This is a genomic window from Modestobacter lapidis (assembly GCF_054780755.1).
Map to the genome: position 1 here is coordinate 56520 of NZ_BAAGVS010000007.1, position 54716 is coordinate 111235.

At 74.7% G+C, this 54716-nt stretch carries 57 protein-coding genes and 1 riboswitch (1 of these 58 only partly in view); of the genes, 26 read left to right on the forward strand and 31 right to left on the reverse strand.

Annotation, left to right across the window (positions count from 1 at the left end; genetic code table 11):
- The 4 genes from ACYVG5_RS10275 to ACYVG5_RS10290 form a co-directional block, all read left to right on the forward strand.
- Positions 1-247: the final stretch of an aromatic ring-hydroxylating dioxygenase subunit alpha gene (locus ACYVG5_RS10275; RefSeq protein WP_222048740.1), read on the forward strand. It extends 1040 nt beyond the left edge of the window; the window shows 247 of its 1287 coding nt (coding positions 1041-1287); the start codon falls outside the window, past its left edge; its stop codon occupies positions 245-247.
- On the forward strand, positions 247-750 hold the full coding sequence (locus ACYVG5_RS10280; protein WP_222048741.1) for a hypothetical protein: 504 nt from the start codon (positions 247-249) through the stop codon (positions 748-750). Before ACYVG5_RS10275 ends, ACYVG5_RS10280 begins: the two co-directional genes overlap by 1 nt.
- A gap of 72 nt (positions 751-822) precedes the next feature.
- Complete coding sequence (locus ACYVG5_RS10285) at positions 823-1656, forward strand: 3-methyl-2-oxobutanoate hydroxymethyltransferase (RefSeq protein WP_222048743.1); 834 nt, start codon at positions 823-825, stop codon at positions 1654-1656.
- Between the two features lie 38 nt (positions 1657-1694).
- The gene (locus tag ACYVG5_RS10290; RefSeq protein WP_222048745.1) at positions 1695-2543 is read left to right on the forward strand and encodes an alpha/beta fold hydrolase; all 849 of its coding nucleotides are present in this window, start codon (positions 1695-1697) and stop codon (positions 2541-2543) included.
- A 41-nt stretch (positions 2544-2584) separates the two neighbouring features.
- Here ACYVG5_RS10290 and rpiB read toward each other — a convergent pair whose 3' ends face one another.
- Entirely contained in the window at positions 2585-3040 is a 456-nt protein-coding gene (gene rpiB, locus ACYVG5_RS10295) for a ribose 5-phosphate isomerase B (RefSeq protein WP_222048747.1), read from the reverse strand.
- Between the two features lie 17 nt (positions 3041-3057).
- Positions 3058-4005, reverse strand: coding sequence for a substrate-binding domain-containing protein (locus tag ACYVG5_RS10300; RefSeq protein WP_222048749.1), 948 nt, complete (start codon positions 4003-4005; stop codon positions 3058-3060).
- 142 nt (positions 4006-4147) lie between these two features.
- On the opposite strand from ACYVG5_RS10300, the gene ACYVG5_RS10305 reads away from it, so the two are divergent.
- From ACYVG5_RS10305 to ACYVG5_RS10320, 4 genes are read left to right on the forward strand one after another with little or no spacing between them, the layout of a single operon-like run.
- On the forward strand, positions 4148-5260 hold the full coding sequence (locus ACYVG5_RS10305; RefSeq protein ID WP_222048751.1) for a zinc-dependent alcohol dehydrogenase: 1113 nt from the start codon (positions 4148-4150) through the stop codon (positions 5258-5260).
- A 48-nt stretch (positions 5261-5308) separates the two neighbouring features.
- Entirely contained in the window at positions 5309-5998 is a 690-nt protein-coding gene (locus ACYVG5_RS10310) for a 4-carboxy-4-hydroxy-2-oxoadipate aldolase/oxaloacetate decarboxylase (RefSeq protein ID WP_222048753.1), read from the forward strand.
- The gene (locus tag ACYVG5_RS10315) at positions 5995-7014 is read left to right on the forward strand and encodes an amidohydrolase family protein (protein WP_222048755.1); all 1020 of its coding nucleotides are present in this window, start codon (positions 5995-5997) and stop codon (positions 7012-7014) included. The genes ACYVG5_RS10310 and ACYVG5_RS10315 overlap by 4 nt, the downstream gene beginning before the upstream one ends.
- Positions 7015-7018: 4 nt before the next feature.
- Positions 7019-8008 (forward strand): substrate-binding domain-containing protein, encoded by a 990-nt coding sequence (locus ACYVG5_RS10320; RefSeq protein ID WP_222048757.1) that lies wholly within the window; start codon positions 7019-7021, stop codon positions 8006-8008.
- A 177-nt stretch (positions 8009-8185) separates the two neighbouring features.
- Here the strand turns inward: ACYVG5_RS10320 and ACYVG5_RS10325 are convergent, their stop codons facing one another.
- The gene (locus tag ACYVG5_RS10325; protein ID WP_222048759.1) at positions 8186-9349 is read right to left on the reverse strand and encodes an MFS transporter; all 1164 of its coding nucleotides are present in this window, start codon (positions 9347-9349) and stop codon (positions 8186-8188) included.
- Between the two features lie 193 nt (positions 9350-9542).
- Between ACYVG5_RS10325 and ACYVG5_RS10330 the strand changes: the two genes are divergently transcribed.
- Positions 9543-10208 (forward strand): acVLRF1 family peptidyl-tRNA hydrolase, encoded by a 666-nt coding sequence (locus ACYVG5_RS10330; RefSeq protein ID WP_222048760.1) that lies wholly within the window; start codon positions 9543-9545, stop codon positions 10206-10208.
- 32 nt (positions 10209-10240) lie between these two features.
- On the opposite strand, the gene ACYVG5_RS10335 is transcribed toward ACYVG5_RS10330, so the two are convergent.
- Positions 10241-12082: an NAD(P)-binding domain-containing protein gene (locus ACYVG5_RS10335; protein WP_222048761.1), complete on the reverse strand. Its 1842-nt coding sequence runs from the start codon at positions 12080-12082 to the stop codon at positions 10241-10243.
- Positions 12083-12244: 162 nt separating this feature from the next.
- Complete coding sequence (locus ACYVG5_RS10340; protein ID WP_222048762.1) at positions 12245-12997, reverse strand: PRC and DUF2382 domain-containing protein; 753 nt, start codon at positions 12995-12997, stop codon at positions 12245-12247.
- A 99-nt stretch (positions 12998-13096) separates the two neighbouring features.
- Here ACYVG5_RS10340 and ACYVG5_RS10345 point away from each other — a divergent pair, with 99 nt between their 5' ends.
- Positions 13097-15235 (forward strand): HelD family protein, encoded by a 2139-nt coding sequence (locus ACYVG5_RS10345; protein WP_222048763.1) that lies wholly within the window; start codon positions 13097-13099, stop codon positions 15233-15235.
- A 4-nt stretch (positions 15236-15239) separates the two neighbouring features.
- On the opposite strand, the gene hepT is transcribed toward ACYVG5_RS10345, so the two are convergent.
- Positions 15240-15659: a type VII toxin-antitoxin system HepT family RNase toxin gene (hepT, locus tag ACYVG5_RS10350; RefSeq protein ID WP_460683155.1), complete on the reverse strand. Its 420-nt coding sequence runs from the start codon at positions 15657-15659 to the stop codon at positions 15240-15242.
- The gene (locus tag ACYVG5_RS10355; protein WP_222048765.1) at positions 15646-16020 is read right to left on the reverse strand and encodes a nucleotidyltransferase domain-containing protein; all 375 of its coding nucleotides are present in this window, start codon (positions 16018-16020) and stop codon (positions 15646-15648) included. Before ACYVG5_RS10355 ends, hepT begins: the two co-directional genes overlap by 14 nt.
- A 235-nt stretch (positions 16021-16255) precedes the next feature.
- Between ACYVG5_RS10355 and ACYVG5_RS10360 the strand changes: the two genes are divergently transcribed.
- Positions 16256-17113, forward strand: coding sequence for a PPK2 family polyphosphate kinase (locus ACYVG5_RS10360; RefSeq protein ID WP_222048767.1), 858 nt, complete (start codon positions 16256-16258; stop codon positions 17111-17113).
- A 55-nt stretch (positions 17114-17168) separates the two neighbouring features.
- On the opposite strand, the gene ACYVG5_RS10365 is transcribed toward ACYVG5_RS10360, so the two are convergent.
- On the reverse strand, positions 17169-17990 hold the full coding sequence (locus ACYVG5_RS10365) for a YihY/virulence factor BrkB family protein (protein ID WP_460683156.1): 822 nt from the start codon (positions 17988-17990) through the stop codon (positions 17169-17171).
- Between the two features lie 65 nt (positions 17991-18055).
- On the reverse strand, positions 18056-19630 hold the full coding sequence (locus tag ACYVG5_RS10370; protein ID WP_222048884.1) for a phytoene desaturase family protein: 1575 nt from the start codon (positions 19628-19630) through the stop codon (positions 18056-18058).
- 404 nt (positions 19631-20034) lie between these two features.
- Positions 20035-20200, forward strand: a riboswitch (cyclic di-AMP (ydaO/yuaA leader).
- Between the two features lie 31 nt (positions 20201-20231).
- Between ACYVG5_RS10370 and ACYVG5_RS10375 the strand changes: the two genes are divergently transcribed.
- From ACYVG5_RS10375 to ACYVG5_RS10385, 3 genes are all read left to right on the forward strand, one after another.
- Complete coding sequence (locus ACYVG5_RS10375) at positions 20232-21335, forward strand: C40 family peptidase (RefSeq protein ID WP_460683157.1); 1104 nt, start codon at positions 20232-20234, stop codon at positions 21333-21335.
- Positions 21336-21597: 262 nt separating this feature from the next.
- Positions 21598-21939 carry a DUF3817 domain-containing protein gene (locus tag ACYVG5_RS10380; protein WP_222048770.1) on the forward strand — a complete coding sequence of 114 codons (342 nt, stop codon included), beginning with the start codon at positions 21598-21600 and terminating at the stop codon, positions 21937-21939.
- A 9-nt stretch (positions 21940-21948) separates the two neighbouring features.
- Positions 21949-23271 carry a serine hydrolase domain-containing protein gene (locus tag ACYVG5_RS10385; RefSeq protein ID WP_222048771.1) on the forward strand — a complete coding sequence of 441 codons (1323 nt, stop codon included), beginning with the start codon at positions 21949-21951 and terminating at the stop codon, positions 23269-23271.
- Positions 23272-23281: 10 nt separating this feature from the next.
- Here the strand turns inward: ACYVG5_RS10385 and ACYVG5_RS10390 are convergent, their stop codons facing one another.
- A complete protein-coding gene (locus ACYVG5_RS10390) occupies positions 23282-23800 on the reverse strand; it encodes a hypothetical protein (RefSeq protein WP_222048885.1) in 519 nt (172 codons plus the stop codon).
- Between the two features lie 146 nt (positions 23801-23946).
- Complete coding sequence (locus tag ACYVG5_RS10395) at positions 23947-24447, reverse strand: Lrp/AsnC family transcriptional regulator (RefSeq protein WP_460683158.1); 501 nt, start codon at positions 24445-24447, stop codon at positions 23947-23949.
- Between the two features lie 210 nt (positions 24448-24657).
- Between ACYVG5_RS10395 and pdhA the strand changes: the two genes are divergently transcribed.
- The 3 genes from pdhA to ACYVG5_RS10410 all read left to right on the forward strand — a co-directional run bounded on the left by pdhA (position 24658) and on the right by ACYVG5_RS10410 (position 28431).
- On the forward strand, positions 24658-25797 hold the full coding sequence (gene pdhA, locus ACYVG5_RS10400; RefSeq protein ID WP_222048886.1) for a pyruvate dehydrogenase (acetyl-transferring) E1 component subunit alpha: 1140 nt from the start codon (positions 24658-24660) through the stop codon (positions 25795-25797).
- A gap of 157 nt (positions 25798-25954) precedes the next feature.
- Positions 25955-26932 carry an alpha-ketoacid dehydrogenase subunit beta gene (locus tag ACYVG5_RS10405; RefSeq protein WP_222048773.1) on the forward strand — a complete coding sequence of 326 codons (978 nt, stop codon included), beginning with the start codon at positions 25955-25957 and terminating at the stop codon, positions 26930-26932.
- Entirely contained in the window at positions 26932-28431 is a 1500-nt protein-coding gene (locus ACYVG5_RS10410; protein WP_222048774.1) for a dihydrolipoamide acetyltransferase family protein, read from the forward strand. Before ACYVG5_RS10405 ends, ACYVG5_RS10410 begins: the two co-directional genes overlap by 1 nt.
- Positions 28432-28505: 74 nt before the next feature.
- Here ACYVG5_RS10410 and ACYVG5_RS10415 read toward each other — a convergent pair whose 3' ends face one another.
- From ACYVG5_RS10415 to ACYVG5_RS10430, 4 genes are read right to left on the reverse strand one after another with little or no spacing between them, the layout of a single operon-like run.
- Entirely contained in the window at positions 28506-28766 is a 261-nt protein-coding gene (locus ACYVG5_RS10415) for an HPr family phosphocarrier protein (protein WP_222048775.1), read from the reverse strand.
- Between the two features lie 43 nt (positions 28767-28809).
- A complete protein-coding gene (locus ACYVG5_RS10420) occupies positions 28810-30918 on the reverse strand; it encodes a PTS fructose transporter subunit IIABC (protein WP_222048776.1) in 2109 nt (702 codons plus the stop codon).
- A gap of 17 nt (positions 30919-30935) precedes the next feature.
- A complete protein-coding gene (locus tag ACYVG5_RS10425; RefSeq protein ID WP_460683159.1) occupies positions 30936-31961 on the reverse strand; it encodes a 1-phosphofructokinase family hexose kinase in 1026 nt (341 codons plus the stop codon).
- Positions 31958-32725: a DeoR/GlpR family DNA-binding transcription regulator gene (locus ACYVG5_RS10430; protein WP_222048777.1), complete on the reverse strand. Its 768-nt coding sequence runs from the start codon at positions 32723-32725 to the stop codon at positions 31958-31960. Before ACYVG5_RS10430 ends, ACYVG5_RS10425 begins: the two co-directional genes overlap by 4 nt.
- 220 nt (positions 32726-32945) lie before the next feature.
- On the opposite strand from ACYVG5_RS10430, the gene ACYVG5_RS10435 reads away from it, so the two are divergent.
- The 3 genes from ACYVG5_RS10435 to ACYVG5_RS10445 all read left to right on the forward strand — a co-directional run bounded on the left by ACYVG5_RS10435 (position 32946) and on the right by ACYVG5_RS10445 (position 37280).
- Positions 32946-34652: a putative PEP-binding protein gene (locus tag ACYVG5_RS10435; RefSeq protein ID WP_222048778.1), complete on the forward strand. Its 1707-nt coding sequence runs from the start codon at positions 32946-32948 to the stop codon at positions 34650-34652.
- A gap of 165 nt (positions 34653-34817) precedes the next feature.
- On the forward strand, positions 34818-34973 hold the full coding sequence (locus ACYVG5_RS10440) for a hypothetical protein (RefSeq protein WP_222048779.1): 156 nt from the start codon (positions 34818-34820) through the stop codon (positions 34971-34973).
- Positions 34974-35210: 237 nt separating this feature from the next.
- The gene (locus ACYVG5_RS10445) at positions 35211-37280 is read left to right on the forward strand and encodes a diguanylate cyclase domain-containing protein (RefSeq protein WP_222048780.1); all 2070 of its coding nucleotides are present in this window, start codon (positions 35211-35213) and stop codon (positions 37278-37280) included.
- A 71-nt stretch (positions 37281-37351) separates the two neighbouring features.
- Here the strand turns inward: ACYVG5_RS10445 and ACYVG5_RS10450 are convergent, their stop codons facing one another.
- Both ACYVG5_RS10450 and ACYVG5_RS10455 read right to left on the reverse strand, forming a co-directional pair.
- Positions 37352-38188 (reverse strand): tyrosine-protein phosphatase, encoded by an 837-nt coding sequence (locus ACYVG5_RS10450; RefSeq protein WP_222048781.1) that lies wholly within the window; start codon positions 38186-38188, stop codon positions 37352-37354.
- A 31-nt stretch (positions 38189-38219) separates the two neighbouring features.
- Entirely contained in the window at positions 38220-39146 is a 927-nt protein-coding gene (locus tag ACYVG5_RS10455) for a 3-methyladenine DNA glycosylase (protein WP_246630290.1), read from the reverse strand.
- A gap of 110 nt (positions 39147-39256) precedes the next feature.
- Here ACYVG5_RS10455 and ACYVG5_RS10460 point away from each other — a divergent pair, with 110 nt between their 5' ends.
- On the forward strand, positions 39257-40585 hold the full coding sequence (locus tag ACYVG5_RS10460) for a methyl-accepting chemotaxis protein (protein WP_460683160.1): 1329 nt from the start codon (positions 39257-39259) through the stop codon (positions 40583-40585).
- A gap of 48 nt (positions 40586-40633) precedes the next feature.
- Here ACYVG5_RS10460 and ACYVG5_RS10465 read toward each other — a convergent pair whose 3' ends face one another.
- The 4 genes from ACYVG5_RS10465 to ACYVG5_RS10480 form a co-directional block, all read right to left on the reverse strand.
- Positions 40634-40813 carry a hypothetical protein gene (locus ACYVG5_RS10465; RefSeq protein WP_222048782.1) on the reverse strand — a complete coding sequence of 60 codons (180 nt, stop codon included), beginning with the start codon at positions 40811-40813 and terminating at the stop codon, positions 40634-40636.
- Complete coding sequence (locus ACYVG5_RS10470; protein WP_222048783.1) at positions 40810-41040, reverse strand: hypothetical protein; 231 nt, start codon at positions 41038-41040, stop codon at positions 40810-40812. Before ACYVG5_RS10470 ends, ACYVG5_RS10465 begins: the two co-directional genes overlap by 4 nt.
- Positions 41041-41237: 197 nt before the next feature.
- The gene (locus ACYVG5_RS10475; protein WP_222048784.1) at positions 41238-43082 is read right to left on the reverse strand and encodes an acyl-CoA dehydrogenase; all 1845 of its coding nucleotides are present in this window, start codon (positions 43080-43082) and stop codon (positions 41238-41240) included.
- Positions 43083-43221: 139 nt separating this feature from the next.
- Entirely contained in the window at positions 43222-43380 is a 159-nt protein-coding gene (locus ACYVG5_RS10480; protein WP_222048785.1) for a hypothetical protein, read from the reverse strand.
- Positions 43381-43513: 133 nt separating this feature from the next.
- Here ACYVG5_RS10480 and ACYVG5_RS10485 point away from each other — a divergent pair, with 133 nt between their 5' ends.
- Complete coding sequence (locus tag ACYVG5_RS10485) at positions 43514-43714, forward strand: hypothetical protein (RefSeq protein ID WP_460683161.1); 201 nt, start codon at positions 43514-43516, stop codon at positions 43712-43714.
- A 2-nt stretch (positions 43715-43716) separates the two neighbouring features.
- Positions 43717-45111 carry an amidase gene (locus ACYVG5_RS10490; protein WP_222048787.1) on the forward strand — a complete coding sequence of 465 codons (1395 nt, stop codon included), beginning with the start codon at positions 43717-43719 and terminating at the stop codon, positions 45109-45111.
- 45 nt (positions 45112-45156) lie between these two features.
- On the opposite strand, the gene ACYVG5_RS10495 is transcribed toward ACYVG5_RS10490, so the two are convergent.
- The 9 genes from ACYVG5_RS10495 to ACYVG5_RS10535 form a co-directional block, all read right to left on the reverse strand.
- Entirely contained in the window at positions 45157-45579 is a 423-nt protein-coding gene (locus ACYVG5_RS10495; RefSeq protein WP_222048788.1) for a hypothetical protein, read from the reverse strand.
- A 149-nt stretch (positions 45580-45728) separates the two neighbouring features.
- Complete coding sequence (locus ACYVG5_RS10500) at positions 45729-46367, reverse strand: TetR/AcrR family transcriptional regulator (protein ID WP_222048789.1); 639 nt, start codon at positions 46365-46367, stop codon at positions 45729-45731.
- Positions 46368-46556: 189 nt separating this feature from the next.
- A complete protein-coding gene (locus ACYVG5_RS10505) occupies positions 46557-46712 on the reverse strand; it encodes a hypothetical protein (RefSeq protein ID WP_222048790.1) in 156 nt (51 codons plus the stop codon).
- 72 nt (positions 46713-46784) lie between these two features.
- Positions 46785-47690, reverse strand: a complete 906-nt coding sequence (locus ACYVG5_RS10510; RefSeq protein ID WP_222048791.1) for a metal ABC transporter permease — start codon at positions 47688-47690, stop codon at positions 46785-46787.
- On the reverse strand, positions 47687-48505 hold the full coding sequence (locus ACYVG5_RS10515; RefSeq protein WP_222048792.1) for a metal ABC transporter ATP-binding protein: 819 nt from the start codon (positions 48503-48505) through the stop codon (positions 47687-47689). Before ACYVG5_RS10515 ends, ACYVG5_RS10510 begins: the two co-directional genes overlap by 4 nt.
- Positions 48502-49509: a metal ABC transporter solute-binding protein, Zn/Mn family gene (locus ACYVG5_RS10520; protein WP_222048793.1), complete on the reverse strand. Its 1008-nt coding sequence runs from the start codon at positions 49507-49509 to the stop codon at positions 48502-48504. Before ACYVG5_RS10520 ends, ACYVG5_RS10515 begins: the two co-directional genes overlap by 4 nt.
- 127 nt (positions 49510-49636) lie before the next feature.
- Positions 49637-49795, reverse strand: a complete 159-nt coding sequence (locus tag ACYVG5_RS10525; RefSeq protein ID WP_222048794.1) for a hypothetical protein — start codon at positions 49793-49795, stop codon at positions 49637-49639.
- A complete protein-coding gene (locus tag ACYVG5_RS10530) occupies positions 49792-50772 on the reverse strand; it encodes a ribokinase (protein ID WP_222048795.1) in 981 nt (326 codons plus the stop codon). The genes ACYVG5_RS10525 and ACYVG5_RS10530 overlap by 4 nt, the downstream gene beginning before the upstream one ends.
- Before the next feature lie 62 nt (positions 50773-50834).
- Positions 50835-51332, reverse strand: a complete 498-nt coding sequence (locus ACYVG5_RS10535) for a DUF6328 family protein (RefSeq protein ID WP_222048796.1) — start codon at positions 51330-51332, stop codon at positions 50835-50837.
- Positions 51333-51424: 92 nt separating this feature from the next.
- Here ACYVG5_RS10535 and ACYVG5_RS10540 point away from each other — a divergent pair, with 92 nt between their 5' ends.
- The 3 genes from ACYVG5_RS10540 to ACYVG5_RS10550 all read left to right on the forward strand — a co-directional run bounded on the left by ACYVG5_RS10540 (position 51425) and on the right by ACYVG5_RS10550 (position 53984).
- On the forward strand, positions 51425-52135 hold the full coding sequence (locus ACYVG5_RS10540; RefSeq protein WP_222048797.1) for a methyltransferase domain-containing protein: 711 nt from the start codon (positions 51425-51427) through the stop codon (positions 52133-52135).
- A gap of 94 nt (positions 52136-52229) precedes the next feature.
- Positions 52230-53258 carry a type III polyketide synthase gene (locus ACYVG5_RS10545; RefSeq protein WP_222048798.1) on the forward strand — a complete coding sequence of 343 codons (1029 nt, stop codon included), beginning with the start codon at positions 52230-52232 and terminating at the stop codon, positions 53256-53258.
- A 93-nt stretch (positions 53259-53351) separates the two neighbouring features.
- On the forward strand, positions 53352-53984 hold the full coding sequence (locus tag ACYVG5_RS10550) for a response regulator transcription factor (RefSeq protein WP_460683162.1): 633 nt from the start codon (positions 53352-53354) through the stop codon (positions 53982-53984).
- Between the two features lie 94 nt (positions 53985-54078).
- On the opposite strand, the gene ACYVG5_RS10555 is transcribed toward ACYVG5_RS10550, so the two are convergent.
- Positions 54079-54633, reverse strand: coding sequence for a universal stress protein (locus tag ACYVG5_RS10555; RefSeq protein WP_222048799.1), 555 nt, complete (start codon positions 54631-54633; stop codon positions 54079-54081).
- Positions 54634-54716: the final 83 nt, after the last annotated feature.

Below are 54716 nucleotides of genomic sequence, written 5' to 3' on the forward strand. Positions count from 1 at the left end.
GGGCCCGATCGTCGACCGCACCAAGGAGCGGCTCGTACCTGCGGACAGCGGCATCATCAAGGCCCGGCAGAAACTCCGGAAGGCCGCGCTCGCGCTGCGCGACCAGGGCGTCACGCCGCCCGGGGTGGATCCGGCGCACCACCGGGTGCGCTCCGCGGCGGTCGTGCTACCGCAGGCGGAGTCCTTCCTGGACGCGGCCCGTGACGACGTGCGGGTCCATCCCGGCATGCCGGTCGCGTCGGTCTGATGGCCGTCGAGACGAGCCTGCTGAGCAGCTGCGCCCGGGCCGCCACCGCGGCCGAGGCCCGCTTCCGGATCGACCGGCCCATCCGGCCCGCGCGCGCCGCCCGGATCATCGCCCTGGACGAGCGGGCCGCCGGGATCGCCCGCCGAGCGGCGGCGGTCGAGTGGGCGAGCGCCCAGTTCCTGGTGTGCGAGGGCGTCGCCGGCGGCGGGGCGATCGGCGACTTCCTCCTGCGCGGCATCGAGGGGGAGCCGGTGGTGCTGGAGCAGACCCTCGCGGGCGCCGACGTCGTCGTCATGCTCGCGACCGACGACCGCGGCGCCGGCTGTGCGTACGCGCTGGGCAAGGCGTGCTGGGAGCGCGGCATCATGACCGCCGGCCTGGTGCTGAGCGACGAGTCCGGGGCCGACCAAGCGGTGGCCGCGCTCCGGCCGCACGCCCGGGTGCTGCTGCCCACCGCGGATGAGACCGACCTGACCGAGCTGCTGGCGGCACTGCGGGCCTGACCGACCGGCCCCGGTCGCGGCGCGGCCGGCGCCCGAGCGGTTTCCACCCGGGAACGACGAGAGACGAGGGACATGGACGACAAGGTCAGCCTGCGCAGCCTCCAGCAGATGAAGGACGACGGTCGCAAGATCGTCGGCGTCGTCGCCTGGGACTACCAGATCGCGCGGATCGTGGACCGCGTGGGCGTGGAGATCGTCTCCGTCGGCGACACGGTCGGGGTGAACCTCTGGGGCCACAGCAACCCCTTCGAGGTCACGATGGAGGAAATGCTGGTCGTCACCCGGGCGGTCCGGCGCGGCGTGACCCGCGCCCTGGTCAGTGCCGACTTTCCGTTCGGGCCCCTGCAGGAGGGCGCCGACAGCGCCGTCCGGGCGGCCATCCGGTTCGTGAAGGAGGCCGGCGTCGACCTGGTGAAGCTCGACGCCGCCGCCGACTACCTCGATGCGGTCGAGGCCGTCACCCGGGCCGGCATCCCGGTCTTCGCCCAGTTCGGGATCACGCCGCAGACGGCGCTGCGCTACGGCGTGGAGTACAGATCGATCCCCTCGGCCGCCGACGCGGTGCCCGAGGAGCTCCAGGACGAGCTCGTCGCCGAGGCCCGCCGGCTGGAGGAGGCCGGGGCGGCCCTGCTGAACTTCACCAACTCCGGCCCGGTGGTGGGCGCTGCCGTGGCCCAGGCGGTCTCCGTCCCGGTCGTCGGCGGGTTCGGCGGCGGCCCGTGGCTCGACGGCCGGATGCGGATGGCGCACGCCGCGATCGGCTACGCCGCCTCGGCGATCGACGACCCGCCGGACACCTACGCCAACGTCGCGCAGACCACGCTCGACGTGCTGACGCGCTACGCCGAGGACGTCCGCGGGGCCCGGCAGCTCCCCGGCGGCATTCCGGTACCCCCCGCCACCTGACCGCCCGACCCGACCCGCACGCCGAGAGGACCCCCACCGTGCCCACCGCCGTCGTCGACGGGATTCCCACGCGCTACGAGGTCACCGGGGCCGGCCCGCCGTTGCTGATGTTCTCCCCCGGCGGGTTCGACTCGACGCTGGAGAGCTGGCGGACGGTCGGGATCTACCGCCGCCTCGGGCTGCTCGAGCACCTGAGCGCGAGCTACACCTGCATCACGTTCGACCGGCGGGAGTCGGGCCGGTCGGGCGGGCGGGTCGAGCGCGTCTCCTGGGCGGACTACGTCGCCCAGGGGCGCGGACTGCTCGACCACCTCGGCATCGAGCGGGCGCACCTGATGGGCGGCTGCGTCGGCTGCTCGACGGTCGCCGCGTTCGGCGTGGCCCACCCGGACCGGGTGCTCAGCATGGTGCTGTTCTCCCCGGCGGGCGGGGTGAAGTACCGGCTCAAACAGCATTCCCGGTTCGTCCAGCACCTGACGTTCGCCGAGGCCCACGGGCTCCAGGCGGTCGTCGACCTGGTGCAGGGGACGGACAAGGGCTTCACCGCCGATCCCCGGATCGGCCCCTGGAACAGCGTCATCCGCACCGACCCCGACTTCGCGCAGGCCTACGCGCAACTGGACGCCGGCCGCTACGGCGTCCTGGTCAGCGGCATGGCGCGGGTGATGTTCGACCGGGACACCGTGCCCGGCGCCGAGCCGGAGGACCTGCTGCGGCTCGACGTGCCGGCGCTGATCGTCCCGGGGCAGGACGAGTCACACGCCCCCTCGGCTGCCCGCTACCTCCAGGAGTGCCTCCCCGCGGCGCAGTACTGGGACGTGCCGGTGGCGGAGCAGACGGCGGAGACCGCCCCGGCGCGCATCCTGCAGTTCCTCGCCGGCCGGTAGCGGCCGCCCCCGGTCGGCGGTAGCGGCCGACCGGGGGCGGCTCAGGTCAGCGTCTCGCCGCGCTCCAGGGCGGCAATCTGATCCAGCCGTCGCTGGTGCACACCACCCTTGAACGGCGTCTCCAGCCAGGTGGCGAGGATCTCCTCGGCCAGCGCCGGGGAGACGACCTTGGTGCCCAGGATCAGCACGTTGGCGTCGTTGTTCCCCCGCGAGATCCGGGCGTGGAAGAGGTCGGGGCACACGCCCGCCCGGATACCGCGGATCTTGTTGCAGGCGATGGACTCGCCCTGACCGCTCCCACCGATGACCATCCCGCGGTCCACCGACCCGTCGACGACGCGGCGGCAGACGTCGACGCACAGCGGCGGGTAGTCCGCCACCTGCTCGGCGGTGTGCGCCCCGCGGTCGTCGACCGCGTGGCCGCGGGCCTCGAGCCACTCGACGAGCCGGGTCTTGAGCGCCACGCCGTTGTGGTCGGCCGCGATCGCGATGCGCACGCTGCCTCCTCGGGTTCTCAGGCGGTCAGGTCAGTGGTGCCGGGCGCGAAGACGTCCTCCAACGCAACCGGGCGATCCAGGATCCGCTGGTCCACCGCAGAGCGCAGCAACTGCTCCAGGACCGCCCGGTTCGGCTCGATCCCGTAGGGCAGCGGGTCGGCCCCGGTCACCTCCAGGACCTGCTGGTACATCCGGTCGGTCGCCGTCGGGGCGTCGATCGCCCCCGACCGCAGCCGATCGACGTACTGCCGCTTGGCCCGGGCGAAGGCGTCGAAGACGGCCGGGCCGACCTCGGGCCGCTCGCGGAGGAGCTCGTCCCGAACCACGACCAGGTGGTTGATCGGGTACCGGCCGCGGGTCTGCAGCGCCCGGACGGCGGCCTCCGTCGGGTCCGGGATCAGCGGGACCACGTCCGGGGCATCGATGTCGGCGCCGATGACGGCCGCCAGTTCACCGCTGCGCAGCAGCTCCTCCAGCGCGCGGCCGGGCTCGACCGGGACCACGTTGGCCGGCGCCCGGTACTGCGCGACGTGCTCGTCGCCGGACGGCGCCCAGGTGATCCGGCTGAGGTCCACGCCGTACTCGTCCTGCAGGATCGCCCGGGCCCACACTCCGGTGGTGACGGTGTAGCCGCGGTTGACCCCGACCGTGCGGCCCTCCAGGTCCTGGGGCGCGCGGACGTCGGAGCCGGCCGCGACCTGGATGGCACCGTGGTGGAAGCCGCGGACCAGGAAGGCGGGCACGGCGGTGAACGCCACACCGTGCGCCTTCGCGACCAGGTATGTCGTGAGCGCCATCTCGCAGACGTCGAACTCGAGGGTGCGCACCATGCGCCGGAAGCCCTGGACGAGGACGGGCACCTCTTCGAACTCGAAGCGGAAGCCCTCGGGCGTCACCGCGCCGCTCTTCAGCGCCTCGTTGTTGCCCTGGGTGCGGGTGACGGTCTTCAGCAGGTGCTCGGCCACGGGTACTCCTCGCTGGCGCTCGTCGCGCGGTCCAGCGGGCCGTCGTCGACCGGCTGGTGGACGGCCGGAACGTAGCATGGTCAGACCAATAGACCTCACGCTACGGTGGCCTCGACGACATCCCAGAACCGAAGGACAGACCATGGCAGAGCAGGTGCTGGCGGCCGTGCGGACCGGCCCGGGCGTGACCGAGCTGCGCGAGTTCCCGATGCCCGACGTCCCCGACGACGCCGCGCTGCTGAAGGTCGAGGTCGCCGGGATCTGCGGCACCGACGTCAAGATGTACGCGAAGCCGCCGTTCGCCGCGCCGGTGATCATGGGCCACGAGAACGTCGGCATCATCGCCAAGGCGGGCCGGAAGTTCACCGAGAGCAAGGGCCTGGCCGAGGGCGACCGGGTGTTCGTCGAGCACTACGTCGGCTGCATGCACTGCGAGTGGTGCCGGGCAGGGGAGTACCGCCACTGCGAGCTCACCGACTGGCGGACCAACCCCGACGCGCGCCGCTACGGGTACACGTCGGCGGAGAACCCCGGCCACCTGTGGGGCGGGTTCTCCCAGTACATGTACCTGCCGTGGAACGCGGTGACCCACAAGGTGCCCGATGGCGTCTCCGCGGAGCTGGCCGGCCTGGTCACCCCGCTGTCCAACGGCATCGAGTGGGCGCTGAACGCCGGCGGTGTCGGCTACGCCTCCACGGTGCTCATCCAGGGCCCGGGCCAGCAGGGCCTGTCGCAGGTCGTCGCCGCCAAGCAGGCCGGTGCGTCGCTGATCATCGTCACCGGCACCACGCGGGACGCCACCCGGCTCGAGCTCGCCACGGCCCTGGGCGCCGACCACGTCATCGACGTGCTGCGGGAGGACGCGCTCGCGCGGGTCCTGGAGATCACCGGCGGCAAGGGGGTCGACGTCGTCCTGGACTGCACGTCCGGTGCCGGCACCGCCCCGGTGCTGCTCGGCATCGACGCGCTCAAGCGCCGCGAGGGCGTCATGGTGACTCAGGGCGAGCTGGCCGCCTTCCCCAACTTCCCGCTCAAGAAGATGACCGAGAAGTGCATCGCCCTCAGGAGCGCCCGCGGGCACGGCTATCGTGCCGTCGAGCTCGCGCTGGAGCAGCTCGCCTCGGGGCGCTTCCCGCTGGAGCGGCTGGCCACGCACACCTTCGGCCTGGAGGACGTCGACCACGCCATCCGGGCGCTGGCCGGTGAGACTGGCGAGGACGCGCTGCACGTGTCCTTGCTGCCGTGGGGGAAGTGAGAGCGGCAGCGCCGGGAAGAGAATGCCGACCATGAGCGAGGAGAACGCATGAGCGTCGTCGTCCGGAATCCCCGCCGCACCGAGCGGGCCGTCGTCGACGGCCTCGCCGCGTGCGGCGTCTCCACCGTCCACGAGGCCCAAGGGCGCACCAACCTGCTCGACCCGGCGCTGCGGCCGATCTACGCCGGCGCCCGGGTCGCGGGCACCGCGGTCACCGTCAGCGTGCCGCCCGGCGACAACTGGATGATCCACGTCGCCGTCGAGCAGTGCCAGGAGGGTGACGTGCTGGTCGTCGCCCCCACGTCGCCGTCCGAGGCCGGCTACTTCGGTGACCTGCTGGCCACCTCGCTCGCTGCCCGCGGGGTCCGCGGGCTGGTCATCGACGCCGGCTGCCGGGATGTCGCCGACCTGACCCGGATGGGCTTCCCGGTCTGGTCGCGCCACGTGTCGGCGTACGGCACCGTGAAGGAGACGCTGGGCAGCGTCAACGTGCCGCTGGTGTGCGCCGGCCAGCTGGTGCAGCCCGGTGACGCCGTGGTCGCCGATGACGACGGCGTCGTCGTCGTGCCGCGGGCCACGGCCTCCCAGGTGCTCGAGGCCGCCCGCGCCCGGGAGACGAAAGAGGCGGCGGCGCGGGAGCGCTACGCCGCCGGGGAGCTCGGCCTCGACGTCAACGCGATGCGGGATCGGCTCACGAGCAAGGGCCTGACCTACGTGGACGCGGAGGACGACCAGTGATCATCGACTGTCACGGGCACTACACGACCGAGCCGGCGGCCCTGAAGGACTTCCGGCAGGCACAGCTCGCCTCCCTCGACGATCCGGCGCTGCCCGCGCCCGAGCTGGCGCCGATCAGCGACGACGAACTCCGGGCGAGCGTGGAGGGCAACCAGCTGCGCGTGCTGCGCGAGCGCGGCGGCGACCTGATGATCTTCTCGCCGCGGGCATCGGGGATGGGCCACCACGTACCCGACCCGGCCGTCGCGCGGGCCTGGGCGTCCACGAGCAACGACCTGGTGGCCCGCGTCGTCGGGCTATTCCCGGACAACTTCGCCGGTGTCTGCCAGCTGCCCCAGACCCCCGGCGGCCCGCTGGACGACGCCGTCGCCGAGCTGCGGCGGTGCGTGGAGACCCTGGGCTTCGTGGGGTGCAACCTCAACCCGGACCCCTCCGGGGGGTTCTGGACGTCCAAGCCGCTCACCGACGAGTACTGGTTCCCGCTCTACGAGGCGATGGTCTCCCTCGACGTCCCCGCCATGGTGCACGTCTCCAGCTCCTGCAACCCCAACTTCCACGCCCTCGGCGCGCACTACCTGAACGCCGACACCGCGGCGTTCATGCAGTTCATCGAGGGCGACCTGTTCACCCGCTTCCCGTCGCTCCGCTTCGTCATCCCGCACGGCGGCGGCGCGGTGCCCTACCACTGGGGCCGCTACCGCGGGCTGGCCGAGCGGATGGGTCGGCCGCAGCCGTCGACCCTGCTGGACAACGTCTTCTTCGATACCTGCGTGTACCACCAGCCCGGCATCGACCTGCTGACGCGGGTGATCCCGACGGAGAACATCCTGTTCGCCTCCGAGATGCTGGGCGCGGTCCGGGGTGGAGACCCCGAGACGGGCGTCGACTGGGACCACACCAAGCACTACGTCGACCAGGTCCCGTTGACCGACGATCAGCGCCGCCAGGTATTCGAGACCAACGCCCGTCGGGTCTACCCGCGGCTGGACGCGCAGCTCACCGCTGCGGGGAGGTAGAGACATGTCCCGACTGCAGCTGACCTTCGCCTGTGGCGACTACGACCGCACCCGCGCGCTGGAGGAGGGCACGGTCCGTCCCGACGGCATCGACCTGACCTACCTGCGACTGCCGGTCGAGGAGACCTTTTTCCGGATGTCCCGGCACCGGGAGTTCGAGGTCGCCGAGATGTCCCTGTCGTCGTACGTGAAGTCCCTCGACCTCGACGAGCCGCCGTTCGTGGCGCTGCCGGTCTACACCTCGCGGCAGTTCCGGCACGCCGGCATCTTCGTCAACGTGAACTCGGGCATCGACGAACCCGCGGACATGCGGGGCAAGATCGTCGGTACCCCGGAGTGGCAGCTCACCGCCAACGTCTGGATCCGCGGCTTCCTCGCCGACCAGTACGGGGTGCCGGTCGACTCCGTCGAGTACCGGACCGGGGGGCAGGAGATGCCGGGCCGGATCGAGAAGGCCGCCGTCGACCTCGGCGAGCGCATCCGCATCCGGCCCATCCCGGGTGACAAGACCCTCTCGGCGATGCTGGCCGCGGGTGAGATCGACGTGTTCCAGGGCCCGCGGGTGCCATCGTCCTTCGTCCCCGGGGGGAACGTCCGGCGGCTCTTCCCCGACCCGGTCGCCGCGGAGCAGGAGTACTTCGCGCGGACCGGGATCTTCCCGATCATGCACGTCGTCGTCGTCCGCCGGGACGTCTACGAGCGGCACCCGTGGGTGGCCCAGACGCTGACCAAGGCGTTGGGATTGGCCAAGCAGAAGGCCATGGCCGAGCTGTACGACGCCTCCGCGCTGCGGTTCATGCTGCCGTGGCTCATCCCCGGCCTGGAGGAGGCGCGTGCGCTGCTCGGCGAGGACTACTGGTCCTACGGGCTGCAGGGCAACGAGAAGGCGCTGGGGACGTTCCTCCGCTACCACCACGAGCAGGGGCTGTCCCGGCGGCAGTACGAGCCATCGGAGCTGTTCGCCCCCGAGTCGCTGGAGTCCTTCGTCATCTAGCGCGGTGCCCAGTCAGGTCGGCGACGCGCATGGCTGCAGAGAAGACCGAACGGCCCCGCCGGGACTCGGCGGGGCCGTTTCGTCGTCCGCGGTGATGAGCACTGCTGCGTGGATCCTTCGCTTTGCCAGGAGCGTCCCGTGAGCGTCGCGGGGTGCTGGGCGATCGGCGGCTGACGATCAGCCGGCGGCCGGGTCCGGGCCGGGCGAGAACCGCCGCAGCGCGATGGCGGGCACGGCGATCCCGGCTCCGACCAGTGCCAGCGCGGGCGCCAGCGGAAGGACGACGACCAGCCCGGCGACGGTCAGCGGCGCGGCGAGCAGCGCGCCGGCCCGGAACGTCCCGCTGACCGCGATGGCCTCCCCGCGCTCCTCGGGGTGCACCGCCTCGGCCGCGATCGCCGGCCCGAGCACCTGCACGACGCTGGCCGCGACGCCGCTGACGACCAGCACCAGCGCGGACAGCGCGACGCTCCCGGCAACGGCGCCGGTGGCGGCGGTGGCGACCCCGGTGAGAATCATGCCGCCGGCGAGCACCCGGGTCGTCCAGGGGCGGGGGAGCCGGCCGGAGATCGCGGTCCCGACCAGCGCCGCGCCGTTGGCCGTGGCGACCAGCGCGCCGATGGTCGAGGAGGACTGCCGGGCCTGGTCCAGCGCCACCGGGATGTAGGAGGTCAGCAGCGACCGCCAGGCCCCGGCGGTGACCCCGGCCCAGCAGCCCGCGTTCACGCCGGGCCGGCGCCACAGCCGTCCCGGGGGCCGGTCCTCCGGTGGCACGAACGGCGGCAGCCGGTCGAGGAAGAATGTCGGCGCCACCCCGAGGACGGCGACGACGGCGGCCACGGCGAGCGCCAGGGCCGGTGACCGCTCGGACAGCACACCGGCGAGCACCGGCCCGGCGAGCAGGCCCACGCTGCCGATCAGGTTCACGCGGGCCAGCGCTCCGGCCGCACTGCCCGGGCCCCGGACGACGTGGGTCTGACTGCCGGTCCAGAAGCACGCCCGGGAGACGCCCTGCAGCAGCTGGGCCAGCACGAACGGGAGGAGCCCGGCAGACAGCACGACGATCGCGCTGCTGGCCGCCAGCAGCACCCCGGCGCCGGCGATGAGCGTCCAATCCGCCCAGATCCGCATCAGCCTGCCCAGCACCAGCCGGATGGCCAGCTGGGACACGGCGGACACTGCGGTCAGCACGCCGATCTCGGCGGCGGAGTAGCCCGCGCGCAGCGCGAGCAGGGGAAGCGCAACGCTGGCGATGCCCAGCGAAACCGAGTAGACCCCGGCGCCCGCCGCGACCGCAGCCAGGTCGCGTGCGGGCCCGCGCCGGCCCCGGTCCGGTGCCACGGCGCCCTCAGTCCCGGCCCGGGACGGCGGTCGCGTGCGGACGACGGCCCGGAGCGGTCACCGGGCGGCTCGGCGGGCAGGCATGGGCGCCTCCAGGGCGAGGGGGATCGGCTTACCCTAGCGACATAGGTCTGATGTTCACACCAACCGGCCGGAACGGCGTCCCTCCGTCCGGCGCTGCCATGCTCTCCCGGTGACCCGTCCCCGCCCCGCTGCCGGCGGTGGCCGCCGCCTCGGCGTCGCCCCCGAGCGGCTGGGGCGCTGGCTGGATGGCGTCGCCGAGCGGCACGGTGCATTCACCGAGATCGGCGAGCTGGACGGAACGGTCCGGGTCACCTGTGCCGACGGCACGACGCTGACCCTGCGGGCACCCTTCGACTGGGCTCCGGGCCCGGCGCTGCTCACCGGCTTCGGCGCGGCCGCCCGCGCGCCCCGCCGGGTGGCCGTGCTGCTGGTCCGCCGCGGCCGGTGGGCCGTGGGAGTGTTCGACGGGCCGGACCTCGTCGTCTCCAAGGTCGACGCGCGCCAGGTGCAGGGCCGGACGGCGGCCGGGGGCTGGTCGCAGCAGCGGTTCGCCCGGCGGCGCGGGCACCAGACCGACGCCGTCGTCACGCATGCCGCCGACACCGCCGTCCGGGTGCTGCTGCCGCACGCCACCACCCTCGCGGCGCTGGCGACCGGCGGTGACCGCGGCCTGGTCGCCGAGGTGCTCGCCGACCCGCGGCTGCGGGCGCTGGCCACGCTGCCGCAGACCACCCCGATGGAGGTCGGCGAGCCCACCAAGGCGGTGCTGCTCACCACGCCGGGGCTGTTCCGCGCCGTCGACGTGCACATCGTCGAACCCGCCGACCGCACCTGACGACCCGAGGGCCAAAGTCGCGACTTCGGCCCTCAGCAGGTGTGGTGGACCTCCTGCAGCCGGTGCACCGGCGTCGGGATGCCGACCTGGCGGGCCTTGAGCTGCAGCGCCAGGTACAGCGAGTAGTGCCGCGACTGGTGCAGGTTGCCGCCGTGGAACCACAGCGCCTCCTGCCGGGTGGGCTTCCACATGTTGCGCTGCTCGCCCTCCCAGGGGCCCGGGTCCTTGGTGGTGTCCGAGCCCAGCCCCCACACCTTGCCGACCCTGTCGGCCACCTCCTGGGAGATGAGGTCGGCCGCCCAGCCGTTCATCGAGCCGTAGCCGGTGGCGTAGACGACCAGGTCTGCGGGCAGCTCGGTGCCGTCGGTGAGCACCACCGAGTGCTCGGTCAGGTGGTCGACCTGCCCCTTGGCCAGCGCGACGTCGCCGTTGGCCACCAGGTCGGCGGCGCCCACGTCGATGTAGTAGCCCGAGCCGCGGCGCAGGTACTTCATGAACAGCCCCGAGCCGTCCTCGCCCCAGTCGTGGTCGAACCCGGCGGCCTCCAGCCGCTGGTAGAAGTCGGCGTCGCGCTCGCGCATCTGGTCGTACAGCGGGATCTGGAACTCGTGCATGATCCGGTAGGGCAGCGAGGCGAAGACCAGGTCGGCCTTCTCCGTCGTCATTCCCGACGCCACGGCCTCCTCGGAGTACAGCGCCCCCAGGCCGATCTCCATCAGCGAGTCCGAGCGGACGATGTGCGTCGACGACCGCTGCACCATCGTCACGTCCGCGCCGTGCTCCCACAGCGCGCCGCAGATGTCGAAGGCGCTGTTGTTCGACCCGATGACGACGCACTTCTTGCCGCGGTAGGCGTCCGGTCCCGGGTGGGCCGAGGAGTGGTGCTGGTCGCCGCGGAACACGTCCATGCCGGGCAGCTCGGGGACGTTCGGCTTGCCCGACATCCCCGTCGCCAGCACCAGCTGCTTCGGGCGCAGCACGACCGGGACGCCGTCCCGCTCGACGGTGACCGTCCACTCGCCGGTGGCCTCGTCGTAGGAGGCGTCGATGGCGCGGGTGTTGGACCAGTAGTTCAGCTCCATCACCCGGGTGTAGGACTCCAGCCAGTCGGCGATCTTGTCCTTGGGGGCGAACACCGGCCAGTTGTCGGGGAACTTCACGTAGGGCAGGTGGTCGTACCAGACCGGGTCGTGCAGGCACAGCGACTTGTACCGGCTGCGCCACTGGTCGCCGGGCCGCGGGTGCTTGTCGATGACGATGGTCGGGACGTCGAGCTGCCGCAGCCGCGCGCCGAGCGCGATGCCGCCCTGCCCGCCGCCGACGACCAGGACGTAGGGCTGGGTCTCGTGGCCGAGCTCGCGGGCCTCCCGCTCCCGCCGGTCCAGCCAGCTCTCCCGGTCGCGGTGGATGCCGTGCTCGGCGCCCTTGGGGCGGCGGTCGCGGGTCGGTTCCTCGTGACCGGTCAGCTCGTACAGCGTGGTGAGCAGCGTCCAGGCCGTGCCGTCCTTGAGCCGCAGGTGGCCCCGGCCGCGGCCGACGGCGGTCTCGAACTCGATCCAGGCCTCGTCCACGCCATCGGCGCCGGCGGGTGGCTCGGCGATCCGCAAGCCGGTCGGGTCGGTGCGGTCGAGCGTCTCCTCGAGCAGTGCCCGCACCTGGCCGTGTCCCTCGGCGGTGGTGATGTTCCAGGTGAAGCTCACCAGGTCCCGCCAGAAGCAGGTGGGGGCGAACAGCTCCACCACCCGGTCCACGTCGCGCGCGGTGAGGGCCTGCTGGAAGGAGCCGAGCCAGGCCGCCACCCGGCCCTCCGGGGTGTCGGCGGCCGCCGGCCCGGGAGTGGCCGCGGTGTCGGTCGGGTCGAGGGTCTGGGTCATGCCCACCTCCTGCGTCGTCGAAGGAGTGCCGCCGGCACGCGGCGCTGGACGGAGCTGATCATCCGGCGCCGGCCGGCGGCGCCCCCTCGCCGGGACGTCGTCCCGGGCTCAGCGAGAGCCGCCACGGCTCGTGTGCTGCTGATCACAGCAAGCGACGACGACTCAGGTGAGCGGCGAGTCCGTCGTCAGCTCGACCTCTTCGTGGCGGAGCTCGCCCCCGACGGGCAGCTCCTCGGTGACCCACGAGGTGGCCAGCCGCACCCGCTCGAGGGGGGCCCGTTCCATGGTCACCACCGGCTGGTCGCCGTAGAGGGTGACCCACTCGGTGGCCCGCTCGCGGCGGTCGTCGGCGGCGTCGCCGGTGTCGGCGTCGGCTCGGCCGTCGGTGGGACGCAGCGGCAGATACTCGATCCGGGCCTGCTGTCGGGTGACCGTCACCGGCACCATGACCTCCTCGGTGACCTCCTCGATCCGCAGCACCGCCCGGGTCCACGGCTCGGTCACCGACTGGACGCTGAACCGCTCCTCCGACCGGGTCATCGCCCGGTCGCCCACGGTCCCGGCCCGATCGGTGCCAATGCCGATGCCGGTGCGGCCGGCGTAGTGCTCCTGCAGCCTGACCTCCTCGGCCGGGCTGAGCCGGTCGGGCGCGCCGGGCCGGGGCGAGCTGTGCACGGCGTCGGCCGCGACGGTCAGCCGGAGCCGGCCGTCGCCGAGCCGGGCGTCGGTGATCGGAGCCACGATGGCGACGGCGGTGGCATCCGGCGCGGCGTGCAGGCCGTCGGTCAGCCCGACCCAGGTGGGCCGGCCGGTGACGTCGTCGACGAAGACGGCGGTGACGGTGCCGAGGGGCTTTCCGTCGCGGTCATCGGCGATCGCCCCGATGACCGGGGGCAGTTCAGGCTCACTGGTCATGCCTGTGGATGATCCGGAACCAGCGGGTCTACACATCCGGCAGCGCGTCGGGCGCGGCCGGTTGAGCACGACGGCGACCCGGCGTAGCGTCTCCCGACCGTGTCCCAGCACCCCGTCGGGGCCCACCCCGCCGCTCGTCCCGCCGCTCCCGATCCCGCCGACGATCCCGTCCTGGCCGCCGAGCGCGTGCACCTGGCGGTCGCCGCCGACTGCCTGACCCGGATGCGTACCGCGAGCACGGCGGTCACCGACGCCGGGGTCGACGCCTGGGCCGCCGAACGCCTCGGGGCCGCCCGCGCCGAGCGCCTGCTCGCCTTGGCCGCCGACCCCGGCGTGCCGGCGTTCTTCGGCCGGATCGACGGCGGTGCGGCCGTCGGCGGGAACCCCGCGGCCGGGGAGACCTTCCACATCGGCCGCCGGCACGTCCGGGACGCGGCCGGCGACCCGGTGGTGATCGACTGGCGGGCGCCGATGAGCCGGTCGTTCTACCAGGCCGGCCCCGCCGATCCGCAGGGCGTCGCGCGCCGTCGCCGGTTCGGCTTCGCCGGTGGGGAGCTCACCAGCTACGAGGACGAGATTCTCTCCGCCGACCAGGAGCCGGCCCCCTTGCAGGGTCCCGCGAGCTCGCGAGCGGTGGGGGGCAAGGGGGTCCTGTCACTGCTCCGGCAGGAGATCGAGCGGCCCCGGAGCGGGCCGATGCGCGACATCGTCGCCACCATCCAGCCCGACCAGGACGACATCGTGCGCGCGCCGCTCGGCGAGTCGATCTGCGTGCAGGGCGCGCCGGGCACCGGCAAGACCGCGGTGGGGCTGCACCGGGCGGCCTACCTCCTCTACACCCACGGTGGGCAGCTGGCCCGCACCGGCGTGCTGGTGGTCGGGCCCAACCGGGCGTTCCTGCGCTACATCGAGCAGGTGCTGCCCACCCTGGGCGAGGTCGACGTCGACCAGGCCACGGTCGCCGACCTCACCGCGCGGGTGCCGGTGCGGGGGGTGGACCCGCCGGAGGTCGCCGTCCTCAAGGGGGACGCGCGGATGGCCGAGGTGCTGCGCCGCGCGCTGTGGGCCGGGGTGGTCAAGCCGGTGGACTCGGTGCAGGTGACGCTGGCCGGCCGGAAGTACCGGGTGTCGGAGCAGCGGCTGCGCCGCTGCGTCGACGACCTGCGCCGGGCCGGGACGGGATCGCTGGACGACCAGCAGGTGGTGCACTACGCCGCCGGCCGGGAGCGGCTGGCGATGGCGGTGGCGGAGGACGCCCGCCGGCAGCAGGAGGCAGGCGGGGGCAGCCCGACCGACGCCGAGACGCGGACGACCGCGCGCAGCCGGGAGGTGCGGGCCTGCTGCGACGCGGTGTGGCCGGCCGTGGACGCCGCCGGCCTGGTCTGCGGCCTGCTCTCGGATGCCGGTCGGCTGGCCCGGGCCGCCCGGGGCGTGCTGACCGAGGCGGAGCAGGCGCTGCTGGTCTGGTCCGCGCCGCCGCGCTCGGTGCGGTCCGCGCGGTGGAGCGCTGCCGATGCGGTGCTGGTCGACGAGGTGGCCGGGCTGCTGACGCGCACCCCCGGCTACGGGCACGTCGTCGTCGACGAGGCGCAGGACCTCTCCCCGATGCAGTGCCGGGCGGTGGCCCGCAGGCTGGCCGCCGGATCGCTCACCGTGCTGGGTGACCTGGCCCAGGCGACCAGCCCGTGGTCGAGCACCGACTGGGCGCCGACGCTGGCCGGGCTCGGCCGGCCGGACACTCCGGTGCGGCCGCTGACCCAGGGCTACCGGGTGCCCGGGGAGGTGCTCGACTTCGCCAACCGGCTGCTCCCGGTGATCGCCCCCGGGCTGCCCTCGGCCACGGCCACCCGCCGGGACGCCGGCTCGCTGGACGTGCGGCCGGTGACGGCGATGGCGGGCCCGCTGGCCGAGGTGGTGGGCCGGCTGGCCGCGGCACCTGGCTCCACCGGCGTGGTCTGCGCCGACGCGGACGTGCCCGACGTCGCAGGGATGCTCCGGGCCGCCGGCCTGGACGTCGCCGTGCTGGCCGACGACGGGTCCGCGCCGGAACGGGTCTGCGTCGTCCCGGCCGGGCTGGTCAAGGGGCTGGAGTTCGACTCCGTCGTGGTGGTCGAGCCGGCCGCGATCGTGGCCGCCGAGCCGCGGGGCCTGCACCGGCTCTACGTCGTCCTGACCCGTGCGGTGAGCAGCCTGGTGGTGCTGCACCGCGGCGACCTCCCGGAGCCGCTCGCGGGCTGATGGACTACAGCTCGGCGTTCGACGCCCAGCGAGCCAGTGCGCCCGCGAAGGCGTCGAGGTCGCCGACCAGTTCCACGTTGGCGACTACTCGGCGATCGTCGACCTCGGCGTACTCGTGGACGAGGATGTTGCGGAACCCGACCGCGACGGCGACCGACTCGGCCGTGGCTGCATCGACGATGGTGTGCCTGCCCAGCAGGCGGACGGCGTCGGCGTTGCTCTCGGGCATTCCGAGCCCCTCCGACGCGACGACGTGCTGCGCAGCTCGCACGCAGCCCTCGATCGCCGTCACGAACCCGTACTTGATGGCGCGCAGGCGCACTGCGTCGCTGTCCCAGCCGGGCGGCTCGGCCGTATTCCGGATGTCAGCAACGTCGCGACGGATACGGGCAATCGTGCGTCCGAGACGTTCAGCGTCGACCACGGGCCACCGCTTGCAGGTACTCCCGCGTCATGTGTTCGATGTAGGGCAGCTCGTCGAGGTACATGGTGCGGGTGTTCGCCTCCCAGACGACGCGGGCCGACGGATCATCGTCGAACAGCAGGCGACCACGGACCGCGATCCTGCCCGCCAGGTACAGCGGTGCGTCGTCGAGTACCAGGAGGTCCACATCAGGCGGGACCGGGACCTCCCAGGCAGCGGGTGTGCGACCGCCGAAGTGGGCCGCGACGTCGAGGTCGCTGTCCGGCCGGGGCGTTCCCCCGACCTGGCTGCCGTGCAGGTAGCCGAAGAGCGCGCCGGCCGCCCGTAGCGCGGCGACGATCGTACCTTCCTCGACTGCCACGCCGACACTCTTCCACCCGTTCTCCGTCGCAGACCAGCGGAACACAGGGTGATGTCCCGTCTGACGTGGTGGTCGAGGACCCGGTCGACGACCTCGACCACGAAGGCCTGATCGAGGTCGCCGTCCACGGGGGCCGGCGCAGCGAGCACGCCGTCCCCACCTCGCGGGCGGGTGGCGGCCGTGGAGGCGGCCCCGGGCAGCCGACCGGGGCCGTTCGTCCCTAGGCTCTGCGGGCATGGCCTCCTCGCTCCGCACCGAGCTGCGGGCGCCCGCACCGCCCGTCGCGTTGGCCGACCGGGACCCGCGCGCCACGCCGCAGGCGCCCGGCGACAAGGAGCGCACGCGGGAGCAGCTGGCCGTCGACGGCCGCCGGCTCGCCGACCTGCAGGAGCGCCTCTACGCCGAGGCCGCCGTCGGTGGCCGGCGGCGGGTCGTGGTGGTGCTGCAGGGCATGGACACCAGCGGCAAGGGTGGGGTGATCGAGCACGTCGTCGGCGCGGTCAGCCCGCAGGGCCTCTCGATCACCAGCTTCACCGCCCCCACCCCCGAGGAGCTGCGGCACTCCTTCCTCTGGCGGGTGCGCCGCGCCGTTCCCCGGCCGGGGAGGATCGGCGTCTTCGACCGTTCGCACTACGAGGACGTGCTCATCGGCCGGGTACGCGAGCTGGCCACCCCGGCGGTGATCGAACGCCGATACCGCGAGATCGTCCGGTTCGAGGAGCAGCTGGCCGCCGACGACGTGACGCTGGTCAAGTGCTTCCTGCACATCTCGCCGTGGGAGCAGAAGGAACGGCTACTCGCCCGCCTGGACGACTCCGCGAAACGGTGGAAGCTCAGTCCCGGGGACCTCGACGACCGCGCCCTGTGGCCGGCCTACCAGCGGGCTTACGAGACGGTGCTGGAGCGGACCAGCACCGACGGCGCCCCCTGGTACGTCGTCCCCAGCGACCGCAAGTGGTATCGCAACTGGGCCGTGGGCCGGCTGTTGCTGGAGACGCTGACCGACCTCGCCCCGCGGCTGCCCGAACCGGCCTACGACGTCGAGGCACAGCGCGACCGGCTCATCGACGAGGCGCCGCTGCCCGCCTGGTGAAGGACCCCCTCCTCCCCGCCCCTCGCAAGCTCGCGGCGGTGCCCTGGAGGGGGCCTCACGCTGGGCGGCCACGCCGCAGCCGGTCGTCCAGGGCGAGGGTGAACAGCCAGCCGGCGATGACCACCAGGTGCAGCAGGAACAGCCAGAAGCCCAGGGCGACCGCCCCGCCGACGACGTCCAGCCCGCCGAACGGGGCGCCGAGGTCCAGTGGCAGGGCCAGGAACAGCACGAATCCCTGCAGGAACCCCGACAGGCTGGCCGCGGTGAACAGCGCGCCGACGGCGACCGCCGACCAGCGCAGCCGGCCGGCGGCGACGATCCGGAACCCCCACGCCAGCGGCACGGTCAGCGCAGCGAGCACCGAGTAGTAGCCCACCGCGAAGCCGCCGATCGCGGGGCCCACGCCGGACCGCTCGGCCAGGTCGGCGAGCTCCCGGCCGGCCAGCAGCAGCGGGTACAGCAGCAGCGGGGTCACCACGACCAGGGGCAGGGCCAGCAGCCGCCCGCGCCAGGCGGTGAACCGGTCGGGCGCCGGGCTGAATCGCAGCAGCGCCCGCCGGAGCCCCTCGCCGTACAGCGAGATCGGCAGCAGGGTGAGCAGCGCCTGGAGCGGGGCGAGCGCCACGCCGGCGTCCACCAGCCGGGCCAGCGCATCGGGGGCGCCCAGGTCGGCGGGCAGCACCTCGGCCAGCCGGCCGGCGAGCGAGCGGACGGCCTCGCCGCTGGTCAGCCAGGCAGTGAGGCCGAGGGCCAGGACCAGCAGTGGAACGACGGCGATCCCGGCGTAGAAGGTGAGGCCGGCGGCGATCAGCGCGGTGTCCCGGCCGCGCAGCTGGGTGCGGATGGCGCGCACCAGCCCGCGTCCCTCGGCTCGCACCCACGCCCCGCGCACCGGCCCATGCCACCAGGTGCGGACCGGTCCCGCCCGTCGGGAGCCCGCGGTCAACCTCGGCCGAGCAGGTGCTGCGCGGCGGCGAACCCGCCCAGCCCGCTGACCGCACCGCCGCGCACGGTCCCGCCGGAGGAGGCGGCCACGATCCGCGGCCACGCCGTCGCGACGCCCCAGGTGCCGGCCTGCGCGGGGTCGTCGGCCACCGGCCAGGACAGGTCGCCGTGGAAGATGTGCCCGCCCGGCATCGCCAGCGCCGCTTCGACGTCCAGCGGTGAGGACGCCTGCAGGCAGGGCCGCCCGTCGGCGTCCAGCGCGAGGCAGTCGGTCAGCGGCTCGGCCAGGTGCGCGTCGAGCTGGGCGAGGACGCGGCGCACCGCCTCGTCGCGGGTGCCGGCGTTGTCGGCGGCGAACAGCTCGGCCGGGGTGTGCAGGCCGAACAGGGTGAGCGTGTGCAGCCCGGTGTCGCCGACGATCGAGGGGTCGGTGAGCGAGTGGCAGTACACCTCGAACGGGATGACGTCGGGCAGCGAGCCGGCCCGCGACCGGGCGTACGCGGCGTCGAGCTGGCCGGCGGCCTCGTCGACGTGGGCGGTCCCGGCGAAGACGGTGGCCGGGTCGGCGCCCGAGCGCAGCGCCGGCAACCGGCGCAGAACCATGTTGATCTTCAGCTGCGAGCCGGAGGGACGGGTGCCCGGCGGGTCGCCCAGCAGCGCGGCGAGCACGGGGGGTGCGCAGCCGGCAACCACGTGCCCGGCGTCGGCGGCGTGCTCTCCTCCGCCGGCGTCGGTCCAGTGCACGGTGACGCCGTCGCTGCGCGTCTCGAGAGCGGTCACGGTGGCCCCGGTGCGCAGCTCGGCGCCGGCGGCGCGGGCCGCGGTGGCCAGCGCCCCGCTGACCGCGCCCATCCCGCCGACCGGCACCCGCCAGCGGCCGGTGCCGTTGCCGACCAGGTGGTAGAGGAAGCAGCGCCCGGCCAGGCCGTCGGCGGCGTGCAGGTCGGCGGCGGTGCCGATCAGCCCGTCGGTCAGCGCCATGCCCCGGACGACGTCGTCGGTCAGGTGCTCACCCACCACGTCGGCCAGCGGGCGCTCGCGCAGGTCGTGCCACAGCTGGGGGTCGCGCAGCCGGCCGGCCAGCTCGGCCCGCGTGGGCAGTGGCTCGGTGAGGGTGGGGGCGAGGTCCTCGGCGAGGGTGCTCAGCCGGCCGTAGAACCGTTGCCAGCCGGCGAACTCGGTATCGGAGCCGGTGAGGTCGCGGAACGAGGCCGCCGTCGCCGGGCCCTCCGCGCGCTCGACGAGCAGCCCGGTGTCGCGCCCGCCGCGCCGCACCGGCGTGTACGAGGCCACTGCCCGGTCGACCAGCCGCAGCGGCAGCGCCAGGTCGCTGACGATCCGGTCGGGCAGCAGGCTGACCAGGTAGGAGTACGCCGACAGCCGGACGTCGACCCCCGGGAACACCCGGCTGCTCACCGCGGCGCCGCCGAGGGTGTCCAGCCGCTCGAGCACCAGCACCGACCGGCCGGCCCGGGCCAGGTAGGCGGCCGCGACCAGGCCGTTGTGCCCGCCGCCGACGACGACGACGTCGTACCGGGCCGCGGTTCCGGCGGAGGACGAGGGGCTCGGCATGCGGGTCATCGTCCCGTGCCCGGCCCGACCCGCTGCAGCAGACCCCACCCGGGCTGCGCCCCGGCACCGCTGTGCAGATCGCCACACCCCGGGCCTGCGGGGGGAGTGCCGGAGGGCCTGCACCGGGGGTGCACGGCATGCGCCTCGGCCTCGCCGGCCGACAGTCGGGGCAGGCTTCGAGCGCCAGGTCAGGTCGCGTGTCGGCCATCCGACGGAGCAGCCCGAGGGGGAACTCGCGCCGTGCCATCCCCGTACCCGGCGAGCCTGTCACTCACGGTGAGCGTGTCGCGGCGCACCCCCGGAGTTTCTGCACAAAGTGACCCGCGCCGTTTGTCACAAGCGCATCACGGCCCTATCGTCGGCCCGTCCGGACGGGTCGTTCCGTCACCTACCGGGTGACAACCGACCGGGCGCCGCCGAACCACCGTGCCAGTGCTCCCTGCTGGCCAGATGGACCGGGGACCCACCGCAGTACTGGGGTGAAGCACCCCGGCTCGACCGAGCCGGGATGCCGGGCGTCTTCCCGCCCGAACCCGTCAGCTAACTCGGTAGGCGGCACGTGGAAGAAAGGAAACACCCGCCGAACATGGCGAGTTCCCGCATGCCTGCCCGCCGCCGGGTCTTCACCGGCCGACGGGTGCTCGTCACCCTCGTCGCCGCCACCGGTGTCGCGCTCTCTCCCCTAACCGCGCACGCCGTTCCCGAAACGCCGGGCACCTCCCAGGAGGCCGCGGCCCTCGTCGCCGCCCGCGGGCACGACCTCGAGGTCGTCACCGAGAAGTTCAACGACGCCCGCGTGCAGCTCGAGGCCCAGCAGGCCGCCGCCACGAAGGCCGCCGAGGACGTCGCCGCCGCGGACGCCGCCGTCGCCGAGGCCCGGAACAAGGTCCGCGAGGTGGCCCGCAGCGCCTACACCGGCGACCAGCTGAGCACCCTCCAGGCGATGCTGACCAGCGAGTCCACCGACGAGCTGCTCGACCGGATCGGCACGCTGGACACCATCGCCCAGCACAACAACGGCATCCTCGGGGCGGCCCAGCAGGCCACCGAGACGGCCGCGACGAGCAAGGCGGCCGCCGACCGGGCCGCCGCCGAGGCCACGGCCCAGCTCGACCGGGTGGCGGCCCAGCAGGCCGACCTGCAGTCGCAGATCGCCGAGTACCAGGCCCAGTACGACCGGCTCAGCGCGCAGGAGCGGGAGCGGGCGCGGCAGCTCGCCGAGCAGGCGCACGCCGCTGCCGCGGCCCGCTCGACCGCCATCGACCGCACCGACCGCGAGGCGCCCGCCGCCAGCCGGTCCACGCGCGGCGGCTCCGTGCCGGCGCCGTCCGCCCCGGTGGTGGCCAGCAGCTCGGCGGCCGGTACCGCGGTGAACGCCGCCATGGGCAAGCGCGGCGCGCCCTACGTCTGGGCCGCCGCCGGGCCAGGCTCGTTCGACTGCTCCGGCCTGGTGCAGTACGCCTACAAGGCCGCCGGGATCTCCGTGCCGCACTCCAGCCGGATCCAGGCCACGATGGGCCGGGCCGTGTCCCGCGCCGAGCTGCAGCCGGGCGACCTGATCGCCTTCTACAGCCCGGTGAGCCACATCGGCATCTACATCGGCAACGGCCAGATGGTGCACGCCCCGACGTCGGGTTCCGTGGTGAAGGTGGTCAGCATCGACGTCATGGGCAGCATCACCGCCATGCGCCGGATCGCCGGCTGAGGAAGGACCTTCCTGCCCCCCACCGCTCGCACGCTCGCGGCGGGACCCTGCAGGGAGGCCGCACCACTCCCGTTCGCAGGCTCGCGGCGAGCCGCTGAACCGGGCCGTTCCAACGAATGGCCGTGCCCCGACCGCCTCTCGGCGGCCGGGGCACGGCCGCGTCCCGACCGCGACGACCTGCACCGGACGCGAGCCACGTCACACAGCCCTACCGGGCAGGATCGTCGGAGTCACCCCGTCGCCCCCGACACCTGAGGAACCGATGAGCTCCCTGACCGAGCCCCGCACCGTCGCCGGTGCCTTCCGCGTGGTCGCCGTGGCCGAGGCCGTCTCCTGGGCCCTGCTGCTGGCCGGCATGTTCGTCAAGTGGGTGCTGGGCACCTCGGAGGTCGGCGTGCAGGTGGCCGGCCCGATCCACGGTGCGGTGTTCGTCGCCTACGTCGCGGTCACCCTGCTGACCTGGCGGGTGCTGCGCTGGTCGCCGGGGACGGCGCTGCTCGCGCTGGCGGCCTCGGTGCCGCCGTTCACCACCGTGTGGTTCGAGCGCTGGGCGCAGCGCACCGGCCGGCTGCCGGCCGCGGGGGCCGCGCCGGTGGCTGGATAGCCTCGCGGGATGGCCGACCCGGTGCTGCCCACCACCGCCCGCACGCTGCTGGCCCGCACCGCCCGCGTGCAGCGGGAGGGCCGGGCGCCCAGCCTGGTCGCCGGCGTGGTCCGGGACGGCGGGCTGGCCTGGTCCGCCGGCCGTGGCGCGGTCGCCGACCCGCACACCGACGTGCAGTACCGCATCGGGTCGATCAGCAAGACCGTGACGGCGGTGGCGGTGCTCCGGCTGCGCGACGAGGGCCGGCTCGACCTCGACGACCCGCTGGAGCGGCACCTGCCCGGCACCCCGCTGGGCGACCGGACCGTCGGCCACCTGCTGTCCCACCTGGCCGGTGCCACCTCGGAGAGCCCCGGCGGCTGGTGGGAGCGGGTGCCCGGCGGCTCGCTCGAGGAGCTGCGCCTCGGTGCCGCCGACGTGGTGCTCGGGGCGGCCCGCCGGTTCCACTACTCCAACCTCGGATTCGGCCTGCTCGGCGAGCTCGTCGCCCGGCACCGTGGCCGGCCGTGGGCGGAGGTGGTCGGCGCGGAGGTGCTCGCGCCGCTGGGGATGACCCGGACGACGCCCCGCCCGGCCGGCGCCGCGGCCTCGGGCGCCGCCGTCCACCCGTGGGCCGACGTCGTCCTGTCCGAACCGGAGCACGACGCCGGCGCGATGGCCGCCGCCGGCCAGCTGTGGGCGACCCTGGCCGACCTGGGCCGGTTCGCCGCCTTCCTGCTCGGCGACACCGGTGACGTGCTCTCGCCGGCGACGCTGGAGGAGATGACCGTGCCGGCCGGCGTCGACTCCGCCGCGCCGGGCTGGTCGGCCTACGGGCTGGGATTGCAGGTGCTGCGGGTCGACGGGCAGACGCTGGTCGGGCACGGCGGCTCGATGCCGGGCTTCCTGGCCGGGGTGTTCGTGGACCGGGCCGAGCAGACCGGTGGCGTGATGATGACCAACACCACCAGCGGTGTCGAGCCGCTCGTCCCCGGTCTGTTGGCCGATCTGCGGGCCGCCGAGCCGCGGGTGGTCGAGGCCTGGACGCCGTCGTCCGCGCCGGTGGCGCTGGATCTGCTCGGCGTCTGGTTTTGGGGGCCGGCGCCGCACGTGCTGCGCGCCTCGGCCGGTGGGCTGCTGCACCTGGGCCCGCTGCCGGGGCGCACCGGGCGGGCCAGCCGGTTCTCGCCGCGGGCCGACGGCACCTGGGTGGGGCTGGACGGCTACTACGCGGGCGAGACGCTGCAGATCGCGCCCGACCACCTGGACCTGGCCACCTTCGTCTTCACCCGTACGCCCTACGACCCTGCGGCTCCCGTGCCCGGGGGCGTGGACGAGGCCGGCTGGCGCTGACCGGACGGGCTCAGAGCCGGTCGAACGCGTCCATCGTCGTCTTCACCACCGCGCCGTAGGCCAGGTGCGGCACCAGGTCGCTGATCCAGGCGGTCGCCGACCAGGTGCGCGGGTCGGTGATGCCCAGGACGGTCATCGGGCCGTTGGCCGCGACCAGCACGCCGGCGGTGGTGAGCAGCGTCCCGACCAGCGGCTGGGAGCGGAAGCCCGTGGCGCGCGCCAGCCCGACCAGGACGCCGACTCCCACCCCGGCCGCCAGCCCGGTGAGCGGGCCGAGCCCCTGCACCCGGTTGTCGCGGGTATCGCCCTCGCCGGGGATCGGGAGGTGTGCCTTCGCGGCGAGCGCCTCGACGGTCTGCTCGGGCGTGGAGCTGGTGCCGCGGCCGCGGACGGCCATGTCCAGGTAGGTGACCGCGTTGAGCGCCGTCGAGCCGGCCGCGCCGGCCGCCGCTCCGCGCAGTGCCCAGCCGGGGGTGCTGATCCCCCGTCGTCCCTTGCCGAAGGTGCCCACCGGTGTCCGCTTGGCCATGCCGGGGTCTACCCGCACCTCGTCGCCGGGCAAACGGAGCCGGTCCGTCGGTGGGCCGGGCGTTGCCCGCTCAGCGGCCACACCTGGGCTGGAAGGGGCCGATAGCGGGCCCTTGCTCGCCGAGCAGGTTGACGACGCCGGCCGGGTCACTCACCGGCAGCGGGCGCCGACCCGGCGGCGCGCTCCAGCAGCGGGGTCATCCGGTGGTCGACGAAGCGGCGCAGCGCCAGGTTGGTGTCGGTGCGCTGCACGCCGGGGAGAGCCAGCACCTGCTCGGAGATCCGCCAGAGGTCGTCGGCGTCCACCGCGACGACCTGGACGAGCAGGTCGGCCACCCCGGACAGCCCGGTGACCTCCAGGACCTCCGGGATCTGGGCGAGCGCGGCGCTGACGTCGGTGAGGCTGCGCTGCACGACCTGCACGGTGACGTAGGCGCCCAGCCGGTATCCCAGCGCCTCGGGCCGCACCCGGCGCTCGAAGGGTGCCAGCGCCCCGCCGGCCTCCAGCCGGGCCAGCCGCCCCTGCACGGTGTTGCGGGCCAGGCCGAGTTGCTGCGAGAGCGCCAGCACGGTCGTCCGCGGGTCGCGGGAGAGGGCCAGCAGCAGGCGTGCGTCGGTGGCATCCAGTTGATCGCCGGCAGCGGGCACGGCGCTCAGTCTGCCACGTCGACTGGGGCTCCGACCGAGCATCCTGCTCAGTTCCTGGACGGGGTGTTGTGCACTTCGCGGGAGGAGTGATCTTCTCCACAGGGCGCTCGTGCGTGTCACCATGGTGTGAGCGGTGCCACACCCCGGCGCCCAGGACGTCCATGACCGGTGCCCGGTGACCCCGGGCCGGGAGACGGCGAGGAGATCGGCATGACGGCGCTCCAGCAGGCCACCGAGGTGGTCGACCCGGTACCCGGGGCCCAGGCCCCCCACCTGCCCGGCCAACCGGATCTGGTCCAGTTGCTCACGCCCGAGGGCGAGCGGGTCGAGCACCCCGAGTACTCGATCGACGTCTCCGACGACGAGCTGCGCGCCGTGTACCGGGACCTGGCCCTGGTCCGCCGCTGGGACGTCGAGGCGACCGCGCTGCAACGGCAGGGCGAGCTGGGCATCTGGGCCTCCCTGCTCGGTCAGGAGGCCGCCCAGGTGGGTGCCGGCCGGGCCATGGAGGCCGGCGACATGGCCTTCCCCACCTACCGCGAGCACGGCGTCGCCTGGACCCGCGGCGTCGACCCGCTGCACGTCATCAGCCTGTTCCGGGGCGTCGACATGGGCGGCTGGGACCCGATCGCGGCCGGACTCAACCTCTACACGGTGGTCATCGGCGCGCAGTGCCTGCACGCGACCGGCTATGCCATGGCCCTCCAGCGCGACGGCGCCGAGCACGCCGCGCTGGCCTTCCTCGGCGACGGCGCGACCAGCCAGGGCGAGGTGAACGAGGCGATGATCTGGGCCGCGGCCTTCAGCGCCCCGGTCGTCTTCTTCTGCCAGAACAACCAGTACGCGATCAGCGTGCCGATCGAGCGGCAGTCCCGGGTCCCGCTGTACCAGCGGGCGGCCGGCTTCGGCTTTCCGGGCGTGCGGGTCGACGGCAACGACGTGCTCGCCGTCCTGGCCGTCACCCGGGCCGCGCTGGCGGCCGCCCGCGAGGGGCAGGGCCCGACCTTCATCGAGGCCTTCACCTACCGGATGGGCGCGCACACCACCTCCGACGACCCCACCCGCTACCGGCTGGGCGGCGAGCTGGAGCAGTGGAAGCTGCGCGACCCGATCGCCCGGCTCAAGGCCTACCTGTCCCGCAGCGGCATCGCCGACGCGGCGTTCTTCGACGGCGTGGACGCCGAGGGGGACGAGCTGGCCGCCCGGATCAGGAAGGGCACGGTGGAGATGCCCGCGCCGGCCGGCACGGAGATCTTCGACTCTGTCTACGCCGAGCAGACCCCGGAGCTCGCCCGGCAGCGGGCCGAGTTCGTGGCATACCACGAGGGCTTCGAGGAGGCGGGGGAGTGAGCGCCACGAAGGCGACGGTCGAGCGAGCATCGCAGGGAGATGCCGGGAGCCGACAGGGAGCGAGCATCGCAGCGAGCGCCAGCGAGCGAGGAGCGGAACGACCGCGGAGGCGACCCGTGCTGTCGACCGAGGAGCGGAACGAGACCGGAGTCGAGTCATGACGCAGAAGCTGGCCCTGGGCAAGGCGCTCAACCTCGGCCTGCGCCGGGCGATGGAGGACGACCCGAAGGTCCTGCTGATGGGCGAGGACATCGGCCGGCTCGGCGGGGTCTTCCGGATCACCGACGGGCTGCAGAAGGACTTCGGCGAGGACCGCGTCGTGGACACCCCGCTGGCCGAGGCCGGCATCCTGGGTACCGCGGTCGGCCTGGCGATGCGCGGCTACCGCCCGGTGTGCGAGATCCAGTTCGACGGGTTCGTGTTCCCCGCCTACAACCAGCTGGTCACCCAGGTGGCCAAGATCCACAACCGCTCGCGCGGCAAGCTGCCGATGCCCATCGTCGTCCGGATCCCCTTCGGCGGCGGCATCGGCGCGGTCGAGCACCACAGCGAGAGCCCCGAGGCGTACTTCGCGCACACCGCCGGGCTCAAGGTGGTCGCCGTCTCCAACCCGGTCGACGCCTACTGGGGCATCCAGCAGGCCATCGCCTCGCCCGATCCGGTCATCTTCCTGGAGCCCAAGCGGCGGTACTGGGAGAAGGCCGAGGTCGACCTGGACGCCGCTCCCGGGCCGCTGTTCGCCTCCCGGGTGGTCCGCGGCGGCGACGACGTGACCCTGCTGGCCTACGGACCGATGGTGAAGACGGCGCTGCAGGCCGCCGAGGCCGCCGCCGAGGAGGGCCGCTCGCTGGAGGTGGTCGACCTGCGCACGCTGTCGCCGCTGGACCTCGACCCGGTCTTCGAGTCGGTGCGCCGCACCGGCCGCTGCGTCGTCGTGCACGAGGCGCCGCTGACCCTGGGGTTGGGCGCGGAGATCGCCGCCCGGGTCGCCGAGACCTGCTTCCACTCCCTGGAGGCGCCGGTGCTGCGGGTCGGCGGGTACGACACCCCGTACCCGCCGTCCAAGCTCGAGGAGGAGTACCTGCCCGACCTGGACCGGGTGCTCGACGCCGTCGACCGTTCGCTGGCGTTCTGATGGGCCGGCTGCGCCAGTTCACGCTGCCCGACGTCGGCGAGGGCCTCACCGAGGGCGAGATCCTCTCCTGGCTGGTCGCGGTGGGCGACACCGTCACGGTGAACCAGCCGCTGTGCGAGGTGGAGACGGCCAAGGCCGCCGTCGAGCTGCCCAGCCCGTTCGCCGGCACGGTCACCGAACTGCTGCACGAGGTCGGGACGACGGTCGACGTCGGCGCGCCGATCATCACCATCGACGTCGGCGGGGACGGGCCGGCACCGGCAGCGGCGCCGCCGGCGTCCGCGCCGGCCGAGGAGGCGGTCGAGGCCGGCCTGATCGGTGGCCCGGCGCCCGGTGGCCGCACCTCGGTGCTGGTCGGCTACGGCCCGCGCACCACCGAGGCCAAGCGCCGTCCGCGCCGGTCCGGAACCGCCGTCGCCGCCCGGGCCACCGCACCGCAGGCGCCCGCGGAGGCCGACCACGGCTCGGGCCCCGATCGGCCGCCGCTGCTGGCGACCGCGCCCGATGCCACCACCAAGCCGGTCCGGCACGGCGGCCTGGAGGTCGGCCGGGCCGCGGAGGCGAACGCCGCCGCGGCCGCCGCGGCCGAGGCTGCGACGTCCGTCGCCCGCGACCCCGGCCGGGGCGCGCTGCGCCCGCTGGCCAAGCCGCCGGTGCGCAAGTACGCCAAGGACCTCGGCGTCGACCTGGCCACCGTCCCCGGCAGCGGGCCGGGCGGCGTCATCACCCGCGCCGATGTCGACGCCGCCCTGGCGGCCCCCGCCGCACCCACCCCGGAGCGGGCTTCCGGTACCGAGAGCCCGGGGGAGACGCGGGTGCCGATCAAGGGGGTGCGGAAGCACACCGCGGCGGCGATGGTGGCCAGCGCGTTCACCGCGCCGCACGTCACCGAGTTCCTGACCGTCGACGTCACCCGGATGATGAAGCTGCGCGGCCGGCTGGCCGAGCGGCCGGAGTTCGCCGGGCTCACGGTGAGCCCGCTGCTGTTCGTCGCCCGGGCGGTGGTGCTGGCCGCCCGCCGGCACCCGATGGTCAACAGCTCCTGGGACGACGCGGCCCAGGAGATCGTGCTGAAGGGGCAGGTGAACCTCGGGATCGCGGCCGCCACACCGCGGGGCCTGGTCGTCCCGAACGTGAAGGACGCCGCTCGGCTGACCCTGCCCGAGCTGGCCGCGGCGCTCACCGCGCTGACCAGCACGGCGCGGGAGGGCCGCACCGCCCCGGCCGACATGGCCGGCGGAACGATCACCATCACCAACGTCGGGGTGTTCGGCGTCGACACCGGGACGCCGATCCTCAACCCCGGCGAGTCGGCGATCCTGGCGTTCGGCACGGTGCGGGCGATGCCGTGGGTGCACCGGGGCAAGGTGCGGCCCCGGCAGGTGACCACCCTGGCGCTGTCGTTCGACCACCGGGTCATCGACGGGGAACTGGGCTCCCGGTTCCTCGCCGACGTCGGCGCACTGCTGCACGATCCGGGCAACGTCTGGGCCTGGTGAACGCGACGGCGCGCGGCCCCGCTGCAGGGTCCCGCCGCGAGCTTGCGAGTGGCGGGGGGCAGCGGGGTCCTTCTTCAGTCGGCATCCAGATCGGCGGCGACCAGGTCCGCGATCCGGGTGAGGACCGTCTCGTCGTCGCTGGTGACGGTGACCTCGGTGCCCTGCTTGGCGCCCAGTGTCATGATCATCAGTGGCGATCCGGCGTCCACGGCCGTGCCGCCGGCCGTGGCCAGGGTGACGGGCACGCCGGCCTTGGTGACGGCCTCGGCGATGAGCCCGGCAGGGCGGGCGTGCAGGCCGACGGTGGAGCCGACGGTCACGGTGGTGCTGGGCATGAGTGCCTCTTCCTGGTAGTCGGTGCGGGGCTGAGCCTGCCGGTCAGGCGACGGCGGTGCCTGCCGGGCGGGCGGGAGTGCCGGTGTGGGCGTGCGCGAGGTCGACGGCGTCCTCGGGAGCGCTGCCGGCCGTGGTGCGGCCGATGCTCTTGGCGAGGGTCACCGCGACGCCACCGACGACCGCCCCGACGAGCACGGCCAGGAGGAACAGCACGGCGTTGCTCATCGCGAAGAACACGAAGACCCCGCCGTGCGGGGCGCGCAGCTCGATCCCCAGGCCGGCGACGATCGCACCGGTGGTGGCCCCGCCGAGCATCATCGAGGGGATGACCCGCAGCGGGTCGGCCGCGGCGAACGGGATGGCGCCCTCGGAGATGAACGAGGCACCCAGCAGCCAGGCGGCCTTGCCGTTGTCCCGCTCGGCCGGGGTGTACAGCTTCGGCCGCAGGATCGTGCTGGAGATGGCCATCGCCAGCGGCGGCACCATGCCCGCGGCCATGACCGTGGCCATGATCACCAGCGAGCCGCCGGTGGCGGCCGCGGTCAGCCCGGTGGTGGCGAAGACGTAGGCGGCCTTGTTGACCGGACCGCCGAGGTCGAAGCACATCATCAGTCCGAGGATGACCCCGAGCAGGACCGCCGAGGTGCCGGTCAGGCCGTTGAGGAAGTTGCCGAGGCCGGTGAGGGCGGCGGCCAGCGGACGGCCGAGGGCGATGACCATCAGGCCACTGGAGATCAGCGTGGCGAGCAGCGGGATGATCACGACGGGCTGCAGGCCGCGGGCCCAGGTGGGCAGCTTCCAGCGGCTGATCCAGCGTGCGGCGAAGCCGGCGATGATGCCGCCGACCAGGCCACCGAGGAAGCCGGCGCCCACGGTGAGCGACACGGCACCGACGACGAAGCCGGGGACGATGCCGGGCCGGTCGGCGATCGCGTAGGCGATGTAGCCGGCCAGTGCCGGAACGAGGAAGCCGAAGGCCGCCTGGCCGAGCACGGTGCACAGCGCGCCCAGGTAGCCGAGCAGGCCGTCGTTGAGCCCTTCCGTCGGAGCGGCGCCGGGCAGGTCGAAGAAGGTGTTGTTCAGCGCCCAGTTGGCGGCGTAGCTCAGACCCTCGGCGTCCGGGTCGGGGTTGACGATCTGGTACCCGCCGAGCAGGAAGCCCAGCGCGATGAGCAGCCCGCCGGCCGCGACGAACGGGATCATGTAGCTGACGCCGGTCAGCAGCCACCGCCGGATCTCGCCGCCCAGCGACGGCCTGCCACCGGCAGGGGCGGTCGCGCCGCCGGTCGTGGCGGAGCCGGGCACCCGGCGGCCGTTCGGATCGTCGGCGGCGGCCAGCGCCTCGCGGATCATCACCCCGGGCTCGTTCATCGCCCGCTTGGTGCCCGACTGGACGACGGGCTTGCCGGCGAAGCGCTGCTGGTCCGTGACGCCGACGTCCACGGCGAAGATCACCGCGTCGGCCTGGCTGATCACCGACGGGTCCAGCGGGGTGGACCCCGCCGAGCCCTGGGTCTCCACCTGCAGGTCGACGCCCATCTCTCGGGCGGCGGCGGTCAGCTTGTCCGCGGCCATGTAGGTGTGCGCGATGCCGGTCGGGCAGGCGCTGACCGCGACGATGCTGCGCTGGGGGGCCTCCACCGCCGGCGCAGGGGCCGCGGCCACCGGCGCACCGGCGGGGGCGACCGCGGAAACAGGGGCGGGGGAGACGACCTCCTCCACCAGCGCCACCACCTCCTCGGCCGATGCCGCCGCCCGCAGCGACGCGACGAACTCCGGCCGCACCAGGGCCCGGGCCAGCGCGGTGAGCAGGGTGAGGTGGTCGGCGTCGCCGTGCTCGGGGGCGGCGATGAGGAAGGCCAGGTCGGCCGGCCCGTCGGGAGCGCCGAAGTCGACCGGCGGGGAGAGCCGGGCGAAGGCCAGCGACGCCTGGGTGACCGCGCCGGACCGGCAGTGCGGGATGGCGATGCCGCCGGGGAGCCCGGTGGCCGCCTTCGCCTCGCGGGCCATGGCATCGGCGCGCAGCGCCTCGGCGGCGGTGGCCCGGCCGGCGTCGGCGACCAGCCCGGCCAGCCGGCCGACGACGTCGCTCTTGTCGCGGCCGAGGTCGGCGTCGATCGCCACCAGCGAGGTGGTGATGAGTGCGGACATGGACGGGTCTCCCTGGGTCATCGGGGGTCGGTGCCGGCGACCGGGCGGGCGCCGAGGAGTGCGGACGGGGTGGTCACGGCGTCGTCGCCGGGCCGGACGTGGACGGCGGAGACGTCGACCTGCTCGGGCGTCGGGACGGCGGATCCCGGCAGCGCGGCGCTGCCGGAGCCGTAGGCCACCGCGGTGCGCAACCGGTCGGCCGGGCCGGCGCCGGCCAGCTCGGCGAGCAGGAACCCGGCGAGGCTGCTGTCGCCCGCGCCGACGGTGCTGCGCACCGTGATCCGGGGTGGCCGGGCCGACCAGCGCTCGCCGTCCCCGGTGGACAGCAGCGCGCCGTCGGCGCCGAGGGTGAGCAGCACCTGACCGACGCCCCGGGAGTGCAGCGAGTCGACCGCGGCCAGCAGCGCGACCGGGTCGGCGGACAGCTCGGCCTCGGTGGTGCCGGCCAGCTGGGCCAGCTCCTCGGTGTTGGGCTTGAGCAGGTCGGGGGCGGCGTCCGGGCCGGCGGCCAGCAGCGCCAGCAGCGGGGCCTCCGAGGTGTCCACGGCGATCCGGGCGCCGGTCGCGCGCAGCGTGCGGACGAGGTCGGCGTACCAGCCGTCCGGGGTGCCCGGGGGCAGCGAGCCGGACAGCGCGATCCAGCCGGCCGGGTCGGCGTGCTCCCGGACCGCCGCGGCCAGCGCGGCCCGGGTGCCGGCGGTCAGCGGGGCGCCGGGCTCGTTGAGCTTGGTGGTGGTGCCGTCGGGCTCGGTGAGCGTGTAGTTGGTGCGCACCGGAGCGCCGACCGGAACGGTCACCAGCGGCAGGCCGAGGGCCTGCAGCGCGGCGACGATCGGGTCGGCGCCGTCGGCCGGCAGCACCGGGACGACGGGGATCCCGGCCGCGGCCACCGCGCGGGCGACGTTGACGCCCTTGCCGCCGGGCTCGGTGCGGCTGGGCCCGAGCCGGGCGACGCCGCCGCGGTGCAGCGGCCCGGGCAGGGCGAGCGTGCGGTCCAGGCTCGGGTTGGCGGTCAGCGTGACGACCGGCGCGCGGGTGATCACGCCACCACCACCTCGACGCCCTGTTCCTCCAGGTCGGCCAGCACGTCGGGGCCGGCGTCCGCGTCGGTCACCAGGACGTCGACGTCGCCGAGCGCGGCGAAGCGGACCAGGTGCTCGCGGCCGAGCTTGCTGCTGTCGGCCAGCACGACGACCCGCTGACCCGCCCGGACCATGGCCCGCTTGACCGCCGCCTCGCGCTCGTCGGGAGTGGAGAAGCCGTGTCCGGCGCTGATCCCGTTGGCGCCGAGGAAGACCACGTCGACGCGCAGCTCGGCCAGCCCGCGCACGGTGGTCTCGCCGACCGCGGTCTGCGTGACGCCGCGGACCCGCCCGCCGAGCATGTGCAGCTCGACGCCGGCGGCGGCCGACAGCCGGGCGGCGATGGGCACCGAGTTGGTGGCGGCGAGCAGCTGCCGGTGGGCGGGCAGGAGGTCGGCCAGCGCGGCGGTGGTGGTGCCGCCGTCGAGCAGGAGGCTGCCGTGGACCCCGGGTACGAGGTCCAGCGCGGCCGCGGCGATCCGCCGCTTCTGCTCGGTGCGGGCGCCACTGCGTTCTCCCAGCCCGGGCTCGGCGACGGTGAGCAGCCCCGCCGGAACGGCGCCGCCGTGCACCCGGCGCAGCAGGCCGGCGCGCTCGAGGACGGCGAGGTCGCGACGGACCGTCTCGGTGGTCACGCCGAACCGCTCGGCCACGGCCGTGACCGCCACCCGCCCGCGGTCGGTGACGAGGCCGGCGATGGCCTGCTGACGTTCCTCGGCGTACATGGCGCCTCCGTTCGCTGTGGCGCTGCGCCGGCACCCGTTTCTGTGGGGAACGGCGTTGCCTTGTGTTGTTCTACGTTGTTTCATGTTGACAAGTCAAGCGGAACTGGTGACTCTGGTCACCGAATCGCATGCCGGGGTGCATCCCGGCTGCCACCACCGCGCGAGCGGGTGGACCGTCCTCCCGGGGCATCCGGGTACGAGTCAGACAGCGAGGCACGCCATGTCATCTCCCACCTCAAGCACGGCGCCCGACATCCTCGCCGGGCCGGCGGTGTTCGCCGGCACCCCGGTGGTGCCCGGCGTGGCGGTCGGCCCGGTGGTCCGGCCGGCCGGCGCGGTCCGGCTCCCGGAGGGGGGTGCCGCGCCGGTCGCCGAGGCCGACCGCCCGGTGGAGCGCGACCGGTTCGCCGCCGCCGCCGGGGCGGTCGCCCGGCGGCTGGCCGCGCGGGCGGCGGCCGCCACCGGCGTCAGTGCGGAGGTGCTGTCGTCCACCGCCCAGCTGGCCACCGACCGGGGGCTGCTGTCGGCCGTCGAGCAGCGGATCGACGCCGGCGCCTCCGCCGCGGTGGCCACGGTGGGCGCCGCCCAGCAGTTCGTGGAGCTGTTCACCGGCCTGGGCGGGGTGATGGCCGAGCGGGCCACCGACGTCCGCGACGTCCGCGACCGGATCGTCGCCGAGCTGACCGGCCAGGGCGAGCCGGGGGTGCCGGCGCCGGAGACGCCGTCGGTCCTGCTGGCCGACGACCTGGCCCCGGCCGACACCGCCGGGCTCGATCCGGCCCGGATCGTCGCGCTGGCCACCCGGCTCGGCGGGGCGACCAGCCACACCGCGATCATCGCCCGCCAGCTGGGGCTGCCCTGCGTGGTCGGGGTCGGTGGGCTCGGCGACGTGCCGTCCGGTGCGCTGGTCCTGGTCGACGGTGAGCGGGGCACGGTCACCGTCGATCCGGAACCGGTCGCGGCCCGCGCCCGGGTGGCCGAGGCGCAGGCGGTCACTGCGGCCCTGGCGAGCTATCGCGGCCCCGGCTCGACCCGCGACGGGCACCCGGTCCAGGTGCTGGCCAACGTGCAGGACGGCGTCGGTGCCCGCGCCGCGGCTGCGGCCCATGCCGAGGGGGTCGGCCTGCTGCGCACCGAGCTCGCCTTCTTCGGGCACGCCACGGAGCCCCCGGTCGACGAGCAGGCCGCCGGGTACGCCGAGGTGTTCGCCGCCTTCCCGGGCGGCAAGGTGGTGCTGCGCACCCTGGATGCCGGCTCGGACAAGCCGCTGGCCTTCGCCACCCCGCCGGACGAGGCCAACCCGGCCCTGGGTGTCCGGGGGGTGCGGGTGGCCCGCCGCGACCCGGGCCTGCTGACCCGTCAGCTGGATGCCGTGGCGCAGGCGGCCCGGTCCACCGGCGCCACGCCGTGGGTGATGGCCCCGATGGTCGCCACCGTGGCCGAGGCCGCGGACTTCGCCGCCGCCGTCCGGGCGCGCGGTCTGGTGCCCGGCGTCATGGTGGAGGTGCCGTCGGTGGCGTTGCTGGCCGACCGCTTCCTGGAGCACCTGGACTTCCTGTCGATCGGGACCAACGACCTCTCGCAGTACACGCTGGCCGCCGACCGGCTCTCCGCCGAGCTCGCCGACCTGACCGATCCCTGGCAGCCGGCCCTGCTCGCCCTGGTTCGTGCCACCGCGGCGGCGGGGGAGCGGGCCGGCAAGCCGGTCGGCGTCTGCGGCGAGGCCGCGGCCGATCCGCTGCTCGCCTGCGTGCTGGTGGGCATGGGCGTGACGTCGCTGTCCTGTGCGGCCGGCTCGGTCGCCGGGGTCGGCGCCAAACTCGCCACCGTCGACCTGGCCGACTGCCGCCGGGCGGCCCGGGCCGCGCTCGCGGCCGCCGACCCGAGCGCGGCCCGGCTGGCGGCGCGGGCGGCGCTGGCCGGCTGAGCGGCGGGTACGCGACATGTGACGAATCCACGGGTGTGCAGCCGTATGGACAAGTGATCCGTCGGTCACATCACTGGTGGACCCCTTGTTTCGTCGGAATATTCGACGCGCAGCCTGCTTTACTGCAGATGCATCACCGGATGTACCGACGAGAGAAGGCATGACATGAGCAGCGTGACCTCCAGCTGGCGAGCCCGTCGGCAGGCGGCGCGTACCCGGCGGGCCCTGGACCTCGCCGTGGCCCGCACCAGCAGCCCCGCGATGCGCGACGAGCTGCTGACCCTGGCGAACAGCACCCCGTTCGGCCCCGCCCCGCGCTGAAGCAGGACCCCCTCCTCCGCACCCCCGCACAGGCTCGGGGCGAACCGCTGGAGGGGGCCGGCAGGGACGTGCCCGGACGACACCCGCCCCCGGCCTCCACGACGGAGACCGGGGGCGTCTGCCGTGCGGGGCACCCCAACGGGTGGGTCCGGGGCCGGTGGCGCTCAGCCGGCCCTCCCGACGCGCCGATGACGAGGACGTGAGCACCTCCGCCCCGACCCGCAGCCGGCACCCGGCATGACCGGCACCGCCGCGCCGTCCGTCGCGCGGGAGACCTCCTCGGCCACGACGGCCGGGCTGCTGCGGTACGTCCGGGCCGCGGCCGGGGACGACGCGGTCGCCGAGACCATCCGCCGGGCCGGGGTGCCGCACGGCGAGGTGGACCTGCTGGACCCGGCGAACTGGACGAGCTACGACACCCGAATCCGGCTCTTCGCCGCGGCCACCGAGGTGCTCGGCGACCCCCGGACGATGTTCCAGGTCGGCGCCACCGCCCTGGCCCGGGGGATGTCGCCGTCCGTCGTCCTGGTGGTGCGGGCGATGGGCTCGCCGCGGCAGGTCGTCCGCCAGCTGCCCGGCGCGGTGCTCAAGTTCTCGACCACCTCCACGATGGAGGTCCTGGACTCCGGGGTCACGCACGCCACGGTCAGCATGAGGCTGCACCCGGCCTACGAGCACTCCCGGCTGGACTGCCAGTACGCCCAGGGCCTGCTGACGTCGGTCCCGTCGGTCTTCGGGCTCCCGCCGGCCCGCATCGTGCACGACGAGTGCGAGTCCGACGGGCATCCCACCTGCCTGTACCACCTGACCTGGGAGCCGCGGTCCCGGCTGCCGTGGCGCCGGCACCGGCGGAACGCCGCCGACACCGAGCTCACCGCGCTGCGCGAGCAGGTCCGGGCCCTCCAGTCCGCGGCCACCGACCTGGTCACCAGCGACGACCTCGACACGGTGCTGGACAGGATCGTGGCGCGCGCGGCGCAGGCCGTCCTCGCGCCGGCGTACGTGCTCGCCATCCACCCGCCGGCCGGTGGCCCGCCGCTCGTGCACAGCGCGGGTCTCTCGGACGCCGAGGCGCAGGACCTGGCCGCGGCGCTGCTCGACGGGCGGGACCTCGGCGCGCACGCAATCGTCGTGGACGTCGCCTCGTCCCGCCGGATGCACGGCCGGCTGGCCGCGGTCTACCGCGTCGAGCTCCGCGGCGCGGGCGATGAGGGCTTCCTCCTGTCCGCCTACGCAGGCCATGCCGCTGCGGCGCTGGACCTGTTGATCGCGCTCGAGGAGACCCGCAGCCAGGGCGCCCGGTCCGCGGCGCTCCTGGAGCTCGCCCACGAGCTGGCCGGCTCGGCCGGTGCCGACGGGGTGTGTGACGTGGTGGCCCGTGCGCTGCCCCGGGTGATCGGCTGCACCAGCGGCTCGGTCATGCTCTGGAACCCCTCCCACGGCTGCCTGCAGGCCCGGTCGTCGACCGGGCTGGACGATGAGCGGCACGCGTTCTTCCTCGACCACCCGCTCCGGCCGGAAGACACTCCCGAGCTGGTCGGCATGCTGACCGACCGGGAGCCGCGGGTGCTGACCGCGGACCGCGCCAGCCCGGCCCTGCGCGCGCTCCTGGACGCACTGGAGGTGACCGACGTCATCGCCGTCCCGCTGGTCGCCGGCGGCGCCTTCCTGGGCGTGGCCACCGCATGCTGGCAGCAGGGCCAGGCCCCGTCCCAGCTGGACGGCGACGTCCTGGCCCGGCTACGCGGCGTGGGCGACCAGGCGGCGACCGCGCTGGAGAAGGCGCGGCTGCTGGAGACCGTCCAGCACCAGGCCCTGCACGACGCCCTCACCGGGCTGCCGAACCGGGTGCTGGTGGCCCGGCGCCTGGAGGCGCACCTGGAGGCCGCCGGCCCGGAGGCGCCGCTCGCCGTGCTGTTCTGCGACCTCGACCGGTTCAAGGCGGTCAACGACGGCCTCGGGCACGCCGCCGGTGACGAACTGCTGCGGCAGGTGGCCGCCCGGCTGCGCGCCGTCGTCCGCCCCGGGGACACCGTCGGACGGCTCAGCGGCGACGAGTTCGTCCTGCTCCTGCCCGACGTCACCGACCTCGGGCACGCCGAGGGGCTGGCCGAGCGGGTCGCCGGCTGCTTCGCCGAGCCGTTCCGGCTGGCCGGCTCGCCGGTGGCCGTGCGGGCCAGCATCGGCCTGGCCCTGCACGCCGACCCGGACACCGACCGCACGGGCGAACGGCTGCTCAGCGAGGCCGACGCTGCCATGTACCGCGCCAAGCACGCCGACCGCCGGCGCGACGACCTGCCGCGCTGACCCGGCCAGCTGGCCCTCCTGCAGGGTCCCGCCGCGAGCCTGCGAGTGGTGGGGGGCCGGAGGGGCCTTCCTCAGGTCCGCAGCCGCGCACGCAGCGCGGCCTGCTCGCCGGCGCCGAAGCCGTGCTCGGTCAGCCAGCCGACCGGCCCGCCGTGCCGTTCCTCGAGCACCTCCAGCACCCGGCGCATCGTCTCGGCCCGCGGCGTGTGGGTGGCGACGTCGCGGGTGGTCATGTCCGCGGCGTAGGTGGGGCTGGTCGCGAGCCGGGCCACCAGCGCGTCGATCACCTCCGCGGTCAGCGCGTAGTCGGCGACGATCGCCGCGGGCTCGACGTCGGCGACCGCCAGGGCCAGGGCGGAGACCACCCCGGTGCGGTCCTTGCCCGCCGCGCAGTGCACCACGGCGGCCCCCGTCCCGGCGGTGAGCGCACGCAGGGCGGCGAGCACGTTGTCCCGGCCGTCGACCAGGTAGCCCAGGTAGGCCCGGACCGCCGGCGGCTCGTCCTCGGCGCCGGGGGCGGTCTGCCGGGGCAGCAGCGACTCGCCCCAGTCGGCGGGCAGCCGGCTGCGCACCTCCTCGTCGTCCTCCTCGCCGGCGAAGACGTCGGTGCGCCGGCCGCGCTCGGGAAGCAGGGTGAAGTGCCGGTGGGTCACCGTCGCGACGTCGCGCAGCGGCCCGCGGCCCTCGAGCAGGATCTCCGCGGTGGTGCGCAGGTCGACGACGTCGGTCAGCCCGAGCCCGCCGACCAGACGGTCGACGTCGGCCGGGCTGAGGCTCTGCAGGTTGTCACTGCGCAGCACCCGGCCGTGCACCGTCTTGCCGCCGTCCCGGGTCGGCAGGCCACCGAGGTCACGGGTGTTCGCCGTCCCCTGCAGCGGAACCCAGCGGCCGGTGCGGATCGAGGTCACCCCGCGACGGTACGACGGCGGCGGCCCCGGTTCAGCGTGAGCAGGCGAGCAGGCCCTCGCACACGGCCAGCAGCCGGGCGCGCAGCACGGCGCCGCGCGCGGCGAACCCGCGCTGCGCCGCGACGTACTCGGCCCTGCCCTCGGCAGTCTCGATCCGCACCGGCGGGTAACCGAGGTCGGCCAGGTCGTACGGGGAGGCCCGCATGTCCATCTCCCGCACGTCCGCCGCGAGCTCGAAGCAGTCGCCGACCAGCTCGCCGGGAGTCGCCGGGGCGAGCTTGTAGGCCCACTTGTACAGGTCCATCGTGGCGTGCAAGCAGCCCGGCTGCTCCAGCTGCACCTGGGTGTCCCGGGTGGGTTGCAGGGTGTTGAGCGGCCGCGCGCGGGGGGTGAAGAACCGGAAGGCGTCGACGTGGCTGCACTGCACGCGGGCGCGGTCGACCACCGCGGCGGTGCCGGCCGCACCCAGCCGCAGCGGAACGGCGTCGTGCCGCACCGCGCCGTCGTCCGGCCGGTAGGCCATGGCCCATTCGTGCAGCCCGAAGCACCCGAACGACGCCGGCCGCCCGGCCGTGGCCGACAGCAGCTCGGCGATCCAGGCGACGGTGTCCCGCCGCTGCTGGAGGAAGGCCGGGACGTCGAGGGCGACCCCGGTTCCCTCCCGGCCGGCGTCGTCCACCGCCGTCAGCTCGGTGTGGAACGGCCAGCTCAGCCGCTCGCGCGCGGCCTCGCCCAGCAGGACCGTGCCCCGGCCCGGGTGCCAGCGCCGGAGCCGGCCGGGCGGGTGGGAGTAGTAGGTGAACAGGAAGTCCAGGACCGGGTGCGTGCGCCCCGCGCGGCGACGCTGCTGGTGCGGCCGCACCCAGCGGTCCACCTGCCGTCGGTGGGCGGCGTCCCGCGCCGTCCAGTCCGCCTCCGCCACGGCCCCCGTCACGGCCACGGCCTCTGTCACGGCCACGGTGAGATCGCGGTGGCCGGTGCGCACCGGATCAGAATAGGCCGGTACGACCGCCCCCCGGCGGGGGGATTCGGGTCCAGTTGCCCACGACCCATGCCGATGTACCGGGTGTGACATCGATTGCACACGCGGCCGCCGAGAACGTCCGGCCCGCTGCCCGCGGTTCCCGCATCCCGCGCACGGTGCCGCTGGAGGAGCCGGCCTTCCGTGCCCGCCACCGGGTGATCTCGGTGGTGCTGGCCGCGCACCTGCCGGTGCTGGCCGCGATCGGTGTCATCCGGGACGTCGGCGGCCTGCTGCTGTGGGGCCAGCTGGCCGTCATGGTCGTGCTGCTCCTGGCCGGGCAGCTGTTCTCCGGCCAGGCGGCGCGCGGCAGCGCGGTGAGCCTCGGGCTGATGATCGGCGCCGACGTGCTGGTGCACGTCGGCGGCGGCCTGACCGACCTGCACATCTGGTTCTACGTGCTGCTGGCGATGGTCGCGCTGTACCAGAACTGGACGCCGTTCCTGCTCGCCGTCGCGTTCGTCGCCGTCCACCACGCGGCGATGAGCCTCTGGATGCCGATGTCGGTGTTCTCCACCCATGAGGCGCAGCACGCCCCGGTGCTCTTCGCAGGGCTGCACGCGGCGTTCCTGCTGGCCGAGGCGGTCTTCCTGGCCTACGGCTGGAAGTTCACCGAGGAGGCCGAGCGCGCCCGCGCCGCCCAGCAGGCCCTCGCCGAGCAGCAGCAGGCCGCCCAGGTGCAGGCCGAGGCCGAGCTCGCCGCCGAGCGCGCCGCCGTGGCCGAGGAGGAGGCGCGGCGGCTGCGCGCCCGCGAGGAGCGGGCCGCCGGTATGGCGCAGCGACTGGCCGCGCTGGAGGGTGCCGGCCGTCGCCTGGACGAGAACGTGTCGACGGCGACGTCGGTCATGGAGGGCCTGCGCTCGGCGATCGAGGAGATCTCCGCGGCGGCCAGCCGGGCCAGCAGCACCGCGCAGGAGGCCAGCGTGCAGTCCCGCGGCAGCGCGGCCACGATCGAGCGGCTCGCCGGGACGATGGCCGAGATCGACCAGATCGCCGGGAGCATCTCGGGCATCGCCGACCAGACCAACCTGCTCGCGCTCAACGCCACCATCGAGTCGGCCCGCGCCGGGGAGGCCGGCCGCGGGTTCGCCGTGGTGGCCGGCGAGGTCAAGGACCTCGCGACCGAGACCGCCCGGGCCACCGAGCGGATCCGCGGGGTCGTCGACGCCGTGCGCGCCGACGTCGGCGCGGCCGGCGCGGCGCTGGCCAGCATCCAGGAGATCATCGCCGGGGTGGTGGAGAGCCAGTCGACCATCGCTGCCGCCGTCCAGGAGCAGAACAGCTCCACCGCCGAGGCGCAGGCGGCGATGTGCGGTGCCTCCCGGGAGGCGACCCGGATGGCCAGCGACCTGTCCGGCATCGTCCGCGAGGACTGAGCCGCCGGGCGGCGGCGCCCGGGGCGGCACACCGCCCCGGCCCGCCGGTCAGGTGTTGCCCGGCCGGGCCACGCTCTCGTCGTGCTGGGCCGCGTCGTCGGTGGTCAGCACGGTGTCCGCGGCACCCTTGTCGCTGACGTTCTCCCCGGTCTTGCCGTCGATCAGGTTCTCGTCGGTGTCTGCCGTGTCGGGGGACTCGGAGTAGCCGGTCGGGTCGGATTCGCTCACGGGTTCTCCTCGGACGTCGGGTCGGGTGCGGCGCGCTGGGCGAGCGAGGGCTCGGTGCCGGTGCGGGCGGGCTGCTCGTCGTCGGACGCCGAGTCCCGGGCGATCGCCTCGTCGGCGGTGAGCGGGACGTCGTCGAAGCTGTCGGTCCCGGTGCTGCTGTTGTCGCCGGTCCCCGAGGCGGTGGGTACGTCCTGCTGGATGCGGTCGCTGCCGCCGGTCTCGCTCATCGGCTCGTCCTCTCGTCGGTCCGGCTCCAGCCATGCCCGCGACCGGCGGCCCCCATGCACGCACGACGGCGGCCAGGTGACCGGATGGAACGGCCCCGCTGCAGGGCCCCGCGCCGAGCCCGCGAGGCGGCCGTCGGTCAGGCCCCGTCCCGGGCCCCGCCCTGAGCTTGCGAAGGGTGGGGAGGACGGGGCCTTCCTCAGAAGGCGGCCTCGTCGACCTCCATCAGCGCGTTGTCGGTGTTCTCCACGATGGTCCGCTCGCTGGTCAGCGTGGGCAGCACCTGGGCGCAGAAGAAATGGGTGGCGGCCAGTTTCCCCTCGTAGAAGTGCCGGTCCCGGTCGGTCACGTCGCCGGCCAGCGCGGCCAGGGCCACCTCGGACTGGCGGACCAGCAGCCACCCGGTGATCAGGTCGCCGACCGCCAGCAGCAGCCGGGAGGTGTTCTGGCCGACCAGGTACAGCTTCGTGGGGTCCTGCTGGGCCGCGGTGAGGTGGCCGAACATCGCCGTCAGCATGCCCTGCACGTCGGCCAGGGCGGTGGCGAGCAGGGCCCGCTCCTCCTTGAGCCGGCCGTTGCCGACCTCGGCGTCGATCGTGGCCTGCACCTGGCCGGCCAGCCAGGTCAGCGCCACCCCGCCGTCCCGGACGATCTTGCGGAAGAAGAGGTCCTGGCCCTGGATCGCCGTCGTCCCCTCGTAGAGGGTGTCGATCTTGGAGTCCCGGATGTACTGCTCGATCGGGTAGTCCTGCAGGTAGCCCGAGCCGCCGAGCGTCTGCAGCGACTCGCTGGTGAGCAGCTGGGTGGCCCGCTCGGAGCCGAAGCCCTTGACGACCGGCAGCAGCAGGTCGTTGACGCGGGCGGCCAGCCGCGCCTGCTCGCTGTCGGCGGTGCCGGCGGCCTCGGCCTCCATCACCTGGTCGCGGAAGGTCGCGGTGTACAGGTACAGCGCCCGCATGCCCTCGGCGTAGGCCTTCTGCCGCATCAGCGAGCGGCGGACGTCGGGGTGCTGGGTGATGGTCACCCGCGGCGCGTCCTTGGCCGGGGCGGCGAGGTCGGCGCCCTGGACCCGCTCCTTGGCGTAGGCCAGCGCCACCTGGTAGCCGGCGGAGAGGGTGGCGATGGCCTTGGTGCCGACGAACATCCGGGCGTACTCGATCACCTTGAACATCTGGGCGATGCCGTCGTGCACCTCGCCGACCAGCCGGCCGACGGCCGGGACCGGGCCGTCGCCGAAGGTGAGCTCGCAGGTCGTGGAGACCTTGAGCCCCATCTTCCGCTCCACGTTGGTGACGTACACGCCGTTGCGCTCGCCGAGCGCGCCGGTCGCGAGATCCACGTGGAACTTGGGGACGACGAACAGCGACAGCCCCTTGGTGCCCGGCCCGGCACCCTCCGGGCGGGCCAGGACCAGGTGGACGATGTTGTCCGCCAGGTCGTGCTCGGCCGAGGTGATGAAGCGCTTGACGCCGCTGATGTGCCAGGAGCCGTCGTCCTGCCGCACGGCCCTGGTGCGCCCGGCGCCGACGTCGGAGCCGGCGTCGGGCTCGGTGAGCACCATGGTGGCGCCCCAGAGGTGCTCGATCATCAGCTCGGCGAGGCGCTGCTGGTCCGGGGTGCCCAGCGAGTGCAGGATCGCCGCGAAGGTGGCGCCCGAGCCGTACATGAAGGCCGCCGGATTGGCGCCCAGCATCATCTCGAACGCCGCCCAGCGCAGGCTGAACGGCGCACCGAACCCGCCGAGTTCGTCGGGCAGGTCCAGCCGCCACCACTCGCCGGCGTTGACCGCCCGCACCGACTCCTTGAACGACTCGGGCAGCGTGACGCTGTGCGTCGCCGGATCGAACACCGGCGGGTTGCGGTCGGCGTCGGTGAAGGAGGCGGCCAGCGGGCCCTCGGCCAGCCGGCGCACCTCGGCGAGCACACCGCGCGCGGTCTCGGCATCCATCTGCTCGAACGGGCCGGTTCCGAACCGGTCCCTGGTGGTCTGGAACTCGAAGAGGTTGAACTCGAGGTCGCGCAGGTTGGCGGTGTAGTGGCTCACGGGTGCTCCTGTGCTGCCGGACGCGGGCCGGCTCGTACCAGCCGGTAACAAAGCTATTACCGACGGGTAACCGGAGCAAGCTCCCCGGTCGCGACTCGCCCGGAGGGGTAGCCGGAACCCACTCGTGGCCCGGCCGGCGTCAGTCCCGGCTGTCCGCGTGCGCGTCCGGCTCGGCCTCCGGCGGCGGGTACACCGGCCCGGCGGTGCCGTCGGCGTCGTCCCCGTCGGGCGGGGACGTCGCGCCGCCCAGCGGGGCGACGTCGCGGTCGGGAGCGGGCTGGGGGCCGGAGGTGCTCATCGACCGAGTGTCCGCCCGGGCGGCCCGGCCCACCCGCCGGGACGTGTGGCGCCCCGCGCCGTGCGATCGGGGAGCGCCGGGTGGCATCGTCCCACTCCGTCCCCCGACCGATCGCCGATCCTGGGAGCAGCCCGTGGCCCCGAACCCCCGATCCTTCCCCTCCGAGGCGCTCGCACACGGCGCCCGCGGTGCCCGCCTCGACCTCGCCCCGGAACGGGCCGAGGTGGTCGGCGCGGTGCTGGCGGAGATGTACGCGCTGATCGACCGGCTCGACGACGTCCCCTTGGGGGATACGCCACCGGCCACCGCGTTCGACGCCCGCTGGGAGGCCTGAGCATGCAGCCGTACGAGCTGTCGCTGACCGCGGCGGCCGCCGAGATCGGCGCGCGCCGGCTGTCGCCGGTCGAGCTGACCGAATCCGTCCTCGGGCGGATCGAGGCCACCGAGCCGGCGCTCGGCGCCTTCGCCCACGTCACCGGCGACCTGGCCCGCGAGGCCGCCGCGGCCGCCGAGGCGGAGATCGCCGCCGGCCGGTACCGCGGCCCGCTGCACGGCATCCCGCTGGGTGTGAAGGACCTGTACGACACCGCCGGGGTGCCGTCCACGTCCAGCTCCAAGGTGCGCGCCGAGCACGTGCCCGACACCGATGCGGCCGCGGTCGAGCGGCTGCTCGCCGCCGGGATGGTGATGGTGGGCAAGACGCACACCCACGAGTTCGCCTTCGGCGGCATCACCCCCACGACCCGGAACCCCTGGGACACCGGGCGGATCCCGGGCGGCTCGAGCGGCGGGTCCGGTGCCGCCGTCGCCGCGGGGTCGTGCATGGTGGGCCTGGGCACCGACACCGCCGGGTCGATCCGCATCCCGGCCAACCTCTGCGGCACCGTGGGGCTGAAGCCGACCTACGGCCGGACCTCGCGACGGGGCGTGACGTCGCTGTCCTGGTCGCTGGACCACGTCGGGCCGCTGACCCGCAACGTGACCGACGCCGCGCTGGTGCTCGACGCGATCGCGGGGCACGACCCGCTGGACCCGGCCTCGGTCGACGTCCCGGTACCCGACCACGCGGCGGGCCTGACCGGCGACGTCACCGGCCTGCGCGTCGGGGTGCCCACGAACTACTTCTTCGACCACGTGCATCCCGACGTCGAGCGGTCCGTCCGGGCAGCGGTCGAGGTGCTCGTGGGGCTGGGCGCCCAGGTGCGGGAGGTGACGATCCCGTACCCCGACCAGGTGCTGGGCACCGAGTGGGGGATCGTGCTGCCCGAGGCCGCCGCCTACCACCAGCAGTCGCTGCGGGCCGGCGCGGACCTGTACCTCGAGACGACCCGGCTGTCGCTGGAGGTGGGGGAGCTCGTCCTCGCCACCGACTACATCAAGGCGCTGCGGGTGCGCACCCTCGTCCAGCGCGCCTGGGCGGCGATGTTCGCCGACATCGACGTGCTGGTCACCCCGGTCCAGCCCTTCGTCGCACCCCGGGTCGGGGAGACGGAGGTGACCTGGCCGGACGGCTCCACCGAGTCGGTGGACCAGGCCATGGTCCGCCTGACGTCCCCCGGGAACCTCACCGGCCTGCCGGTCCTGGCCGTACCCGTCGGCTTCGACGCCGCCGGCCTGCCGCTCGGCATGCAGATCACCGGAAGGCCCTTCGACGAGGCGACGGTGCTCGACGTGGGGAAGGCCTACGAGGCCGCCACCGACGTGGTCGGCCGGATCGCGCCGGTCGGCTGAGACCCGGCCCGGGCGGACCCTTCGGAGGGCCGCCCGGGCGCCGGGTCACTCGTCGAGGGCGGGGCCCGCCAACTGGTGCGGATGGCCGGGGGTGCGCTCGCGCTGCTTCATCCGCGCCTCGAACACGTGCCGGTCGCCGTCGGCGAGCTCGTCGCGGGCGCGCTGGTCGAAGGCGCGGAAGGCGGCCCAGTAGCTCGCGTCGAAATCCTCGACGACCTGGAAGGTCCACCGGTCGGCGATCACGTTGCGGCCCACCAGGTCGCGCTCGAGGGCGTCGGCGAGGTCGGTCTGGCCGGCGTCGCGGAACCCGGCCACGGCGTCCTGCAGCAGCCGGTCGGCCTTGCCGGTCAGCTGGTGGAAGCCGTACAGCAGGCCGCGGGCCTGGTCGACGGTCTCCAGCGCCTCGGACAGCTTGCCGAGGGCGGACACCGTGTCGTCGTCGAGATCGGGGCGGGTGCGGTCGCTCACCCGACCATCCTGGGGCCCGCCGGCGGGCGCCGCCGCTCGACCGCCGTCCTACCGCACCCAGCCGGCTCCGCTGCAGGGTCCAGCACGCAGCGGCCCCGTCCAGCGGCTCGCCCTGAGCGTGCGACGGGTGCGGGGGACGCAGTCCCTCTTCAGGCCGGCTGCTCCTGGGCGATCGCCACGTCGATGAGCCGCTCGGCCAGCGCGCGCCCGTGCGAGGCGGGGCCGTCGGGGCCGAGCAGGCCGCCGGAGAGGTACATGCCGTCGATGATCAGGTGCACCTGTGCGGCGAGGTCCTCGGCGTACCCGGGCACGAGCTCGCCGGCCAGGGCGAGCAGCCGCATGTGCAGCTCGTACTTGTAGTCCGCCGCGGCGCTGCGCGCCGGGTGCTGCGGGTCGTCGTACTCGCTGCTGACGTTGGTGAACGGGCAGCCGCGGAAACCGACCCGGGTGACGTCGGACTCGACGATGTCCACGACCGACAGCAGAGCGGCGCGGGGATTCCCGTCCAGCCGGTCCAGCTCGGCGTCGACGTACCCCAGCACGGTGGCGGCCTTGCGGCTCAGGTAGGCACCGACCAGGTCGTCCTTGCTCTTGAAGAGCCGGTAGACCGTCATCTTGCCCAGGCCGGTCTCGCGCACGAGCTCGTCCATGCCGACGCTGCGCGAGCTGCGGGCGGCGAACAACCGCTCCGCGGTGTCCAGGACGATCTGCTGCCGCTCGGCGCGGGAGCGCCGGAGCGGCGCCTGCCCGTCGTCAGCGGGGTGCAGGGGGAGAGCTGCGGCAGTCACGCGACCGATCGTGCAGCACCACGTGACGGAGCAGTTCGCGGCACGCCGGGGGGCAGCGCCGATTGCGCTGAGTCACTGGGGAGGGGGTGCATCCCGGGACGACGGGGGTTCCTGGTGCGCATGTGACAGCGGTGCGTCACCGCCAGCACCTGGGCCGCCGCCGTCCGCGACCCCGCGCCACCGGTCGGGTCAGGCCCGGCGCGTCCGGCGGGGGTTGGCCAGCATCCGGGCGACCACGGCGGCCTGCGCGTGCGTCTCGGTGGCGGCCGGCTCGGGGGCCTGCTGGTCGTCGTCGCGGTGGTCGTCGTCGATGTCACGCATGTTGTCCAGCTTCCCCTGTGTCACCGGCCGGAAAACAGGCCCGGAACGGGTGAAACCCGGTCGGGTGGTGAGACGTCGCTCACGGGGGGCCGGCGGTCAGGGAGTGCGCTCGGGTACCAGCGGGCCGGCCACCTCGGGCGCCGGGGCGGCTCCCGGGCGGATGCGCTCCCGGGTCGCGGCGAGCGACCCCACCCAGACCAGCGTGGCGACCGCGACGATGAAGAAGCTCGGCGGGAGGTCGACCATGGCCGAGAGCAGCAGCCCCAGCCACACCGAGCCCAGGGCGAACAGCACCGCCAGGCCGGCCACGGCCCCGGGACGGGCGGTGAGCCGCAGGGCCGCGGCCGCCGGGGTGACCACCAGGGCGAACAGCAGCAGGGTCCCGACGACCTGCACCGCCATGGTGATGGTGAGCGCCAGCAGCACGACGAAGGCGATGCCCAGCGCGCGTACCGGCACGCCCCGGGCCTCCGCGACGGCGGGGTCGACCGAGGCGAAGACCAGCGGGCGGGCCAGCACCGCCAGGGTCAGGACGACGACGGCGGTGAACGCGCCGAAGATCCACAGCTGACCCGAGGAGATGGCCAGCAGGTTGCCGAACAGCACGTTGGTGGTCGCGCTGGCGTTCGCGGCGGCGAGCGAGGCGAACAGCACGCCCAGCCCGGTGGCCGCGGCCAGCACCGTGCCCGTGGCGACCTCGCGGTCGGCGCCGCGGCTGCCGAACAGCCCGATCAGCAGGCCACCACCGAGGCAGAACACCGCCAGCCCGAGGGTCACCGGGGCGCCGAGCAGGATCGCCCCGGTCGCGCCGGGGAAGCCGATGTGGGCCAGGGCGTGGGCGGCGAAGGCGTTCTGCCGGGTGATGACGAACCAGCCCATCAGCCCGGCCGCCAGCGCGACCAGCGTGCCGCCGATGAACGCGTGCTGCATGAAGGTGGTCTGCAGCACCTGGAGCCAGTTGCTCTGGAACTGCACCGCGGCGGCCTGCACCTCGGTGGTCACGAGGTGCTGCTCCGGCCACCGCGGGTGAACAGGTCGCCCTGCGGCGTGCGCACCACCCGGATCGGCGTGCCGTAGAGGTGGGTCAGCAGATCCTCCTGCACCACCTCGTCGATCCGGTCGTGGTGCGGGTGCCCGTCGAGCAGGTAGACCGCGTCGGTCAGCACCGGCAGCAGCGGGTTGAGGTCGTGCGCGACCACCATGATCGTCACCGGGCGCTCCTCGCGGAGCGCGCCGAGCAGCTCGACGACCTCGTGCTGGTGGCGCAGGTCGAGGTTGGCCAGCGGCTCGTCGAGCAGCAGCAGCTCGGCGTCGTCGACGATCGCCTGGGCGATCGCCACCCGTTGCTGCTGCCCGCCGGAGAGCCGGGACATCCGCTCGTCGGCGTAGTCGCGGGCGCCCACGCGGGCCAGCGCCTCGTCGACGCGCGCGCGGTCGGCGGCGGAGATCCGGCGGACCCCGAACCGGGTGCCGGTCAGGCCCAGGGTCACCAGGTCGCGCGCCCGGACGGCGTCGCTCACGGCGGAGCGGTAGTTCTGCGGGACGTACCCGATGCGCCGGTCGCCGCGCCGCGGAATTCCGCCGAGCACCTCGATCCGCCCCTCGGCCACCGGCAGCAGGCCCAGCACGAGCTGGAAGAGCGTCGTCTTGCCGGCCCCGTTCGGCCCGATGACGCCGACGATGGCGCCGGTCCCGACGCGCAGGGTGCCGTCGGACCAGATGGTGCGGCCGCCGCGCACCGCCCGGACGCCGTCGAGGACGAGGGCGTCGTCGGTGCGCGGCCGCGCCGTCGTCCGGTCCGGGCTCGTCGTGGTCATGTCCCGCCCAGTGCGTCCGACAGTTGCCGCAGCTGGTCCAGCTGCCATGCCACGAACGAACTGCCACCGGCGGGCTGCGATTCCGTGACCTCCACGACGGGCACGCCGGCGTCCTCCGCGGCGGCCCGCAACTGTGCGGGGATGCTGCCCTCGGTCTGGGTGTTGTGGACCAGCACGTCGATGGAGCCGTCGTCCAGGGCGGCCTGGAAGGCAGCGATGTCGCCGGGGGCGGGATCGGTCTCGTTGCTGGCGGCGGCCCGGTAGCCCGGCGGCGTCGCGTCGGTCAGGCCGATCTCCGCGGCCATCGGGTCGAAGACCGTCTCGGTGGCGGCGTAGCTCCGGCCGGTGGCGTCGGCCTGCAGGGCGGTGATCGCGTCCCGGTAGGGCCGCAGGTCCGCGGTCCAGGCGTCGGCCTGCGCGGCGAAGAAGCCGGCGGCGTCGGGAGACAGCTCGCTCAGCGCCGCGGTCACCGCCGCCCCCGTCGCGGTGACGCCGTCCGGGGAGGACCAGAGGTGCGGGTTCGCCCCGCCGGCGGCGTGGCCGTGGTCGGTCTCGTGCTCGGTCTCGTGCTCGGCCGCGCCGTGCTCCCCGGCTCCCTCCACGCCGGCGGCCGCGGCGGCGTCGACCACCACCGGCGCGGGGTCCAGGGTGGCGACGGCGGCCGACGCCCAGGAGTCGTAGCCGGCGCCGTTGACCACGACGAGTTCGGCGTCCTCGAACGCGGCGAGGTCGCCGGCGGTGGGCTCGAAGTCGTGCGGGTCGACGGCGGCGGAGTCGACGATCGTGGTGACGTTGGCGCAGTCGCCGGCCAGCGATCGGACGAGATCGCCCCACTGGCCGACCGACACGACGACGTCGACCACCTCGCCCGGGCAGTTCGCCGGGTCGCCGGCGCTGGTCGGGTCGCCCGCGTCGGCCGCGCCGGAGCAGGCGCTCAGGGCGAGCGCCGCGGCGGCGGCGAGGGCGGCAGCGCGAGCAGGGGCGGTGGTGCGGGGGCGGTGCACGATGGGACTCCGGTCGGCCTAGTGACAATGATTCTCAAAGTCAGTATCACTGGTCCGGCCGTCCGGCGTCCACCCGCCCCTCCCGGCCGCCGGGGGCGGCCGGGCCGGCGGTGCGATCAGCTGCTGGTCACCGGGTGTCCGGGCCGCTTCCGGACGTGTCGTCGTCGGCGCCCTCGGCAGGCTCGGCGGGGTGCGGCGTGCGCCCGGTGCCCTCCTCGTCGCGGGACGCCGCCCCGCCGTCGGGCTGGTCCACGTCACTGGCACGCTGCGGTGCGCTCTCGGTCATGCCCCGGCCCTTCCCCGCGGCCCGGCCGGGCAACCGTCCGGCGCTCCCGCGCCTCGGTCGACCGGAACGGCGGCCGGCGTCCGGGAGAGCAGGTCGCGCACGGCGGTGTCGTCGGGCAGCGCACCGCGCGCCCCGGGGCCGGTCGTCGAGGACGCCGCGGCGGCGACCGCGTAGCGCACGGCCCCCGCCAGCTCGGTGCCCCCGGCCAGCGCCTGGGCCAGCGCGCCGCAGAAGCAGTCGCCGGCGCCGGTGGTGTCGACCGGCGACACCACCGGTGCGGCCTGCAGCAGCGCCGGCCCCGTGGCCGGGACCACCAGCGCGCCGCGGGCGCCCAGGGTGACCACCACGGCCGGCACGCCCAGCTGCCGGCTCAGCGCGGTCAGCTCGGCGGGTGTGCGGTCGCCGTCGTCCGCGCCGGTCAGCCGCACCAGCTCGTGCTCGTTGGGCACCAGCACGTCGACCCGGTCCAGCAGTCCGGCCGGCAGCGGTTGCGCCGGCGCCGGGTTGAGGACGACGGTGCCCCGGGCCGCCGCGGCCGCCGCCCGCACGGTGTCCAGCCGGTTCTCCAGCTGGAGCAGCACCACGGCGGCCCGGTGCACCTCGGGCCGGTCGACGTCGTCCGGGCCGAGGGCGGTGTTGGCACCGGGCACGACGACGATGAGGTTCTCCCCGCCGGCCGCCTCCACCGGGATGGTGGCGGTGCCGGTCAGCTCGCCGGGGGTGCGGTGCACCAGCCGCACGTCCACCCCGAGGTCGGCCAGCGCGGCCCGCTGCCGCTCGCCGGCCGGGTCGTCCCCGACCCGGCCCACCATGGCCACCCCCGGGCCGAGCCGGCCGGCGGCAGCGGCCTGGTTCGCCCCCTTGCCCCCGGGGGCGACCCGTACGGACGTGCCGATCACGGTCTCCCCGCGGCCGGGCAACCGGTCCACGGTGACCAGCACGTCCTCGTTGAGACTGCCGACGACGAGAACGGACACCGTTCCTCCTGTTCGCTGACCGGTCGCGGTCCCGGTCAGCAGAGCACAGGTGCCCCGCCGGGTCAGCCGCCCGGCCGCGACCGTTCCCGCAGCGGAGCGACGTACCAGCTGAGCAGCCCGACCGCGGTCACCAGCGCGCAGCCGACGACCGCGGGCCACCGGCCCAGCGCCACGTCGAGGACGAGCAGCACCGCGCTGCCGATACCGGTCAGCAGCAGCGCCAGGCCGAGGGACAGCGTCAGCGCCGCGAAGTCGACGAGGGCCTCCTTCCGGCGCTTGCGGAAGACCGCGCGGTGGAACGAGACGGGCGCGATGAGCAGCATGGTGGCCAGCGCGCTGCTGGTCAGGGTCACGGTGTAGACGGTGGTGCCGAAGGTGTCGAGCTCGCTGAAACGGGACTGGAACGGCAGGGTCAGCAGGAAGGCGAAGAGCACCTGGACGCCGGTGATGGCCACCCGCATCTCCTGCAGCAGCTCGTTGACGTTGCGGTCGAGCACCTCGTCCGGTGTCTCGCCACGGGCGCGGGCGGACCGGTGCACGTCCTTCCCGTCTGTGGCCACCTCCGGCCGGTACCCGCCGGACCGGCCCGCCGACACCCGGGGGAGGTCGGTGGGCAGCCATCGCCGGCCGTCGCGGAAGTAGCGTCCGCACCATGGCGCACCCTCCGTCCCGGGCCCGCAACGACCCGGCCCAGTACGACGAGCTCGTCGACCAGTGGTGGGAACCGGCCGGGTCCTTCGCGATGCTGCACTGGCTGGCTGCTGCGCGGGCCGAGCACGTGCCACCCGCGCCCGGGCCGGACGCCCTGCTGGTCGACCTGGCCTGCGGCGGCGGCCTGATGGCGCCGCACGTGGCCCGGCTGGGCTACCGGCACGTCGGCGTGGACCTCGGGCTGACCGGCCTGGCGGTGGCCCGCACCCACGGGGTCACGGTGGTCGGCGGATCGGTGCTCGCCGTCCCGCTGGCCGACGGGTGTGCCGACGTGGTGCTCGCCGGCGAGATCCTCGAGCACGTCGCCGACCACGACCGGGTGCTCCGCGAGTGCGCCCGGTTGCTGCGGCCCGGGGGCACCCTCGTGGTGGACGCGATCGCCGCCACCCGGCTGGCCGACCTGATCGCCGTCCGGATCGCGGAGCGGCTGCCCGGGGGCCCGCCGCCGGGCCTGCACGACCCCGCCCTGTTCGTCGACCGCGCGGCGCTCACCGCCACCGCCGAGCAACTGGGGCTGGACCTGCGGCTGGTCGGGCTGCGCCCGTCGGTGCGCGACCTGCTGGCCTGGCGGCGCGACGGGCGGACGAGCGTGCGGATGCGCCCGCTGCGCTACACCGGGGTGCTGTTCGCCGGGTACGGGCGGAAGCGGTGAGCCGGCTCCGGCGGCGGGCGGTCGGCGGCCCACGTACTTTCGGGGGCATGAGCGAGAACGGCTGGGTGGACCCGAACGTGCTGGTGACCGGCCCGTGACGGCGGCGGTACTCACCGGCGCCGGGCGGGCCCTGCCGGCGACCTACTCCCAGGACGAGGTGTGGGACGGCTTCTTCGCCCGGCACTACTCCGAGATCCGGGCGGCGGAGCGCATCTTCAAGGCCACCGGGGTGCGCACCCGGCACGCGGTGGCCAACCCGGTGGACGAGGACCTCTCGAACTGGGGGACGGGTGCCCGGATGGAGCGGTACCTGACCGAGGCGCTGCCGCTGGGGAAGCAGGCGGTCGCCGGCGCGCTCGACGCGGCCGGCCTGGCGCCCGGGGACGTCGGGCTGTTCGCCGTCGCCACGTGCACCGGGTACGCCACCCCCGGTCTGGACATCCGGCTGGCCAGCGACCTGGGCATGCCCGGTGGGCTGCAGCGGCTGCTGATCGGGCACATGGGCTGCTACGCCGCGTTGCCCGGCCTCGGCGCGGTGACCGACTTCGTGGCGGCACGGTCGCGGCCGGCAGTCCTGCTGTGCTGCGAGCTGACCAGCCTGCACGTCCAGCCGGCGCAGCGCGACCTCGACCAGGTGGTCGCCCACGCGCTGTTCAGCGACGCCGCCGCCGCGGTCGTCGTCGAGCCGGGCGCCGGTCGCGGACGACGGATGGCCGGCCTGGTCGCCCGCACCGACGCCTCGACCGCCGACCACATGACCTGGGACGTCACCGACCTCGGCTTCCGGATGGGGCTGTCCCCCCGGGTCCCCGACGTGCTGGCGCGGCACGTGGGCGAGGTGGTCACCGAGCTGCTGGACGGTGCCGGGCTGCGCTTCGGGGACGTCGCCGGCTGGGCGGTGCACCCGGGGGGGCCGCGGATCCTCGACGTCGTCCGCGACGAGCTGGGGCTGACCGAGCCGCAGATGGCGGCCTCCCGGCGGGTGCTGGCCGAGCACGGGAACTGCTCGTCGGCGACCGTCCTGCTGGTGCTGGAGGAGCTCGCCGACGTCGACGGCCCGGTGGTGGCCATGGCGTTCGGTCCCGGGCTGACGCTCTACGCCGCCCTGTTGCTGCCGGCCTGACGCCCGGCGCACCGCAGGGGCTTCCTCGGGCACCTCGCGCGGCCCTACCCTCCACGGGACCACCTCAGCGTGGAGGCGGTCGAGGAGGGCGGCGTGAGCGGTCCAGGGCCTGGCCCGGTACGGGTGTTCCTGTTCTGCCCCGACGAGGTGTTCCGCCGGGGGATGGCGGGGGTGCTCGGCGACGATCCGGAGCTCGCCGTTGTCGGCGAGGCCGGGTCGGTGGCCGAGGCCCTGGCCCGGTTGCCCGCGCTGCGCCCGGACGTGGCCGTGCTGGACCTGCCCGGCGCCGACCTCGTCGAGGTCCACCGCCGGTTGCGCGGTCTGCTGCCCCGCACCGCGGTGCTGGTCCTGCAGGGCCCGGGTGGGGCGTTCCCCGAGGGGAACGGCGCGCCCGCGGCGCTCCGCAAGCCGGTCCGCGGCAACGCCCTGGTGGCCGCGGTGCACGCGGTCGCTGCCGGGATGCACCCGTCGTCGGCCGGGCCGCTCCGGCACCGGCGTCGCGATCTGGGAGGGGACCGGCTGGCCGTGCTGACCGAACGCGAGCGGGCGGTGCTGCGGCTGATCGGCGAGGGGCTGACCAACCGGCAGATCGCCGACCGGATGGGGCTGGCGGAGAAGACGGTGAAGAACTACACCTCCCACCTGCTCGCCAAGCTCGGCCTCGAACGGCGTACCCAGGCCGCGATCCTCGCGACGAAGCTGGGACAGCCGGACCCCACGGGCTGAGCCGCAGCGGCCGGCGGCGGGCCGCGCGGTGCGGAGTTCCCCCGAGACGACCGGACGGGGCAGGGCCCGGTCGTCTCGGTGGGCGGGGGAGGAGTCAGGCGATCCGGGCGACGCGCCGGAGCGGGGTGCGGGCCACGGCCGGACGCAACAGGGTCTTGCCGTGGGTGCCGACGACGACCAGGTCGGCGCCCCGGGCGGCGCCGGCGAACGCCTCGAACACCTGGGCGTCCAGCACGGCGGTGCGCACCTGCGGCTGCACGCCGGCTTCCGCGCTGGCGGCGCGGACGCGGGCGTCCAGCTCGGCCAGCAAGGCCCCGTGCCCGGGCCGCTCGACGAGCAGGTCGTCCCCGGCCGCATCGGCACGGACGCTGACCGCGACGACGGTCGCCTCGCGGCGGGCCGCCTCGCGCAGGGCCCACACCAGGGCGGTGGAACTGGACGGGTCGGCGTCCACCGCCACGAGCAGCCACGGACGCTGGCGGCGGGGGAGGCGCGGGATGGGACGGGCCGGGGCGGCGGCCGTCGGGGTGCCGGCGGACGGCGGGGTCAGGGCATCGGTCCGGCCGGGGACGGTGCAGTCGGCGACGGCCACGGGTGGCGGCGCGGCGGGGGCGTCGGGGGCCACGACGAGCAGTCGCGCGGGGTGCATGCGGGCATCGTGTCCACGCCGTCACGCTGTGGACAGAGACGAAAGGCCCGGTCCCTGACGATCCAAACCCGTCCGGTACCGAA

Excerpts from the sequence above, each read along its gene's own strand:
- ACYVG5_RS10280 (WP_222048741.1), top strand. The coding sequence starts at position 247 with ATGGCCGTCGAGACGAGCCTGCTGAGCAGCTGCGCCCGGGCCGCCACC.
- ACYVG5_RS10285 (WP_222048743.1), top strand. The coding sequence starts at position 823 with ATGGACGACAAGGTCAGCCTGCGCAGCCTCCAGCAGATGAAGGACGAC.
- ACYVG5_RS10305 (WP_222048751.1), top strand. The coding sequence starts at position 4,148 with ATGGCAGAGCAGGTGCTGGCGGCCGTGCGGACCGGCCCGGGCGTGACC.
- ACYVG5_RS10310 (WP_222048753.1), top strand. The coding sequence starts at position 5,309 with ATGAGCGTCGTCGTCCGGAATCCCCGCCGCACCGAGCGGGCCGTCGTC.
- ACYVG5_RS10320 (WP_222048757.1), top strand. The coding sequence starts at position 7,019 with ATGTCCCGACTGCAGCTGACCTTCGCCTGTGGCGACTACGACCGCACC.
- ACYVG5_RS10335 (WP_222048761.1), bottom strand. The coding sequence starts at position 12,082 with ATGACCCAGACCCTCGACCCGACCGACACCGCGGCCACTCCCGGGCCG.
- ACYVG5_RS10340 (WP_222048762.1), bottom strand. The coding sequence starts at position 12,997 with ATGACCAGTGAGCCTGAACTGCCCCCGGTCATCGGGGCGATCGCCGAT.
- ACYVG5_RS10360 (WP_222048767.1), top strand. The coding sequence starts at position 16,256 with ATGGCCTCCTCGCTCCGCACCGAGCTGCGGGCGCCCGCACCGCCCGTC.
- ACYVG5_RS10370 (WP_222048884.1), bottom strand. The coding sequence starts at position 19,630 with ATGCCGAGCCCCTCGTCCTCCGCCGGAACCGCGGCCCGGTACGACGTC.
- ACYVG5_RS10375 (WP_460683157.1), top strand. The coding sequence starts at position 20,232 with ATGCCTGCCCGCCGCCGGGTCTTCACCGGCCGACGGGTGCTCGTCACC.
- ACYVG5_RS10380 (WP_222048770.1), top strand. The coding sequence starts at position 21,598 with ATGAGCTCCCTGACCGAGCCCCGCACCGTCGCCGGTGCCTTCCGCGTG.
- ACYVG5_RS10385 (WP_222048771.1), top strand. The coding sequence starts at position 21,949 with ATGGCCGACCCGGTGCTGCCCACCACCGCCCGCACGCTGCTGGCCCGC.
- ACYVG5_RS10390 (WP_222048885.1), bottom strand. The coding sequence starts at position 23,800 with ATGGCCAAGCGGACACCGGTGGGCACCTTCGGCAAGGGACGACGGGGG.
- pdhA (WP_222048886.1), top strand. The coding sequence starts at position 24,658 with ATGACGGCGCTCCAGCAGGCCACCGAGGTGGTCGACCCGGTACCCGGG.
- ACYVG5_RS10405 (WP_222048773.1), top strand. The coding sequence starts at position 25,955 with ATGACGCAGAAGCTGGCCCTGGGCAAGGCGCTCAACCTCGGCCTGCGC.
- ACYVG5_RS10410 (WP_222048774.1), top strand. The coding sequence starts at position 26,932 with ATGGGCCGGCTGCGCCAGTTCACGCTGCCCGACGTCGGCGAGGGCCTC.
- ACYVG5_RS10415 (WP_222048775.1), bottom strand. The coding sequence starts at position 28,766 with ATGCCCAGCACCACCGTGACCGTCGGCTCCACCGTCGGCCTGCACGCC.
- ACYVG5_RS10420 (WP_222048776.1), bottom strand. The coding sequence starts at position 30,918 with ATGTCCGCACTCATCACCACCTCGCTGGTGGCGATCGACGCCGACCTC.
- ACYVG5_RS10430 (WP_222048777.1), bottom strand. The coding sequence starts at position 32,725 with ATGTACGCCGAGGAACGTCAGCAGGCCATCGCCGGCCTCGTCACCGAC.
- ACYVG5_RS10435 (WP_222048778.1), top strand. The coding sequence starts at position 32,946 with ATGTCATCTCCCACCTCAAGCACGGCGCCCGACATCCTCGCCGGGCCG.
- ACYVG5_RS10440 (WP_222048779.1), top strand. The coding sequence starts at position 34,818 with ATGAGCAGCGTGACCTCCAGCTGGCGAGCCCGTCGGCAGGCGGCGCGT.
- ACYVG5_RS10445 (WP_222048780.1), top strand. The coding sequence starts at position 35,211 with ATGACCGGCACCGCCGCGCCGTCCGTCGCGCGGGAGACCTCCTCGGCC.
- ACYVG5_RS10470 (WP_222048783.1), bottom strand. The coding sequence starts at position 41,040 with ATGAGCGAGACCGGCGGCAGCGACCGCATCCAGCAGGACGTACCCACC.
- ACYVG5_RS10480 (WP_222048785.1), bottom strand. The coding sequence starts at position 43,380 with ATGAGCACCTCCGGCCCCCAGCCCGCTCCCGACCGCGACGTCGCCCCG.
- ACYVG5_RS10490 (WP_222048787.1), top strand. The coding sequence starts at position 43,717 with ATGCAGCCGTACGAGCTGTCGCTGACCGCGGCGGCCGCCGAGATCGGC.
- ACYVG5_RS10515 (WP_222048792.1), bottom strand. The coding sequence starts at position 48,505 with ATGACCACGACGAGCCCGGACCGGACGACGGCGCGGCCGCGCACCGAC.
- ACYVG5_RS10525 (WP_222048794.1), bottom strand. The coding sequence starts at position 49,795 with ATGACCGAGAGCGCACCGCAGCGTGCCAGTGACGTGGACCAGCCCGAC.
- ACYVG5_RS10540 (WP_222048797.1), top strand. The coding sequence starts at position 51,425 with ATGGCGCACCCTCCGTCCCGGGCCCGCAACGACCCGGCCCAGTACGAC.
- ACYVG5_RS10555 (WP_222048799.1), bottom strand. The coding sequence starts at position 54,633 with ATGCACCCCGCGCGACTGCTCGTCGTGGCCCCCGACGCCCCCGCCGCG.